Source organism: Streptomyces sp. GL_140 (assembly GCF_057834465.1).
Genome location: NZ_CM174404.1, coordinates 113113 through 170783, shown reverse-complemented (window position 1 = coordinate 170783; position 57671 = coordinate 113113). Strand labels below are relative to the sequence as shown.

At 66.1% G+C, this 57671-nt stretch carries 38 protein-coding genes and 17 pseudogenes (2 of these 55 only partly in view); 19 read left to right on the top strand and 36 right to left on the bottom strand.

The window, feature by feature from the left end; genetic code table 11:
- Nucleotides 1-53 (bottom strand): annotated as a pseudogene (locus AC3IYJ_RS00875) (transposase); its annotated part reaches 208 nt to the left of the window's first position; the annotation flags it as partial.
- Between AC3IYJ_RS00875 and AC3IYJ_RS00870 the strand changes: the two are divergent.
- A pseudogene (locus tag AC3IYJ_RS00870) lies at nt 52-324 on the top strand (IS6 family transposase); the annotation flags it as partial. The pseudogenes AC3IYJ_RS00875 and AC3IYJ_RS00870 sit on opposite strands and share 2 nt — an antisense overlap.
- A 76-nt stretch (nt 325-400) precedes the next feature.
- Here AC3IYJ_RS00870 and AC3IYJ_RS00865 read toward each other — a convergent pair.
- Nucleotides 401-1489 (bottom strand): annotated as a pseudogene (locus tag AC3IYJ_RS00865) (IS3 family transposase).
- A gap of 293 nt (nt 1490-1782) precedes the next feature.
- On the opposite strand from AC3IYJ_RS00865, the gene AC3IYJ_RS00860 reads away from it, so the two are divergent.
- Nucleotides 1783-2855, top strand: a protein-coding gene (locus AC3IYJ_RS00860; RefSeq protein ID WP_489399405.1) for an IS630 family transposase whose coding sequence is annotated in 2 segments (ribosomal slippage) — nt 1783-2293 and nt 2293-2855 — 1074 coding nt in all. Because the reading frame shifts where the segments join, the coding sequence is not laid out codon by codon here.
- A 102-nt stretch (nt 2856-2957) separates the two neighbouring features.
- A pseudogene (locus tag AC3IYJ_RS00855) lies at nt 2958-3392 on the top strand (IS1380 family transposase); the annotation flags it as partial.
- Nucleotides 3393-3656: 264 nt separating this feature from the next.
- Here AC3IYJ_RS00855 and AC3IYJ_RS00850 read toward each other — a convergent pair.
- The 3 genes and pseudogenes from AC3IYJ_RS00850 to AC3IYJ_RS00840 form a co-directional block, all read right to left on the bottom strand.
- Nucleotides 3657-4636, bottom strand: a pseudogene (locus AC3IYJ_RS00850) (IS5 family transposase).
- Nucleotides 4637-4698: 62 nt separating this feature from the next.
- On the bottom strand, nt 4699-5061 hold the full coding sequence (locus AC3IYJ_RS00845; protein ID WP_489399404.1) for a transposase: 363 nt from the start codon (nt 5059-5061) through the stop codon (nt 4699-4701).
- Nucleotides 5062-5152: 91 nt separating this feature from the next.
- A complete protein-coding gene (locus AC3IYJ_RS00840; protein WP_489399403.1) occupies nt 5153-5491 on the bottom strand; it encodes an ArsR/SmtB family transcription factor in 339 nt (112 codons plus the stop codon).
- 111 nt (nt 5492-5602) lie between these two features.
- Between AC3IYJ_RS00840 and AC3IYJ_RS00835 the strand changes: the two genes are divergently transcribed.
- Nucleotides 5603-6580 (top strand): quinone oxidoreductase family protein, encoded by a 978-nt coding sequence (locus tag AC3IYJ_RS00835; RefSeq protein WP_489399402.1) that lies wholly within the window; start codon nt 5603-5605, stop codon nt 6578-6580.
- An 843-nt stretch (nt 6581-7423) separates the two neighbouring features.
- On the opposite strand, the gene AC3IYJ_RS00830 is transcribed toward AC3IYJ_RS00835, so the two are convergent.
- From AC3IYJ_RS00830 to AC3IYJ_RS00810, 5 genes and pseudogenes are all read right to left on the bottom strand, one after another.
- Nucleotides 7424-7780, bottom strand: coding sequence for a hypothetical protein (locus AC3IYJ_RS00830; RefSeq protein ID WP_489399401.1), 357 nt, complete (start codon nt 7778-7780; stop codon nt 7424-7426).
- Entirely contained in the window at nt 7777-8148 is a 372-nt protein-coding gene (locus AC3IYJ_RS00825) for a DUF6247 family protein (protein ID WP_489399400.1), read from the bottom strand. Before AC3IYJ_RS00825 ends, AC3IYJ_RS00830 begins: the two co-directional genes overlap by 4 nt.
- Entirely contained in the window at nt 8145-8405 is a 261-nt protein-coding gene (locus AC3IYJ_RS00820) for a hypothetical protein (RefSeq protein WP_489399399.1), read from the bottom strand. Before AC3IYJ_RS00820 ends, AC3IYJ_RS00825 begins: the two co-directional genes overlap by 4 nt.
- 167 nt (nt 8406-8572) lie before the next feature.
- A pseudogene (locus AC3IYJ_RS00815) lies at nt 8573-9101 on the bottom strand (transposase family protein); the annotation flags it as partial.
- Nucleotides 9102-9269: 168 nt separating this feature from the next.
- Entirely contained in the window at nt 9270-10919 is a 1650-nt protein-coding gene (locus AC3IYJ_RS00810; protein ID WP_489399398.1) for a hypothetical protein, read from the bottom strand.
- A gap of 373 nt (nt 10920-11292) precedes the next feature.
- Here AC3IYJ_RS00810 and AC3IYJ_RS00805 point away from each other — a divergent pair.
- Nucleotides 11293-11474 (top strand): annotated as a pseudogene (locus tag AC3IYJ_RS00805) (IS6 family transposase); the annotation flags it as partial.
- 11 nt (nt 11475-11485) lie between these two features.
- On the opposite strand, the pseudogene AC3IYJ_RS00800 reads toward AC3IYJ_RS00805, so the two are convergent.
- Both AC3IYJ_RS00800 and AC3IYJ_RS00795 read right to left on the bottom strand, forming a co-directional pair.
- Nucleotides 11486-11891, bottom strand: a pseudogene (locus tag AC3IYJ_RS00800) (IS5 family transposase).
- A gap of 771 nt (nt 11892-12662) precedes the next feature.
- Nucleotides 12663-13867 (bottom strand): IS3 family transposase gene (locus AC3IYJ_RS00795; RefSeq protein WP_489399112.1). Its coding sequence is split into 2 segments (ribosomal slippage): nt 12663-13627 and nt 13627-13867, totalling 1206 coding nucleotides; the frame shifts between segments, so codons are not numbered across the junction.
- 41 nt (nt 13868-13908) lie between these two features.
- Here AC3IYJ_RS00795 and AC3IYJ_RS00790 point away from each other — a divergent pair.
- Nucleotides 13909-14202, top strand: coding sequence for a hypothetical protein (locus AC3IYJ_RS00790; protein ID WP_489399397.1), 294 nt, complete (start codon nt 13909-13911; stop codon nt 14200-14202).
- Between the two features lie 114 nt (nt 14203-14316).
- Here AC3IYJ_RS00790 and AC3IYJ_RS00785 read toward each other — a convergent pair.
- Nucleotides 14317-15389 (bottom strand): IS630 family transposase gene (locus AC3IYJ_RS00785; RefSeq protein WP_489399102.1). Its coding sequence is split into 2 segments (ribosomal slippage): nt 14317-14940 and nt 14943-15389, totalling 1071 coding nucleotides; the frame shifts between segments, so codons are not numbered across the junction.
- A 246-nt stretch (nt 15390-15635) separates the two neighbouring features.
- Between AC3IYJ_RS00785 and AC3IYJ_RS00780 the strand changes: the two are divergent.
- Nucleotides 15636-15950, top strand: a pseudogene (locus tag AC3IYJ_RS00780) (IS110 family transposase); the annotation flags it as partial.
- Between the two features lie 289 nt (nt 15951-16239).
- On the opposite strand, the gene metF reads toward AC3IYJ_RS00780, so the two are convergent.
- From metF to sbnB, 10 genes and pseudogenes are all read right to left on the bottom strand, one after another.
- Nucleotides 16240-17229, bottom strand: coding sequence for a methylenetetrahydrofolate reductase [NAD(P)H] (gene metF, locus AC3IYJ_RS00775; RefSeq protein WP_489399396.1), 990 nt, complete (start codon nt 17227-17229; stop codon nt 16240-16242).
- Between the two features lie 104 nt (nt 17230-17333).
- Nucleotides 17334-18318: pseudogene (locus tag AC3IYJ_RS00770) on the bottom strand (carbohydrate kinase family protein).
- Nucleotides 18319-18364: 46 nt separating this feature from the next.
- The gene (metK, locus tag AC3IYJ_RS00765) at nt 18365-19588 is read right to left on the bottom strand and encodes a methionine adenosyltransferase (RefSeq protein ID WP_489399395.1); all 1224 of its coding nucleotides are present in this window, start codon (nt 19586-19588) and stop codon (nt 18365-18367) included.
- Nucleotides 19589-19760: 172 nt separating this feature from the next.
- Complete coding sequence (panD, locus tag AC3IYJ_RS00760; protein ID WP_489399394.1) at nt 19761-20183, bottom strand: aspartate 1-decarboxylase; 423 nt, start codon at nt 20181-20183, stop codon at nt 19761-19763.
- Between the two features lie 166 nt (nt 20184-20349).
- The gene (locus AC3IYJ_RS00755; protein WP_489399393.1) at nt 20350-21309 is read right to left on the bottom strand and encodes an ornithine carbamoyltransferase; all 960 of its coding nucleotides are present in this window, start codon (nt 21307-21309) and stop codon (nt 20350-20352) included.
- 43 nt (nt 21310-21352) lie between these two features.
- The gene (locus tag AC3IYJ_RS00750) at nt 21353-22342 is read right to left on the bottom strand and encodes a class I SAM-dependent methyltransferase (RefSeq protein ID WP_489399392.1); all 990 of its coding nucleotides are present in this window, start codon (nt 22340-22342) and stop codon (nt 21353-21355) included.
- Between the two features lie 5 nt (nt 22343-22347).
- Nucleotides 22348-26358, bottom strand: coding sequence for a non-ribosomal peptide synthetase (locus AC3IYJ_RS00745; protein ID WP_489399391.1), 4011 nt, complete (start codon nt 26356-26358; stop codon nt 22348-22350).
- 34 nt (nt 26359-26392) lie between these two features.
- Nucleotides 26393-28225: a non-ribosomal peptide synthetase gene (locus tag AC3IYJ_RS00740; RefSeq protein WP_489399390.1), complete on the bottom strand. Its 1833-nt coding sequence runs from the start codon at nt 28223-28225 to the stop codon at nt 26393-26395.
- A gap of 74 nt (nt 28226-28299) precedes the next feature.
- Nucleotides 28300-29310, bottom strand: a complete 1011-nt coding sequence (sbnA, locus tag AC3IYJ_RS00735; protein WP_489399389.1) for a 2,3-diaminopropionate biosynthesis protein SbnA — start codon at nt 29308-29310, stop codon at nt 28300-28302.
- A gap of 41 nt (nt 29311-29351) precedes the next feature.
- Nucleotides 29352-30422, bottom strand: a complete 1071-nt coding sequence (gene sbnB / locus AC3IYJ_RS00730) for a 2,3-diaminopropionate biosynthesis protein SbnB (protein WP_489399388.1) — start codon at nt 30420-30422, stop codon at nt 29352-29354.
- A 349-nt stretch (nt 30423-30771) separates the two neighbouring features.
- Between sbnB and AC3IYJ_RS00725 the strand changes: the two are divergent.
- A pseudogene (locus AC3IYJ_RS00725) lies at nt 30772-31146 on the top strand (IS6 family transposase); the annotation flags it as partial.
- A 329-nt stretch (nt 31147-31475) separates the two neighbouring features.
- Nucleotides 31476-31703 (top strand): annotated as a pseudogene (locus AC3IYJ_RS00720) (IS5/IS1182 family transposase); the annotation flags it as partial.
- 132 nt (nt 31704-31835) lie between these two features.
- On the opposite strand, the gene AC3IYJ_RS00715 reads toward AC3IYJ_RS00720, so the two are convergent.
- The 5 genes from AC3IYJ_RS00715 to AC3IYJ_RS00695 form a co-directional block, all read right to left on the bottom strand.
- A complete protein-coding gene (locus tag AC3IYJ_RS00715) occupies nt 31836-32132 on the bottom strand; it encodes a hypothetical protein (RefSeq protein WP_489399387.1) in 297 nt (98 codons plus the stop codon).
- A gap of 134 nt (nt 32133-32266) precedes the next feature.
- Nucleotides 32267-32740 (bottom strand): glycine-rich protein, encoded by a 474-nt coding sequence (locus AC3IYJ_RS00710; RefSeq protein WP_489402646.1) that lies wholly within the window; start codon nt 32738-32740, stop codon nt 32267-32269.
- 1090 nt (nt 32741-33830) lie between these two features.
- On the bottom strand, nt 33831-36371 hold the full coding sequence (locus AC3IYJ_RS00705) for an ABC transporter permease (RefSeq protein WP_489399386.1): 2541 nt from the start codon (nt 36369-36371) through the stop codon (nt 33831-33833).
- A gap of 829 nt (nt 36372-37200) precedes the next feature.
- Nucleotides 37201-37662: a hypothetical protein gene (locus tag AC3IYJ_RS00700; RefSeq protein ID WP_489399385.1), complete on the bottom strand. Its 462-nt coding sequence runs from the start codon at nt 37660-37662 to the stop codon at nt 37201-37203.
- Nucleotides 37663-37675: 13 nt separating this feature from the next.
- Nucleotides 37676-37894, bottom strand: a complete 219-nt coding sequence (locus tag AC3IYJ_RS00695) for a transposase domain-containing protein (protein ID WP_489399384.1) — start codon at nt 37892-37894, stop codon at nt 37676-37678.
- Between the two features lie 158 nt (nt 37895-38052).
- Here AC3IYJ_RS00695 and AC3IYJ_RS00690 point away from each other — a divergent pair.
- The 6 genes and pseudogenes from AC3IYJ_RS00690 to AC3IYJ_RS00665 form a co-directional block, all read left to right on the top strand.
- A protein-coding gene (locus AC3IYJ_RS00690; protein WP_489398952.1) for an IS5 family transposase occupies nt 38053-38861 on the top strand; the annotation gives its coding sequence in 2 pieces (ribosomal slippage) (nt 38053-38401 and nt 38401-38861; 810 coding nt in all).
- A 33-nt stretch (nt 38862-38894) separates the two neighbouring features.
- Nucleotides 38895-39375, top strand: a pseudogene (locus AC3IYJ_RS00685) (IS6 family transposase); the annotation flags it as partial.
- A 547-nt stretch (nt 39376-39922) separates the two neighbouring features.
- Nucleotides 39923-40840, top strand: a complete 918-nt coding sequence (locus tag AC3IYJ_RS00680) for a hypothetical protein (protein ID WP_489399383.1) — start codon at nt 39923-39925, stop codon at nt 40838-40840.
- A gap of 51 nt (nt 40841-40891) precedes the next feature.
- A complete protein-coding gene (locus tag AC3IYJ_RS00675) occupies nt 40892-41044 on the top strand; it encodes a hypothetical protein (RefSeq protein ID WP_489399382.1) in 153 nt (50 codons plus the stop codon).
- Between the two features lie 809 nt (nt 41045-41853).
- Nucleotides 41854-42747 carry a formylglycine-generating enzyme family protein gene (locus AC3IYJ_RS00670; protein ID WP_489399381.1) on the top strand — a complete coding sequence of 298 codons (894 nt, stop codon included), beginning with the start codon at nt 41854-41856 and terminating at the stop codon, nt 42745-42747.
- Between the two features lie 80 nt (nt 42748-42827).
- Nucleotides 42828-43278: pseudogene (locus tag AC3IYJ_RS00665) on the top strand (transposase); the annotation flags it as partial.
- Nucleotide 43279: 1 nt separating this feature from the next.
- Here the strand turns inward: AC3IYJ_RS00665 and AC3IYJ_RS00660 are convergent.
- A pseudogene (locus AC3IYJ_RS00660) lies at nt 43280-43891 on the bottom strand (transposase family protein); the annotation flags it as partial.
- Between the two features lie 94 nt (nt 43892-43985).
- Nucleotides 43986-44745: pseudogene (locus AC3IYJ_RS00655) on the bottom strand (transposase family protein).
- Between the two features lie 137 nt (nt 44746-44882).
- Between AC3IYJ_RS00655 and AC3IYJ_RS00650 the strand changes: the two are divergent.
- Nucleotides 44883-45182, top strand: a complete 300-nt coding sequence (locus AC3IYJ_RS00650; RefSeq protein WP_489399380.1) for a hypothetical protein — start codon at nt 44883-44885, stop codon at nt 45180-45182.
- A gap of 390 nt (nt 45183-45572) precedes the next feature.
- Here the strand turns inward: AC3IYJ_RS00650 and AC3IYJ_RS00645 are convergent, their stop codons facing one another.
- The 5 genes and pseudogenes from AC3IYJ_RS00645 to AC3IYJ_RS00625 all read right to left on the bottom strand — a co-directional run bounded on the left by AC3IYJ_RS00645 (nt 45573) and on the right by AC3IYJ_RS00625 (nt 49923).
- A complete protein-coding gene (locus AC3IYJ_RS00645; RefSeq protein ID WP_489396336.1) occupies nt 45573-46460 on the bottom strand; it encodes an IS3 family transposase in 888 nt (295 codons plus the stop codon).
- On the bottom strand, nt 46457-46756 hold the full coding sequence (locus AC3IYJ_RS00640) for a transposase (protein WP_489396335.1): 300 nt from the start codon (nt 46754-46756) through the stop codon (nt 46457-46459). The genes AC3IYJ_RS00645 and AC3IYJ_RS00640 overlap by 4 nt, the downstream gene beginning before the upstream one ends.
- Nucleotides 46757-46968: 212 nt before the next feature.
- On the bottom strand, nt 46969-48216 hold the full coding sequence (locus AC3IYJ_RS00635) for a hypothetical protein (protein WP_489399379.1): 1248 nt from the start codon (nt 48214-48216) through the stop codon (nt 46969-46971).
- A 187-nt stretch (nt 48217-48403) separates the two neighbouring features.
- Nucleotides 48404-48745 (bottom strand): hypothetical protein, encoded by a 342-nt coding sequence (locus AC3IYJ_RS00630; RefSeq protein WP_489399378.1) that lies wholly within the window; start codon nt 48743-48745, stop codon nt 48404-48406.
- 198 nt (nt 48746-48943) lie between these two features.
- A pseudogene (locus tag AC3IYJ_RS00625) lies at nt 48944-49923 on the bottom strand (IS5 family transposase).
- A 548-nt stretch (nt 49924-50471) separates the two neighbouring features.
- Here AC3IYJ_RS00625 and AC3IYJ_RS00620 point away from each other — a divergent pair.
- Nucleotides 50472-51544, top strand: a protein-coding gene (locus AC3IYJ_RS00620) for an IS630 family transposase (protein WP_489399231.1) whose coding sequence is annotated in 2 segments (ribosomal slippage) — nt 50472-50982 and nt 50982-51544 — 1074 coding nt in all. Because the reading frame shifts where the segments join, the coding sequence is not laid out codon by codon here.
- A 28-nt stretch (nt 51545-51572) separates the two neighbouring features.
- Nucleotides 51573-53099, top strand: a complete 1527-nt coding sequence (locus tag AC3IYJ_RS00615) for a hypothetical protein (protein ID WP_489399377.1) — start codon at nt 51573-51575, stop codon at nt 53097-53099.
- Between the two features lie 1190 nt (nt 53100-54289).
- Here AC3IYJ_RS00615 and AC3IYJ_RS00610 read toward each other — a convergent pair.
- Complete coding sequence (locus AC3IYJ_RS00610) at nt 54290-55591, bottom strand: hypothetical protein (protein WP_489399376.1); 1302 nt, start codon at nt 55589-55591, stop codon at nt 54290-54292.
- 576 nt (nt 55592-56167) lie between these two features.
- Between AC3IYJ_RS00610 and AC3IYJ_RS00605 the strand changes: the two genes are divergently transcribed.
- Nucleotides 56168-57671: the 5' portion of an ISL3 family transposase gene (locus AC3IYJ_RS00605; protein WP_489399375.1), read on the top strand. 38 nt of this gene lie beyond the right edge of the window; 1504 of the gene's 1542 nt are visible here — the first part of the coding sequence; it begins with the start codon at nt 56168-56170; its stop codon lies beyond the right edge, outside the window.

Sequence of the window (57671 nt, the reverse complement as noted above, 5' to 3'; positions counted from 1 at the left end):
GTGTCCGCGTCGATGACGACCTGGTGGGCGGTGGAATACCGGTAACCGTTCGTGTCGTCCACGGTGCCGTCGTACGCGAACCACCGGTACCCGGTCGAGGTGATCTCGCACTGCGTGTGGCGGTACTTCCGCTTCCCGCTGAGCTTCCGTGAGGTCGAGGAGCTGATGCTGGAACGCGGCGTCGTCGTCTCCTTCGAGACGATCCGGAGGTGGTGTCTGAAGTTCGGCCAGGCCTATGCCGGGTCTCTGCGCCGGCGACGCCCGCAGCCCGGCGACACATGGCACTTGGACGAGGTGTTCATCAAGGTCCAAGGGGTGCGGAAGTAACTATGGCGGACCGTGGACGCCGACGGCAGCGTCCTGGACATCGGGGCTTTCCCGTGATCGTGGACACCGTTTGCTATGCGGCGGTGGTCAGCGTAGTTGATCGTTGTTCGTAAGTGACGGGGCTGATCTGGCCGAGGCGGGAGTGTCTTCTTCGGGTGTTGTAGCGGGTCGTCCATCGGAAGACCGCGAGCCGCGCCTCACGGGGCCCGTTCCACCGTTTCCGGCCCTGGAGCGTCTCGCGTTTCATGGTCGCGTTCAGGCTCTCCGCGGCGGCGTTGTCCGCGCTCGTGCCACCGCGCCGCGCAGGCCGTCGGCGCCGCGGGCCGCCGCGGCGGCCCTGAGCGCGTCGGTGACCAGCGAGGTGCGCATGTGGTCGGAGATCGACCAGCCTGCCAGCCGCTTCGAGCACAGGTCCAGCACCGTCGCCAAATACAGGAACTGGCTCGCTCCAACCGGGAGATGCGTTTTGTCGCCCACGTACTTGGTGTTCGGCGCCTGGGCGGTGAAGTCGCGCCGCAGCAGGTCCGGAACCGGTGTCGCCGACGGCTCGGGAATGGTGGTGCGGACCTTCTTGCGCAGGTGCAGTCCCACGATGTTGAACGTGCGCATGACGCGCTCGACACGCTTGTGAGTGACCCGCCGGCCGGTGTCCTTCGGCTCGGCAGTAACACGCGGGACCCGGTAGGTGCTGTCGGATTCCCGGTGGATCCGGGCGATGTCTTCAGCGGGCTCGGCATCCGCCCGGGCCCGGGCGGCCCTCGCGTCCGCGCCGCCGCCCACCGGTAGAAGCCGCAGCGGGAGACCTTCAGCATCCGGCCCAGCCGCTTGACACCGAAGGCGCCACGATGATCATCGACGAACTGAAAGCGGCTGCTCACCAGCTGGTCTCGGCAGCAGAATACTTCGCGGCCCTCCGCAGGATCGCCCGCTCGGGCTCGAGTTCCTTCACCCGCGCCCTCAGCTGCCGGTTCTCCTTCTCCATGGCGGCGGCCTCCTCCGCCCCGGGCCTGGCTGCCTGCTCAGCGTCCCGCACCCACGTGCGGAGCGTCTCGTGGTTGATGCCCACGTCCTTGGCCACCGAGGCGTACGTACCACCCGGACTGGCGTGGTGCAGCGCGACGGCATCGGCCCGGAACTCAGGCGAGTACTTCGACGTCCCCAACGGGAACCCCTGTCCTATGGACCCTCACGATCCAATGATCAGGGTGTCCGCGATCACGGGGAAACGCCCGCCCATCCGTTGCCCGGCAATGCAGCCGTCGGCGGCACTGGCGGCTCCGAACGACAAGATCCAACAAATGGCGCCCCCGGTGCCATAAGGATCACCTGGGGTTGAGGTGACTGCTCAGTCCCGATCCACCGCTAACCTCAATACCGGCCGGTATTGCCGCTACTGAGGATTTCGGGTTGTCGTCGGGTGGTGACGGTTCATGATCCTTGCGGTATGCAGGTGGTATGCGTTATCCGGAGGGTGGGGGCCTGACTGCTGAGCGTCGGGCGTTTCGTGAGGGGATCCGGCTTCAGGCCGGCGAGCGGTTCGTGGCGGGTGAGAAGACCGCCGTGATCGCGAAGGAACTGCGGGTGAGTGTGCGGTCGGTGGAACGCTGGCGTCGTGCCTGGCGCGAGGGCGGCATCGAGGCCCTGCGCTCGACGGGCCCGGCAAACTCCCCGACCGTCACCAATACCCAGTTCGCCGTGCTCGAGGAGGAACTCGGCAAGGGCCCCTCAGCGCACGGCTTCGAGGATGAACGCTGGACCTTGGTCCGGGTCCAGACGGTGATCCGTCGCCGGCTGCGGCTGACGCTGTCGGTCGCGACGGTGTGGCGGCTGCTGAAACGGCACGGCTGGTCCTGGCAGGCGCCCGCCCGCAGAGCACTCGAGCGCGACGAGCACGCGATCGAGCTGTGGAAGAAGGAGGTCTGGCCGCAGGTAAAAGCCTCGCGGCGGCGTCCGGGGCATGGCTCGTCTTCGAGGACGAAGCCGGCTTCTCCATGACTCCGCCGCGTGCCCACACCTGGGGCCGGCGCGGACACACCCCCGTCATCCGCGTCCGCGGCCGCTCCCGCCGCCGGACCTCGGTCGCCGCCCTGTGCTGCTACAAACCCGGCGAGCCGAGCCGCCTCATCCACCGGCCCCGCAACCATCTCCTGCTCAAGGGCGCCCGCAAGAGCTTCTCCTGGCAGGACTACCGCGACCTGCTGGTACGGGCACATATCCAGCTCGGCGGACCCATCGTGGTGATTTGGGACAATCTCAACACCCATCTGGCCGCCGGGCTGAAACGCTACGAAGCCGAACACGACTGGCTCACCACCATCCGCCTCCCGGCATACGCACCAGACCTGAACCCGGTCGAAGCCGTCTGGTCCCTCGTGCGCAGAGCCACGGCCAACACCGCCTTCGGAACCCCAGACGACCTCGACCGCAAACTCCGCCGCGAGTTACGCAGAATCCAGCTCCGACCCCACCTTATCGACGGCTGCCTCACCGCCACCGGCCTGGCCATCAACCCACCGACCCCACCCTGAAAACCTCAGTAACCTCGCCGTTTCGGTTGGGTACGGCAGCTGGTGAGGCGGAAACGTGAAAGTGCCTTCCTGACCTGGAACGATGAACCTTGCTGAGGGGTTCTGTCGGTCCAGGCGGAGGGTGCTTTCTACGTGCAGGCTGTCGGGTTGCGTCCCAAGGCCCATGTCAGCGCCGATGGTTCGGGGGTGGTCGGGCATGTCGGGGCGCGGTTGCTGGCGGATCTCGCTGATGCCACTGGGCTGACCGCCGCGTACTCCGCCGCTCTCAGGCCGCTTCGGCCGCGCGGGAGCGGACACGATCCGGGACGGATCGCCACCGATCTGGCGGTGATGCTCGCCGACGGAGGTGCGGCCATCGCGTACCTGGCAGTACTGCGCGATCAAGGCGAGATGTTCGGCCCCGTCGCCTCGACACCGACGGCCTGGCGACTGCTCGCAGACACCGGCGAGAGGACACTGACCGCGCTGCGCTCGGCCCGTGCGCAGGCCTGGGAAGTCGCCTGGCTGCAAGCCGCCGAGCAAGGTGAGGGCATACCCACCGGGCCACCGACAACGTGACAACGCCCACCGACCAGTTCACCCCGATTGAGCCGGCGGACTGCCGCCAGCACATGGGTCGAATTGGTCCGGACCCGGCCACGGCGTTTGACCAGGCCCGCGGCCGCGAGACGTTCGACCCTCACAGTCAGCAGCCGGTCCGCGCGATCCCCTTCGGCCAGCCGGTCGCGGAACTCACTCAGCACTGAGAAGTCGAAGCCCGCGTCGTCCAGTTCCAGGCCTAGGGCCTGTGTGATGTCGTGATCAGTTGGCGGCTTTGAGGAGGTCGTCGATCCAGATCATGGCGGCGCGGAGGTGGAGGCCGGCGAGGTAGCTGTCTGGGGTTTTGTCGTAGCGGGTGGCGATCCCTCGCCAGGCTTTCAGCTTGTTGATCAGGCGTTCGACGGTGTTCCGTTCCTTGTAGAGGTCGGCGTCGTGGACGATGGGCCGGCCGCCCCGGCAGCCCTTCTTCTTGCGGTTGGCGGCCTGGTCTCGTTTCTCCGGGATGACGGCCTTGATTCCGCGTTTGCGCAGGTAGGCGCGATTGCCACGGGACGAGTACGCCTTGTCCGCGGCGACCGCACCAGGTGTCGTGCGGGGGCGGCCGACCGGCAGGCGGACTCTGACCTTCGCGAGTACGGGGACGAACTGCGGACTGTCCCCGGCCTGCCCGGCGGTCAGGACCAGCGCGAGCGGACGGCACCTGCGGTCCGCGGCGAGATGAATCTTGCTGGTGAGGCCGCCGCGGGACCTGCCGAGCAGGGCTTCCTTCAGTCGGAGCCTGTGTCTGCGCCGGATGCGTCGGCGTTCGTCCTGTCCGTTCTGTTCCTCCGTGCTGCCCCCTTTTGCCGGGCTGTCTCCTGCTCCTGCACGGCGTCTTCCAGGGCCTTCATGAGGTGCTTGCTGACGCGGAGCCCTGCGGCGTCGTGGTGGGCGCGGACCGTGGTGGAGTCCACGCTGACCAGCGACAAGTCCGTCCTGCCCACCCGGGCACCCTCGGCGATCAGGCCTTCCAGCAGGGCCGTGAACACCCCGGCGTCCCGCCACACGCGGAAGCGTCCGTAGACAGTGGCCCAGGGGCCGAACTCGGCAGGCATCTCCCGCCACTGCCCACTGGAACGGAACCGCCAGATCACACCCTCGAACTGCTCCCGCAACCGCTCCGGATACGGCCCGTACCTACCGATCGGCAGATACGGCTCGATGAACTTCCACTGGGCATGGGTGAGTTGCCTACGCGTCACAACCCCAGTCCTACCTGATTCCACCCCTCAAACAGGCCAGAACCCAGCAGTTGATCACGACATCACACAGGCCCTAGGCAGTACTTCCAGTCCAGACGGCACCGGACGACCTCCGCCACCTGCTGATCGGTCAGGTTCTCCGTGTATTGCAGCACCGATACCAGCGCGAGCCGGGCCGGCGACAGGCCAGGGCGCCCATCCGCCGGATACCAAGCAGCGAAATCCTCGTCGACGAACAACTCGTCCAGGCGATCACGGATCCACATCGCCGCAGTGCCCCGCGGATTGCTCGCCCTGGCCATCTTCACGGTCAGCGGCGGAACCACCCGACCCGAACCGCACCCCATTGCCATCCCGGCCCCTCCGACCGGCAGAACCACCCCGCCCGACAACAGCTGCACAACGACCGTCAGCACGAACAGCATGCCGAGCAGGATTCACCCCACCGAGCGAAGATCACCAACAGCATTCGGAAAGTGAGTCAGAACCAAATTCTGCGGGTGCATTGACACCTGTTCAGTCGTCGGGGCGAAGGGCCAGGTCCAGGAGGCCGGGGAAGCGGGCGTCGAACTCCTCGCGGCGCAGCCGGTTGAGGCGTTTGGTGCCCTGGTCGCGTTGTTCGACGAGGCCGGCGTTGCGCAGGACGGTGAAGTGGTGGCTCTTTGCGGCTCTGCCGATGGGTACGTCGAAGTTGCTGCAGCTGAGCATCCAGTCGGCGTGGCCCGCCAGGTCGCGGATCAGCTGCATGCGTACCGGGTCCGCGAGTGCGGACAGCGCGGTGAGCAGGGTGACGTCGGCGGGATGTGTGTGCACGGGCGCGGGGCGGTGCCCTCCGGCTTCGGCGTGCTCCGACATCCTCTTCCTCCTGTGCGGCCATCACACCCGTATATTTGCGGATTGTTCGGTTTCCACCTTACATTGCTGATGTTCGCTTCCGATTGAACATTGATGGAGGGTGGTCCGAGGATGCGCGCAGTCGAGTTCCAGGAGTTAGGCGGCCCCGAGGTGTTGCAGCTCGTGCAGGCACCGGTGCCCAGGCCGGGCCCGGGCCAGGTGACCATCGACGCCGCCTGGGCAGGGGTGAACTTCGCGGACGTGAAGGCGCGCGCCGAGGGCTATCGGGTGACGTCGCTGCCCTACCGCCCTGGCCTGGAGGTTTCCGGCCGTATCCGGTCTGTCGGCGAGGGCGTCGAGGGGCTGCGGGTGGGGCAGGAGGTGGCCGCGCTCGTCGAGGGCGGCGGCTACGCCGAGGTGGTCCTCGCCGAAGCCGCCGGCGTGTACAGGCTGCCCGACGCGCTGGACCTGCGGACCGCGGCTACCGTGCCGACTGTGCTGCCGACCGCCCATGCCCTGGTCCACGAGGTGGGGCGGCTGCGCGCCGGGGAGAGCCTGCTGGTGCACGGCGCGGCGGGCGGTATCGGCACGGCGGTCGGGCAGCTGGCCCGGGCAGCGGGCGCCGGTAAGGTCTACGGTGTGGTCTCCACCAACGCCAAGGCCGAATACGCCCTCCGACACGGCTACGACGAGGTGTTCCGGGCCGACACCTTCGCCGAGGACGTTCGCCGCGCCACCGGCGGCAGGGGGGTCGACCTGGTCCTCGACCCGGTGGGTGGTGACACGCTGCACCGCGGGCTGGACGTGCTGGCCGTCTTCGGGCGCCTGGTGTCGTTCGGCAACGCCGGCGGCGCCGAGCCCTGGCGGGTCGGGCAGCCCGAACTGTATGCGCAGGCCCACGCCATCGGCGGCTTCTCTGTGCTGGCGCTCGCCCAGGCGGCACCCGATGCCGTACGCGCCCTGACCGAACGCGCACTGCGCGCGGCTTCCGAAGGCGTGGTGTCCCTGCCCGTCACCGCCGAATTCCCCCTGTCCGACGCGGCCAGCGCCCACCGGCTCATGGGCGGACGCACCTCCACCGGCAAGCTGCTGCTGCGCGTCACCGGCTGACTGCGTACGCCCGGGGAGACAGCCCGACAAGCCGTTGATCATGTCGGTGCCGGTTCTGTACGGTCAACGGCTCTGTCCCGTTCACGGACCCCCGGGGCCTCCACTTCGCTGACCTCCCAGCTCAACGACGAGCAAGGTGGCGTGTCACGCCCAGTCCACGCCCAGCTTCGTGAGGGCGCGAGCTGGTCGGCCGTGAGCTTGTCGCGCCGGCTCCTGGTGTTGGAGACCCACACGCCCAGCTTCACGACCACCGGCTCCGCTTCGCCGTCGAGCGCGATCTCCTCGCCGTGGGCGCGGGGCGATTGTTCCATGGGGCCGCCGGGCGTGGTCACGTTGTCGGCGGCATGGTTGGCCGAAGGTGCGTCTGGGTCGGGGGCGGTCTGGGGTTTAGACACCTCATGTCGTTGTAGTGGGTGCGTGTTTTGAGACAGCCGTGGAGGATCCCGACGAGGCGGTTGCCGAGTTGGCGGAGGTCGGGGTTGCAGCCCGCTTCGCGGGCACGTTGTTTGTCGCAGTAGCGGCGGGAACCGGGGGAGGCGCGCAGGGCGGCGAATGCCTGGGTTTGGAGGGCGTCGGCGAGGCGGTTGTTGCGGCCGTAGCGGGACTGGACGGTGTGGCTCTTGCCGGAGGCCCTGGTGAATCGGACTAGATTTGCCGGTCCTGGGCCGACGATCGCCCTTCGGGCACCCGGTGGCCTGCTCGTGGGCGCGGACGATGGCGGAGTCGACTGACATGAACCGGTCGATGTCGCCCGCGGCGTCGGCTTGCGCCTGCGCGGCATGAAGGATCCTGCCCCGATCGGCCCTGAGACGGTGCCGGCCGCAGGACCCGAGGACCGCGGCCTCAAGCGCCGACGCCGGCTGCCGGCGACGGACACCGTCCCCCATCCCGGCCCGGCACCGGTTGGATCGGACTTGTTCTACAGGTCGGTGTACGGGGGATGACGCGGACGATGGCGATGAGCTGGAGGCGGGGGAGGGGCAGGGCGTAGAACCAGCCGTCGGACAGCAGCGGGATACGGCGCAGCCCTCCGGGAACGCCGCGGCGCGTTCCGTCGCCGATGTCGGTGACATCCACGCCGACTTCGGCCAGGGCCACGAGTTCGTGGGCCAGCCGTTCCACCTCGGTGGCGACAGGGGCGGGCAGACCTTTGACGACGTGCTCGGCGTCCGGGTCGTACTCCCACCGCCAGCGGCTCAAGACTCCCCGCCGTGCTCGATACCGGCCTCGGCGGCGGCCTTGTCCAGGATCCGGCCGATCTCGGAGGCGATCACCCGGCCTTCCTCGGGGTCGGTGACGTGGCCGGCACGGGCCTCAAGGTGCCGCAGACGGGCGGCCAGCTCGGGGTGCCGTTCGATCGCGACGTGCAGCGCCCACTGGCGCAGAAAGCGTCGTACGGGCGCCGAGCTGACCTCCTGGCGGGCCCGGGCGACGGCCGCGGCGCGTTCTGCGTCGAAGGTGGCCACGGCGTCGGGCGCGATCCGTGTGAGTGCGGCCCGCAGATCCTCGACGGTGGCTGCCGGCTGGGGAACGCCCGAGTCATGGGGGTGTTCGGCGGCGGTACTCATGCTGCGTCCTGCCGGTCGCGCCGGTGGGCGGCGGCCAGGGTGGAGACGTGCTGACGGGACCAGCCGACCCGGGCGGCGACCGCCGCGGGCCCGCCCCGCTCATAGCGGGCCGCGATTCGCCCGGCCGCCTCACCAAGGGCCGTGCGCGCCAGCTCCAGCGCGGTAGAGGCCTCGTCGACCTGGCGGGCCAAGCGGTCCAGCTCGTCCTCCTCGAGGGGGTCCAGTGTCAGACGGGGCAGGCGTGGGGGAGTGGTCATAGGACGAGCCTGCCCCACCGCACCCGCAAACGCATGCGCGCTTGACAACAGTGGTTGTCCAGCTGCGTCTGGTGACGGCACCGCACCCCGCGAGCAGGAGGCGTGAGTAAGGTCTTCGCCAGTCTGGGCACGTGAGATATCCGTTGGTGATCACTGGGTGGAGGGGGCTGGACGATGCCGTGGGCGCGGGCCGCGGTCAGGTCGTGGGTCCGTCCGGGAAGAGCACGGGAGAACCACAGGGGTGTGCCGTCCGGTCGGGCGATGACCTGCACGTTCATCCCATGCTTGCGGTGCTTCATCGAGTAGTACGGCTCGTCCGCCTTGATGCGGTCGGTGGGGATCAGGGTGCCGTCAACATGACGAAAGCGCCCTCACCCAGACCCGTGAGTGCTTCGTGCAGGCCCGGCGCCCACGCGGCCAGCAAGTCGAGGGCCTCGTCGACGTACCGCCAGGCCGTCGCCTCCGACACACCGAGTCCCGCCCCGACCTGCGCGAACGTCTCATTCTTCCGCAGATGGGCCAGCGCGAGCAGAGCCTGTTTGAAGCAACCCAGACGCCGCCAGGGCGACTTGCTCTCCCGACGACGTTCGTAGAGCAGCCACGAAACATGCTCAACGAGCTCATGGGCACGTCGAGCGTGGCCGGATACGGAACCAACGAAGCCCCCGGCACTGGTGCGATGAGTGGATTCGCCATACCAACGGCGGGGGCTTCGCCATGTCACCCACACCCTGTCTGAACTGTGTTTCACCCCTCAGAGACAGGATGAAAGAGGCTCAGTGGCCACGCTGAACAAGCTCACTTTCTCTGGCGTTGCTGCTGCCGGGTGCGGAGCGCTCAGCGTGTATTCCGGCCGGGGCCGACTCAGGTGTTCGCCTTCCAGTTGATGCGGAAGCCGCCGCTGCCACCGGGACCACCGGGACCACCGGCACCACCGAACCCTGTGCTGTCGTCAAGCGGCAGGTTAGGGATGTTAGGCGATTCACCGCAAGGGACAATCGTTGCTCCCTTGCTCGGGCCCTGGGCACCGCCGCCACCGGCACCAGCCGCGGGGAATGCCGGGGCGCCTCCGCCGCCGCCACCACTGGCGCCGTAACCGCCAGCGCCGTAACCGCCACCGCCACCGCCACCGCCACCGCCGCCATCACCGGTAGCGCCGTTGCCGGCACCGCCCACACCGCCGCCACTACCTGCGGTGGCACCGCCGCCTCCTCCTCCGCCGCCGTTGCCGCCGCCGCCGCCACCACCACCGTAGCCGCCGCCGTAGCAGCCGACGTGGCCGGAGCCGTTGCCACCAACCTTGCCGGTACTCGCTCCGGCACCGCCGGAGCCGGGGCCAGCGGGGCTACCGGCGTTACCTCCCTGGCCGCTCCCCGTACTAGCGCCACCGTTGGCGCCGGGGTTGTCGGTGCCGGGGCCTGCGTCGGCCCCGGCACCGCCCGGCCCCGAACTTTTCTGTAATAGTTCTGCGGCTTTCCCTCCTTTCCCTCCTTTGCCTTGGAGGCTGCCGAGGATGAACCCGCCGCCACCACCGGCGCCTCCGCATCCGTTCCCAGCATTGACGCCGGGGCTGCCGGCGCCGCCGCCACCCGCACCACCGGCGGTCGTGCTGCCTCCGGCACCGCCGCCGCCTCCGCCTCCGGCGACGAGGACGGTGTTTCCGGTTGAGGGGTAGCGGGTGCAGTCGCCCGGGGCGCCGACGTGGAGGGTGAGCTGCTGCTGCTCGGTGACGGTGATGGTGTCCAGGACATAAGCCCCGGCCCCACCAGCACCTCCATTGCCTTTGCCCTTTCCGCTCTGGCCGGGGCCGCCGTCACCGCCGGGTCCCCAGAGTTCGACGTTGACCTTTGTGACGCCTGAGGGAACGGTGAAGGTGTAGTCGGCGGGCTGGACTCCGCCGTAGGCGCCGCCGGTGGGTGGAAGGGCAGGGTCGCTGGGGGTGACGGTGCACCAGCTGACGCTGTTGCTGGGGTTGGCGAAGTGCGCAATGTCCACCGATTGGCCGTCGCCGGTGTTGTCGATTTCTTGGACGGCGCAGGTGACGCCGTTGGCGAATTCGGCGGGGAGGTGGGTCCAGGTGTTGGCGATGGCGGGGTTGTAGCTGCCCCAGCCGTCGGTTTTGCCATTCCAGTGGTCTGGTTCGTAGGTGTCGGCGTCGACGGACTCGCAGTTGGCGCCCGAGAAGAACCAGAGCTTGTTGTCAGTGGAGGAGAAGAAGCACGCGTCGACCGAAGGGAAGGGGAATTGCTTCCCCATCCCGTCGTTGAAGTCGTAGCCGAAGGATTCCTTGATGGGGCGGGCCTGGGTGTCGGTGTCCCGCTCCTTGAAGGTGGCTCTTTTGAAGGATACCCGGAAGCACTGGGCGCCTTGGAAGAGGTAGACGCTGGAGGGGTCGTCGACGCAGAGGGCGGCGTCCAGCGGCAGCGTGCCGGTCAGGCCAACGGAGCCGAAGATGTTGAGGCCGCCGAGCAGGTCGATGAGCTTTCCATGGTCAGCGGGAGCGCCCCCCACCACGGTTTACTGGAGGAGGAATCCCACTGGTAGCGGTCGTAGGTGACTCCACCGTTGCTGTCGGTCCCCGAGAAGCAGTACATGCTGGGTGGTACCGAGTTACCGCCGGTGCTGGGGTCAGCCTTCGGCCAGGGATTATGCCTCACCACGGAACATGCCGCATCGTACGACGTCATCGCTCAGATCCTTTCGCTATGTGGCTCGACTACTCGACACCCGAGTGGGTTTCCCCGGTCCTGAGGCCGAGGCTCGGTGTCCATTGCCTTTCCTTGCCTTCATATGTCGCACTGTGCTGGCCATCCCTCGGGGCGCTGTCACCTGTTCGGTGGTCTGGGATGATCTTCGGGTTGTCGGTGTCCGGAGAGGGGAACCGCTCGTGTTGTCCGGGGCGCCGTCGTACAGGAACCACCGCTACCCGGCCGAGGCCATTGCGCATTGTGTGTGGCGGTACTTCCGTTTCCCCCCTCCTTCCGTGAGGTGGAGGAGCTCATGCTCGAGCGCGGCATCGTCGTCTCCTACGAGACTGTCCGCCGCTGGTGCCTGAAGTTCGGCCAGGCTTAAAGAGCGTTTCAGAATGAGGTTTTGAGTTGGCGTAAGCAGATGATGCTGCAGGCGAGTTGGAGGAGTCCGAGGTGGAGGTCGGCTCGTACCTCGTAGCGGATCCGGAGTCGTTTGAACTGGTGGAGCCAGGCGAAGGTTCGCTCGACGACCCAACGGGTCTTGCCCAGGCCGGAGCCGTGGACGGTGCCACGCCGGGCAGATCTTGGGCGTGATTCCGCGGGCCCGGATCAAGCGCCTGTACTGGTCGAAGTCGTAGCCGCGGTCGGCGAAGAGTCGGCGGGGTCGGTGTCGTGGCCTTCCCCGAAGCCCGCGGATGCGGGGCATCGCGTCGAGCAGAGGCGCGAGCTGGGTGACGTCATGCCGGTTTCCGCTGGTCAGGGAGAGGATGAGTGGGGTTCCGTGCCGGTCGACGATGAGGTGGTGCTTGCTCCCCGGGCGGGCACGGCCGACCGGCGAAGGTCCGGTGTGAGCCCCCTTTCAGAGCCCGGACGTGTGAGGCGTCGATCGCAGCGACATCCATGTCCAGCAGCCCGGCGGCCCGCAGCTCGTTCAGGAGGGCTTCGCGGAGCCGGGGCCACACCCCAGCCCCGGTCCAGTCCCGGAGCCGGCGCCAAGCCGTCACACCACTGCACCCGACCCGCTCGGCGGGGACGTCCCGCCAGCTCACGCCCTTGCACCACGTAAACGATGGCCCTCAGCGCCGCACGATCGTCCACCGGCAGTCGCCCGGGATACCGAAACCGCCTGGCCGGCCGCTCCGGCAACAACGGGGCCACACGTTCCCACAGGTCATCAGGCACGAGATCAGCAGACACACCCCAGATCAACACTGTTGCGTTTACCGGCGTGGGCGGGGTGCAAGTCCGTTTTCGAAGATGGTGATGCGGGTGTGGAAGGTGTAGGTCTGCGCGGTGGCGGGGTGCTGTCCGGAAAATGGCCGTCGCACCCCTCAGGCGGGGCCTGCCCCTTGACGCGCCTCGCGAGCGACCGCCCCCTCCGCGCGAAGCCGCCCGTTGGATCACCACCCACCCGCACCGCCGCAGCCCGCACATCAACGACCGCCTGCCGCGCCTCCTCGAGCACTGCCCTGAACTCAGGACCGCCCACGACCTGGTCCGCCGATTCGCCGCCATGCTCGACAACCGCGACGCGACTGAGGTGACCCCCGGAATGTGGACACAGGGGTCATGCTGCGAGTGAGAGTTTAACTGTCTTGTGGTGCTGCTGTTCGAACTCCATTGGGGAGAGGTAGTCCAGCGCGCTGTGGCGTCGGCGGGCGTTGTAGTAGGTGAGCCACTGGAAGATCTCCAGCCTCGCCTGACGGAACGTCGAGAACAGCTTCCGGTGCATCGTTTCTCGTTTCAGGCCCTGCCAGAAGCTCTCGGCCAGGGCATTGTCGTAACTGGAGCCGACCCGGCCCATGCTCCTGCGGATGCCGTACCGATCGCAGACCTGGGCGAACGCGGCCGAGGTGTATTGCGATCCGCGGTCCGCGTGGAAGATCACTCCGGTGACGTCGCCGCCGCGGGTCGCGACCGCGGCCTGGAGTGCGTCGATGACGAGCTCGGCCCGCATGTGCGGGGCCATCGACCATCCGAGTACCCGGCGGGATCGGATGTCGATGACGCAAGCGAGGTAGAGCCATGCGGTTCCGACCTGCACGTATGTGATGTCGCCGCACCACTTCTCGTCCAGCGTGCCGGCGGTGAAGTCCCGCTGGAGCAGGTCTGGCACCGGCGGCGCCAGGCGGTCCGGGATCGTGGTGCGCTTCTTTTTCCGCAGGTGGCGGCCGACGATGCCGTGCTTGCGCATCAGCCTGGCCACGCGCTTGCGGTTGACCGTGTACCCAAAGCCCCGCAGTTGGGCATGGACTCGGAGCGCGCCGTAGTTTCCGCGGTGTTCGGCATGGATTTCGCGGATCTCGGCGACCAGGGCGTCCTCGGTTCCCTGCCGCTCGGCCCGCGCCTGGGCGCCGGCGATCCACCGGTAGTAGCCCGAGCGGGAAACTTCCAGTACCCGGCATATCCGCTTGATGCCGTACATCTCGGCGTGGGCGGAGACGAAGTCCCAAGCGGCGGTCCTCACTTCATCTCCCGCGCGAAATAGGCGGCTGCCCGTCGCAGGATCTCCCGCTCGAGCTGCCATTCCTTCTCCGCCTTGGCCAGCCTGGCGTTTTCCGCCCGCAGCCGGGCCAGCTCGGCCTCGGTGTCCTGCGACGCGCCGGAGGCGACCGGACGGTCTTCGGCGTCACGCACCCAGGTCCGCAGCGTCTCGGGGTTGACGTTCAGATCGGCCGCGACGTCCCGAAACGTCCGCCTGCCGGCCGAGGCCCGCCACAACGCGACCGCGTCGGACCGGAACTCCGCACTGTACTTCGAGGGCCTTGCCACGTGGATTTACACCTTCCAGGATCAACAAGATCCATTGTCAGGTGTGTCCACACCACGGGGATCACCTCACGACATCCCTGCCAGAGTGGCTGGACGACCTCGCGAACACCGGACTGGCACCGCTGACCGGCCTTGCCAGAGCCCTTCGCGAAGACCGAGATGCCGTCGCCCAAGGCATCACCACCCCCTACAACTCCGGGGTCAACGAAGGCCGCATCACCGACGTCAAACTGCAAAAACGCCTCATGGCCGGACGCGCCAGCGTCTCCCTGCTCCGCCACCGCGTCGTCCTGATCGCCCACCTCCGACGACGCTATGCGGACCGACCATGCTGACGCCATGATCTCCGCCTACGAAAATCTTGCCAGGACCGCCTGAGTGGCTGCGCTGATCACCTCGGAGACGAGAAAATCGGTGGCGGGTGCCTCGGTCAGCCGTTACTGAGGTTTTCAGGGTGGGGTCGGTGGGTTGATGGCCAGGCCGGTGGCGGTGAGGCAGCCGTCGATAAGGTGGGGTCGGAGCTGGATTCTGCGTAACTCGCGGCGGAGTTTGCGGTCGAGGTCGTCTGGGGTTCCGAAGGCGGTGTTGGCCGTGGCTCTGCGCACGAGGGACCAGACGGCTTCGACCGGGTTCAGGTCTGGTGCGTATGCCGGGAGGCGGATGGTGGTGAGCCAGTCGTGTTCGGCTTCGTAGCGTTTCAGCCCGGCGGCCAGATGGGTGTTGAGATTGTCCCAAATCACCACGATGGGTCCGCCGAGCTGGATATGTGCCCGTACCAGCAGGTCGCGGTAGTCCTGCCAGGAGAAGCTCTTGCGGGCGCCCTTGAGCAGGAGATGGTTGCGGGGCCGGTGGATGAGGCGGCTCGGCTCGCCGGGTTTGTAGCAGCACAGGGCGGCGACCGAGGTCCGGCGGCGGGAGCGGCCGCGGACGCGGATGACGGGGGTGTGTCCGCGCCGGCCCCAGGTGTGGGCACGCGGCGGAGTCATGGAGAAGCCGGCTTCGTCCTCGAAGACGAGCCATGCCCCGGACGCCGCCGCGAGGCTTTTACCTGCGGCCAGACCTCCTTCTTCCACAGCTCGATCGCGTGCTCGTCGCGCTCGAGTGCTCTGCGGGCGGGCGCCTGCCAGGACCAGCCGTGCCGTTTCAGCAGCCGCCACACCGTCGCGACCGACAGCGTCAGCCGCAGCCGGCGACGGATCACCGTCTGGACCCGGACCAAGGTCCAGCGTTCATCCTCGAAGCCGTGCGCTGAGGGGCCCTTGCCGAGTTCCTCCTCGAGCACGGCGAACTGGGTATTGGTGACGGTCGGGGAGTTTGCCGGGCCCGTCGAGCGCAGGGCCTCGATGCCGCCCTCGCGCCAGGCACGACGCCAGCGTTCCACCGACCGCACACTCACCCGCAGTTCCTTCGCGATCACGGCGGTCTTCTCACCCGCCACGAACCGCTCGCCGGCCTGAAGCCGGATCCCCTCACGAAACGCCCGACGCTCAGCAGTCAGGCCCCCACCCTCCGGATAACGCATACCACCTGCATACCGCAAGGATCATGAACCGTCACCACCCGACGACAACCCGAAATCCTCAGTAGCTCTGTGATGTCAGTGAACTCGTTCGCCAGGATGGCGATGGGGGTCAGCCAGGGGACCACGGATTGTCGCCACGGCGGTGTCGTTCGCTGCCCGGAGCACGCGTGTCAGATTCCGAGTCTTCCCTTGACCCCTCCGGGGTGCCCGCTCTGCTCGGTCGTGTGAGGCAGTCGGGAGTGGACCATGACGAGGCAGGACGTGAAGGACGAAGCCATCCATCTGCGGTCCACGGGCGTGGACTTGGGCAAGCGGTTCCTGCTGGCCTGCGTGCGTACCCCCAGCCCGCTGCGGACTGGGACGTGGAGTCTGGAGACCGAACGGTTCGGTACCACCCGGGTCGAGCTGCGGCGGCTGCTGTCGTGGCTGGTGGAGCGTCAGGTTGAGGTTGTGGTCATGAAGGCAACATCCGATTATTGGCGGGGCATGTACTACCTGCTGCAGCCCCACCTGAACCTGATACTGGTCAACCCCGCCCACCTCAAGGGCATCCGCCGCCGCAAGACCGACCGGACGACGCGGCGTTCCTGGCCCGCGCCGGCGCGTCCCGGGATGGTGATGGCCTCCTTCGTCCCTGAGCGGGCAGTCCGAGAGCTCGAAGACACCGGCATGAAGCTCACCTCGGTCCTGACCGACGTGACCGGGGTCTCGGGGAGGGCCATCCTCGAAGCCCTGATTGCGGGCGGTCGCGATCCCGAACAGCTCGCGGGCCTCGCAGTCGGTAAGGCTCGCGCCATGATCCCTGCCCTGATCGAGGCGGTGGACGAAGATTTCACCGACCATCACGCCTTCATGATCCGGCACTACCTCGACGAGGTCGACGAGGTACGGATCCGTGGACAGCGTGATCGTTTCGGACCGGTGTGGCGCGAAATTTGCTGGCTGCGAGGCCGGAGTGCTGGATGTTCCGATGGATTTCGAGGGTTGCCGTCGACTTGTTGAGGGTGATGTAGTGCAGGCCGGGAGCGCTTTCAGCAAGAAGGCGGTCGGCCATGACGGTCGCGTACTCGACGCCGATCGCGTAGCCGTCTTCCGGACGGAATTGTGCGGACTCCAGCCGGGAAGCCAGCTGGGCTGGGAACCGGGCGTTGCTCAGCTCCGCGAATCGGTGGATCTGCCGGAAACTGGTCGCGGGCATGATCGCGGGGATCACCGGAGTCAGGCAGCCGATTGCGGCCAGCCGGTCGCGTAGCCGCAGGTAGGCTTCTACGTCGAAGAACATCTGTGTGATCGCATAGTCGGCGCCTGCCCGACATTTCTCCGCGAAGCGGCGGACGTCCTCGGCCCAGTCCGGGGAGCGGGGGTGACGTTCCGGGAAGGCAGCCACGCCCACCGTGAAGTCCCCGGACTCCCGCACGAGTCTGACGAGCTCATGGGCATGGCTCAATCCTTGGGGATGCGGGGACCACGGGCCGCGGGGGTCGCCAGGTGGATCGCCACGCAGTACGAGGACATCGCGCACTCCGGCGTCGGCATACTGGCCGATGATGTGCCGCAATTCGGCGATCGAATGTCCGACCGCGGTCAGATGGGCTACCGGGCGTAAGGTGGTCTCGGCCGCGATCCGCTTGGTGACTTCGATGGTCCGGTCGCGTGAGGAGCCACCGGCTCCGTACGTCACGGACACGAACGTAGGCGACGTGGCCTCCACCCGGCGGATGGCCTTCCACAGGGTTTGCTCGCCCGCCGGGGTCTTCGGTGGGAAGAACTCGAAGGAGAAGGAGGGCCCGCCCTGCACATGGGGCAGGAGCGGCGCGGCCTGAGTTCGACACGGGGACATGGATTCGTTCCGTTCCTCGACGTCGCTGCCTCAGCCGTCCGTCGCCTTGAAGTACTGATTTTTGTGTCGGTGAATAGTGGGTGCTTCGCCTCTGGGCCCAGTTCTCAGACCGTCATTCGGCCCAGGCGATGCCCCATTTGCCGGGCGACGTCCGCACCGTAGGCGCGCTTGATCCTCGGCAGCAGGTCCGCGGCCGAACGCACGTACTCCTGGGTGCCGACCGATTCGAGGGCCAGGGTGGCGATGGCGCAGCCCAGCTGGGCTGCCCGTTCTTGAGTCCATCCCCACGCCATGCCGGCGAGGAAGCCCGAGCGGAACCCGTCGCCGGCCCCGGTCGGATCGGCGACGCGCGCCGTGGGCAGGGCGGGCACTGCCAGCTGTTCTCTGCCGGACCGCGAGATGCTTGCGCCGCCCGGCCCCAGCGTGGTGATCCAGCTGCCAACCCGGTCCAGGATCTCGCCCTCGCTCCAGCTGGTCAGCTGCTGGAGCAGGGCGGCCTCGTACTCATTGGTGAACAGGAACAGGGCCCCCTCCACGAGATGGCGCGCTTCCTCTCGCGTGAGACGGGCCAGCTGCCGGGAAGGGTCCGCGACGAAAGCGATACCGAGTTCGCGGCACTCCTCGGTGTGCCGGAGCATCGCAGCAGGGGCGTTCGGGGCGACGACCACCAAGTCCAGGCGGCTCGGCTCCCGTACCGCGGGCGTCAGAGAAATCTCCTGAGCGGTGGCCATTGCTCCGGCGTAGAACGTGGCGATCTGGTTCTGGTCGGAGTCTGTGGTGCACACGAAGCGCGCTGTGTGCAGGGACTCGCTGACCAGCACCAGTGAAGTGTCCACACCATGCTGGTGCAACCACTGCCTGTAGTCGGCGAAGTCCTTGCCCACAGCCCCGGCCAGCAGTGGCCGCAGACCGAGTCGGCCCAGTCCCAGCGATGTTGGCGGCGACTCCGCCCCGCCGGACCTCCAGGTCATCAGCGAGGAAAGACAGCGACACCCGGTCGAGTTGACTGGGAATGAGCTGTTCCGCGAAGCGGCCGGGGTAGACCATGAGATGGTCGACGGCGATGGAACCGGTGACGGCGATACGCATGGGGTTTCCTCGATGCCTGAAGGCGGGCGGGGCGGTCGGCGAGGATCTACAGACCGGCAGCGACGCGCAGTGCGTCGGCCCGGTCCGTGCGCTCCCAGGTGAAGTCCGGCAGCTCGCGGCCGAAGTGTCCGTACGCGGCGGTCTGGGCGTAGATCGGCCGCAGCAGGTCGAGATCCCGGATGATGGCGGCCGGACGCAGGTCGAATACCTGGGTGATGGCCCTCTCTATACGGTCGACGGCCACTATGGCGGTGCCGAAAGTCTCGACGAAGAGGCCGACGGGCTCCGCCTTACCGATCGCATACGCCACCTGGACCTCGCAGCGGGAGGCGAGCCCTGAGGCCACCACGTTCTTGGCCACCCAGCGCATGGCGTACGCGGCGCTGCGGTCCACCTTCGAGGGGTCCTTGCCGGAGAAGGCGCCCCCACCGTGTCGGGCCATGCCGCCGTAGGTGTCGATGATGATCTTGCGACCGGTCAGACCGGCGTCGCCCATCGGGCCACCGATCTCGAAACGGCCGGTCGGGTTCACCAGCAGCCGGTAGCCCTCGGTGTCCAGCTTGACCCCGTCTTCCGCCAGCCGGGCCAGTACGTGGTCGACGACGTGCTCCCGTATGTCTGGGATGAGCTCCGCGGCCAGGTCCGCTTCCGGGGTGTGCTGGGAAGAAACGACCACGGTGTCCAGCCGGGCTGGTCGGCTGCCGCGATACTCGATGGTGACCTGGGTCTTACCGTCCGGGCGCAGGTAGGGAAGGGTGGCGTCCTTGCGCACGTCGGTCAGGCGGCGGGCAAGCCGGTGTGCGAGTTGGATCGGTAGGGGCATCAACTCAGGGGTGTCTTCACAGGCATAGCCGAACATCAAGCCCTGGTCGCCGGCGCCCTGCCGTTCCAGTCGGTCCCCTTCGTCCTCTGCTGCGGCCCCCTCGGACCGGGACTCGTAGGCCATGTCCACACCCTGCGCGATGTCGGGTGACTGCGCGCCGATGGAGACCGATACACCGCACGATGTTCCGTCGAAGCCCTTTTGTGAGGAGTCGTAGCCGATCTCGAGGATTTTGTCGCGGACGAGCTGGGCAATGGGCGCGTACGCCTTGCTTGTCACCTCGCCCGCGACGTGGACCAGGCCAGTGGTGACCAGCGTTTCGACTGCCACCCGCGAGGTGGCGTCCTCCCGCAGTAGGGCATCGAGGACGGTGTCGCTGATCTGGTCGGCGATCTTGTCTGGGTGTCCCTCGGTTACGGACTCCGAGGTGAACAGACGGCGGGACATGTCACTCCTGGTGAGCTGGTGGGGCGACCCGGTCGGCGCGCCGGTCCCATGGGACGTTTTGCCCTGCGTGGGACCATGCAGAGCAGGCGTCGCAGCGGCCCCGCGCCGGTGGGGCCTGCGGGCAGTTCAGGACGGGAGCGGGTCGGAGGCGGGGCCGCCTCCGACCCACAGCTCATACGGCGTCGTGGGCCACGTCCCCGCGCACCAGCTCGGGTAACGAGCCAGGATCGGCCGGGTCATGCCCGAGGGCCGATATCTGGTTGTGTTCGTCCACGAACACGACCCGCGGCGCCTGCTCTTGTGCCGAAGCCTCGGGACACAGCCGGTATGCGATGATGATCACCAGGTCTCCGACGCCGATCAGACGTGCGGCTGCGCCGTTGATGCCGACCACACCGGACCCCTTCGGACCCTTGATCAGGTAGGTCGACAACCGATTGCCATTGTTGATGTCGACGATGTCGACCTTCTCGCCGGGCAGCAGCCCGGCTTCGGTCATGAGGTCCTCGTCCAGGGTCAGTGATCCGACGTAGTGCAGGTCGGCCTGGGTCACAGTGGCTCGATGGATCTTGGACTTCAGCATGGTCAGGTACATGATGCTCCGTAAGTTGTCACGTGGGCCTGGATGGCCGCGCGGTGGCAGACCCGTCGACCGAACAAGCGGTTCGGGACGGCGAGTCGGGTGAAGACTGCGACGAGTTCGCTCCGGGCCGGATCGCCCGTCGCGCCGATGGGTTGAATCCGTCCTTGAGGTGTTTGGGCTACGCGGTACAGCTCGTGGGGGGGAGATCGGTCAAGCACCACTCCAGGGCGGCCATCGCTCCGTAGAGCTTGTGCTCCGCCTGCTTGAAGGCGATGCTGCGGTCACCGTCCAGCACCTCGGCGTCCACTTCCTCGCCGCGGTGCGCGGGCAGGTCGTGCATGAACACCGCGGAGGGATAGCGTTCCAGAAGAGCCGCGTCGGCCTTGAAGGGGGAGAAGGCCTCCCTCCATGCAGGGTCCTGCTTGGAGGTGCCGGTGGTCTGCCACCGTGTGGTGTAGACCACGTCGACCTCAGGTGGCAGTCCGTCCATGTCGTGGCGCTCCTCGACCACTGCCTCGTGTGCCGAGCCGTACTCGCCGGCCCGGTGCAGCGCCGGCTGCGGCAGGCCGTACCCGAAGGGTGTGCGCAGGTACAGCTCCGTGTTGCGATAGCGCGGCAGGGCGAGTGCGAGCGCCGCAGCAGTGTTGTTGCCCTCGCCCACGTACAGCACGCGCAGGCCTTCGAGCCGACCGAAGGCCGTGAGCATGGCCGACAGGTCGGTGACTGCCTGAGTGGGGTGTTCGTCCTCGGTCATCGCGTTGACGACCGACATGGTGTTCCACGAGGCGACGGTGCGCAGCTCACCGGCACTGGCCGAAGTGCGCGCGACCAGGCAGTCGAGCATCAGACCGAGAACTCGTCCGGTGTCACCGACGTCCTCACCGGTGTTCTCCTGCAGATCTCCGGGTCCGTACGCCACCAATCGGGCACCCAACCGCAGGGCGGCGACGGAGAAGGCCGTCCGGGTTCGGGTTGACGTGGTACGGAAGTAAGTTCCCACGACGCGGTCGGCAAGCTGGCCGTTCAGCGGTACGACACCCCGCGCATGGTCGTGTGCCCTGCGGACCAGCGCGTACAGCTCCTCATCGGTGAGGTCGTTCAGCGACAGCAAGTGTCGCACGGGACTGGGATGGCTCATTTCTTCTCCTTGATCGGTGGGCAGGAAATCGGTCTCCCGCCGGCTATCGCCAGACAGACGGCGGGGGTGGGCTTGGAGTGGCGAACACATTCCCGCGCAGCCGGGGCGTGCACAGGTCGAGGGCCTCTCCGCGGCCGGACACCACACTGAAACCGGTCGGGCGAACGACCAGTTCGATCGCGCTCAGCCGATCGCCGATGTCCAGGCGGGCGAACCGGTCGCGCAAGACATGCGGGATCAGCTCCTGGCCCTGGACGCACAGATACGGGTCGTCCTCGACACCCGCCAGGTCGACGAACTTGCTGCCGCCGTCGGAGTTGACGCTGAAGGCGGCGGTCCAATGCAAGGACAGCCCCTCGCTCAGCTCGGCCACATCACGGAACCGGTAGGCGTTGACGATGGGATTCAGGTAGGCGTCCGCGTCGGCGGCTGCCCTCGCCGAGCCCGCAGCCGAGTTGGACCCGTAGCGCTCCTCGGATAAGGCCAGCCCAAGCGCATGTACGGTCTCCAGGCCGGACTCCGGCGAGTTGGGCGAGCGCAGCAGCTGGACCAGCTCGCGGTCCAGCAGCCGATCGTGCTCGCCCAACGCGTGGTAGAACCAGAGGTACAACAGTCCGTCACGGGCGAGCCGTTCGCTGAGCCAGCGCATCCCGGTGCGGGGGTCGGGCAGGTGGTGCACCAGCCCGGTACAGACCACGAGGTCGAAGTTGGAGGGAAGACTCAATTCAGGGAGTAGACCTTCGACGAACTCGATGTTGCGCGCACCGTGCCGTTCGGCGAGGTCGCGTGCCACGGCCAGGGAGGCCGCCGACGCGTCCAAGCCGGTGAAGTGCGCCTGGGGAAAGCGCAGGGCCATCCCCAGGAGCCTGTGACCGGTACCGCAGCCGACGTCCAGGACGTTCCAGTCAGTCAGGTCCTCGTCCTCGATCAGGAATCCGAGGCCGTTCGCGACGTCCTCGATGGGTGCGGAGGCCGCCGTCGGTGACGGATAGGGGAACTCCTCGTAGAGTCGTTTCACGTCAGTGGAATCCACGCTGATCACCTGTTCTGTGCGGGTGCGGAGCGGGTGGTCAAGCGCGTGAGCAGGCCCCGCGCCGACTCGGTGACACCGGGAGCCCGCATCATGTCGTAGTGGTCGGCCTCGACCGTGGCCTCGGTCCACTGACCAGAGGTGAAGCCGCGCCAGTCGGTGCGCGCGACACTGCCGTCGCGCAGACTAGGTGCGGCGTAGACCGCGTGGATCGAAGTCTGCAGGGGTACAGGTTCCCAGCCCCGGAAAAGCTCCGTCTGCTGTCGGATCACCTCGAAGTGCCGGGGCAGTGAGGCATTGTCCGCTGCCGAACCAAGCGAACGCGTCCGCTCCTGGACGGACCGTATGGACGTGGTGCTCAGCAGCTCTCCTTCCGCCACCGTCGCGAGGACCTGGCGGACGAGCGGATCGGACCGCTGCAGCGCCTCCGGGCCGTAGGCGGCCCGCAGAGCCATCCGCAACGATTCCTGGTCTCCCAAAGGCTCTTCGGTACCGACGCCGCAGTCCCATACCTCGGTGAAGTCGATCCGGATGCCGCGCGCCTCCAGTTCCGCGGCCACCGCGAGGGCGATCAGGCCCCCGAGTGACCAGCCGAACAGCGCCAGGCGCTGTTCGGGAACCCGCCGGGTGATTTCGTCGGCGTATCGAATCGCCAGACGCGTCACGTCCGCCGGTTCGGGGCCGGCGTCGGCTGCCGTGGGCGAGCGCACGCCCCACACTGCCGTCGTGTCCGGCAGCAGGCGCAGCAGCGGCTGGTAGGGGAATAGCGATCCGCCGAGAGGGTGGAAGATGACGAGTGGGACTGGGTCGCGTTGCGCCGCGGTGCCCTCGGTGAGTACGACCGCCAGGCTGTCAGAGGCCTCGGTGGAGGCTCCCCCCGCCGGTTGGACTCCGAGTGCCTCCGACATCGACGCCAGGGTGCGGCAGCCGAAGACGGTGCTCAGCGCAAGCCGGACACCGAACTCTTGCTCGACCTGTCGGACGAGTCGGCTGGCGAGGAGCGAGTTCCCCCCCAGCGCGAAGAAGTCGTCCCCGGCCGCGACGCTTTCGCAGCCCAGCAGGCGGGTCCAGATCGACGCCATGCGTTGCTGGACCGGATGGACCACTGCCGTCTGCGGGAGCACCGCCATTGCCTTGCCCGCGTCCGCCGCGATGGCGGCCAGGTCCAGCTTCCCTGAGGTGGTACGCGGCAGGTACGGCAGTGTGGAGAAGGAAGTGGGCACCATGTACGCGGGCAGGCGGTCAACAGCGAACGCACGCACCGCCTCGGTCCCGGCGTCAGGGCCGGACATGACGAGGCCCGCATGCAGCGCCGCAGTGGGCGTACCAGGTCGGACCACCACTACGGCGGCGTCCGCCACGCAGGGTGCGGCCCGCAGAACTGCGTTGATCTCCGTCGGTTCGATCCGATAGCCGCGCAATTTGATCTGATCGTCACAGCGCCCGATGAATTCAAGGTCCCCGTCGTATCGCCAGCGCACGACGTCACCGGTCGCGTAGCTACGCACCCCGTCGGGCGACGTGCGGAAGCGCTGGGAGGTGAGGTCCGGCCTGCCGACATAGCCGACGGCCAGCTGAGGTCCTGACAAGTGAAGTTCACCGGCGAAGCCGGTCGGTACCGGGCGTAGTTCAGAGTCCAGGACGCGGGCGGTCACCCCGGCGAGCGGGCGGCCGATCACCGGCTGTGCGTCGGCGTCCTGGATGCGGCAGCCGACGGCGTTGACCGTGAACTCCGTCGGGCCGTAGACGTTGAATGCCCGGGTGTCGGACGAGGCAAGGCGGCGCCACAGCTCCGCTGACACGACTTCGCCACCCAGCACCATGGTCTGCGGCACATGCGCGTGCTCGTCGAGCAGTCCCGCTTCCACCAGGGAGGCAACGTGGGTGGGCGTGCCGTCCAGTGCGTCGATGGCGTTGTCGCGGAGGAAACCCACCATGGCGTCAGGGTCCGCTCGGACCTCGTCCGGGACTGGATACAGGGTGTGCCCCGAACGAAGCAACTGGGTGCCCTGCCAGGAGGCGTCGAAGGAGAACGGGGCGTTGACCGCCACGCGTGCACACTCCGGTAGCTCGGTGAAAACCAACTGATCCATGGCCTCGCCGAAGGCAGCCAAGCTGAGGTGCTGTACCGCGACCGGTTTCGGGGGACCGCTGGTTCCGGACGTGAAGATCAGGTACGCCACGTCCTCAAGTCCGACCTTCGCCACAGGCGAAGACGCCGCACAGTCCAGGCCGCGCGCCGGGGAGCCGGCCGCGTCCGCCCCAGGGGCATCGAGGACGGCTTGGACGGGCACGCGACGCACGTCTGCGAATGCCGGCGACGCCTCGGATTCGGCGTCCACCAGCACTAATCGGATGCCTGCCGCCTGCATCATCGAGCGGAGCCGGTCGGCTGGAAGGGCAGGGTCGAGCGGTGCGCAGGTTGCCCCGGCCGACCAGGCGCCGAACAGAGCACACGTCTGCGCGAGCGACCGGTGCACCGCCACGCCCACGACGTCACCGGGCTCGATCCCCGCCTCGGCGAGCGCTTTGCCCACAAGGTCCGAGCGCTGGACGAACTGCGCGTAGTTCAAGAACTCCGTGCCGAGGACGAGCGCCGGACGGTCCGGATGGTGTGAGGCCTGCTCACGCACCATGTCCGGTAGCGGGACGAGGTCCTGTGGCGGGAGGGCCGGGCCGTTCTGTCGGCCTTCCGCCGGATCGCCGAGACTTGGGTCCACGAGCGCCAATTGCGCCACCGGCGATTGCGGCTCCGCGCACAGCCGTTCGAGCAGAATACGGAAGGCGTTTCCCAGAGCTTCGGCGGTCTGCGCGGAGTACTGCTCCGTGCGGTATTCGAGGTAACTCGGCGTATCGTCGGCTGCACTGAGGTGGAAGGTGAAATCGAACTTCGCAGTTCCGGGGTCGATGGGCAGCCTTGTGGTGGACACCCCTGGCAGGTGCAGTTCACTCGACTCGTAGTGCAGTTCCAGAGCGGCCTGGAACACCGGTGCGTGTCCCTCGCCGGACCGGTTCAGGCCGGCGATGATCTCATCGAATTCGACTGTGGTGTGGTCCATGGCGTCGAGGACTGTTCCGTGCACCATCCGCAGCAGGTCAGTGGTGGTGGCGGAGTCGTCGACCCGCATGCGCAACGGAACGGTCTTCATGAAGTAGCCGACTGCCTCCTCCGCATCCGCCTCGGAGCGCATGTTCACGGTGCTGCCGAGAACCAGGTCGTCGGCGCGGGCGAACCTGGACAGGACGACGGACAGTGCGGAGGCCACCACGGCAAACGGGGAGACCCGTGCCGCCGCGGCAGCGATCCGCACCCGGTCGAACCAATTCTCGTCCCAGCCGAGCTGACACCTGCGCCCAAGGAAGCCGCTGACCGGGCCACGAGCGTAGTCAGCCGGAAACAGGAAGCGGCTGGGAATGCCCTCCAGCTGACCGTGCCAGTAGTCAAGGTCGGCCCGGATGATCGCGTCCCCCGCATTCGTCCGCAGGAGCCGCTGAGCTCCGACAGGATCCGAGTGGGGCTCGGCCAGTGCCGTGCCCGCGTACAGAGCACCCAGTTCAGCGAAGAGCACCCGCAAGCTGTCCCCGTCACACACGAGATGGTGCAGCACGAGGACGAGCAGCCATTCCTCCTCCGTGCAGCGGATCAGGTGCACGCGGGCCAGCCCGCCGTTGAGGTCGAAGGTCCGGCGCGCCGCATCTGCAACCGCACGCTCACCCATCAGCACGGCCAGCTCCGGAGGGTGCCCGCGCAGGTCGAGCTCCTCCCGGGGGAAGGGCCCGGCGGGCAGGATCCCTACGTGAGGATGCTCGTCAGCATCCGTCGCAATCACAGTTCGCAGGGCCGGATGACGGGCGTACAGCGCGTCCAGGGCATGGATCAATGCGGACCGGTCCACTGGTCCCGTCAGCCGGAAGCTCTCGGCCTCGGTGTAGACCGGGAGGTCCTGGGTTATCTGGCTTGCGGTCCACAATGGTCGTTGGATCGCCGGCAGCGCTCGGAACTCTGCGCAGTCCTGCATGGTTGACTCACTCTTCCTATCGGGGTCGCGGGCGTTACGGCTGGGAGCCGACCGCGTCGACTGCAGCGATGGCGGTTCTCAGCAGCGCCGCCTGGTCGGCCAATGTCGATGCCCGCATCATCCGGGCCGCGTTCATCCGCACTCCGAAGCGGGTCCGGATGATCCCGATCATGCGCATGATGTCCAGTGAGCTTCCTCCCATCGCGAAGAAGTCGGCATCAGGGCCAGGGGAGGCACCACCCAGCAGGCCCTGCCAGATGGCGGCGAGTGCGAGGATCACGTCGTCCTGTTGTCCCGCGACACCGCTCTCTTCCGGTGGCGCGACAACGCCACCGTCATCCAGCGGGGTGCAGGCCACCACCGGCTCAGGCAACGCGCGACGGTCGACCTTGCCGTTGGGAGTGCGAGGCCACACGTCGACCGTCAGGTACGCGGCGGGCAGCATGTGGCGGGGCAGCCGGGCCGCCGCATGGGCCCGCAGCTGCGCTTTCCTGATGACGGAACCATGATTTGGACGCACGTAGGCCACAAGACGCTGCTGACCGCCGACCTGCCACGGGAGGACCACTGCCTCTGCCACGGACGGGTCCTGTGTCAGACAGTTCTCGATCTCTCCGGGCTCCACCCGATGGCCGCGGATCTTGATCTGGTGGTCGACACGGCCCAGCAGCTCCAGTGCTCCGTCTGCGTTGAACCGCCCCAGATCGCCTGTTCGGTAGAGCCTGCCTCCGGCCGGGCCGAAGGGGTCGGCCACGAAGCATTCCTCGGTGAGTCCCGGGCGCCCGAAGTAGCCGCGCGTGACACCCCCGCCGCCGATCCAGACCTCTCCGGGTTCCCCGGGGCCACTCGGACGGCGCTGTTCGTCAAGGAGATGAACCGTGGTGTCCGGCAGAGGTCGGCCTACGGGCACGATCCGATGGTCGGAGGCGGCCACACGGTGGGCCGTGGACCAGATGGTGGTCTCGGTCGGACCGTAGATGTTCCATACCTGCCGGGACCGTGAGCACAGTTCGGCTGCCAGGGAAGGAGACAGCGGCTCCCCGCCGCACAGGGCTACCCGCAGACCACCGGTCCACCCAGCGTCGATCAGCATGCTCCAGGCCAGGGGCGTGGCCTGCAAGACGCTCGCACCGCTGCTGTCCAGCAGCTCACACAGCGCCCGGCCGTCGAGGACTTGGTGCTCCTCGGCGATCACCACGGCCCCTCCGGACAGGAGCGGAAGGAACAGGTCGATCAGGACTGGGTCGAAGGAAGCAGATGTCAGCGAGAGCCAGACGTCTTCCTGCTCCGGGCGGACCACGGGCGCCATTGCCAGCACGCCCTTGGTGAGGCACCGGTGGTCCACCGCCACCGCCTTGGGACGGCCGGTGGAGCCGGACGTGTACATCAGGTAGGCGAGATCGTCCTGTGTGACGGCCGGGCGCGTTGCACCGCTTGCCTCGAAGGGCGGAGTTCCGGGATCCCGGTCGTCCAGCAGGAGGACTTCAGGCGTGCGGACGCGATCCGCGAGACTAGCGACCGTAAGGGTCAGCTGCGCGCCTGAGTCGCGCAGCATGTAAGCCTGCCGCTCCAAGGGGTAGGCCGGATCGACGGGGACGAACGCGGCGCCTGAGAGCATCACTCCCAGCAGAGCCACCGGCAGGTCGGTCGAGCGGTTGACGCTGACCGCGACCCTGTGGCCCGGCCCGATCCCACGATGTCCGAGCCGGTCGGCCACTGTCCGGGCCGCGGTGAGGAGGTCTCTATAGGTCAGACGCAGCTCGCCGCAGCGCACTGCCTCCCGCTCAGGGGTGCGGCCCGCCTGGAGGGCGATCAGTTCGTGCAGAGCGCATTGGGGCCACGGCGGCCCTAAGGGTATGTCTGACATGCCGAGTTATGCCTTTCTGGCCCAGGTGGTGGCTGGGACCGCAAAACAGGGTTCGATTGCGTCCTACGGGTTACCTAGGCGACGTCACCCAGGGGCGCCGAGACGACGAGGGGCTCGACGCGGGAGGAGGGTGCCAGCGTTTCCGGGCCGTAGTTCGTCTCGACCCAGCCGGGCTCGTAGATGGAATCGAGGTAGCGTTCACCCAGATCCGGGGCAATGGCGACCGCTGTGCAGCTCGGATCGGGGCGGTTCTCAGCGAGCCAGCGGACGGCGCCCTGCACCACCGTCCCGGTGGAACCACCGAACAGGTAGCCGTGTGAAGCCAGCTGGTGACAGCTTCGAATGGTCTCCAGCTCGGGAACGAGTACCACGTCGTCCACGAGGGATTCGTCGAGCAGCAATGGCTTCACGCTTGCCCCCAGTCCTGGAATCATGCGAGGGCCTGCCGGGGCGCGGAAGGAAACCGAGCCGACCGAGTCGACGGCAACGATGGTGACCTCCGGCCGCTCGGCCCTGAAGTAGCGGGCACAGCCCATCAGGGTGCCGGTCGTACCCGCACCGACGAAGAGAACGTCCAGCCGAGGGAAACTGCGGGCGATGGCAGGTGCGGTCCGACGGTGATGGGCCATCCAATTATTCGGGTTAGAATACTGGTTGAGCCAGACGTACCGGCTGTCAGAATCACAAAGCTTCCGGACGTGGTCCAGGCGGGCGCCGAGATAGCCGTTCTCCGGGTGGGGGTTGGTGACGGTGTGCACCAGGCACCCGAAGGTTTTCATCAGTTCACGTGTCGCCATGTTGCATCGTGTATCGGTCACACACACGAACTGGTAGCCTCTGCTTGCCGCGACCATGGCTATGGCCACGCCAAGGTTTCCTGACGACGACTCAACGATGATGGAGTTCTTCGACAGTAAGCCGTCACGTTCGGCGGCGTCGATCATTTCGACGGCAGCCTTCAACTTGATAGAGCCGGCGAAGTTGAATCCCTCGCATTTGAGAAATAATGGTTGTGGCAGAACGGAACTCAGATCGACAAACAAGTCATCGATGGTGAACTCGTCGGGCCTCGTTATTATGGGCACAGTTACATCTCTTCTCGCATTGGGAACCGGACGCCGTTACGTCATCCGTACCGGCGCAGCTCGGAGAAGAAATCGTCAATGACTGTCAGTTCGCCAGATTGGCGAACTTGATCCCAGATGTGGCGGCCCAAGGCGAGGTCGAGAACCCCCAGGCCAAACGGAGAGAAGATGACCGGCCGATCGTCGGGGACCTGAACGGCGCCTCGCATGACATCACCCAACGTGCCGGTGATGAAGTCCCTGTTGCCCACCTGCTGCTCGGCGATATGCGGTGATGTATCAGCCTTGAGGCAATGCTCGACGTCATCCACCACGTTTGCCGCACTAAGGATGATCTCTGCCGACAAATCGCGCAGCGATATGTTCAGCACCAGCGGGTTGTGAGATAAGAGCTCGGGTGAGTGGATGTGCGGGGTACCGGCGACCGTGGCGAAGACCACCAGATCCGAAGACCTGATCAAGTCCTCCGCGCTGTCGTGGACGACCAGGTCCCCGTCGCAGCCCGCCCCTTCGAGGTATCCACGGAAGCCCTCACCGTGTTCGGCGGACACATCATGGATACCGACACGGTCAAAGGTCCAACCAGTGCCCACCAGGTAGGTGTGGATGTAGCGGGCGATCAGCCCCGTGCCGACGAAGCCGATCTTCCGGGCCCGTCCCCGGCCTCGGCTCAGCCAGTCGGCGGCTACAGCGGCGGACGCGGCGGTGCGGACCGCACTGATGATGGAACTCTCCAGGCAGGCGAACGGATATCCGGTCTCCGGATCATTGAGTATTAGAACGGCCGAAGCCCGCGGCACCCCGTTGGCGACGTTCCTCGGGAAGCTGGAAATCCACTTGATTCCCGCCACGGCGCTCTCCCCGCCAAGAGCGGCGGGCAGCGCGATGATCCGCGAATCGGTACGGTCGGGGAACCGGAGAAAATAAGACGGGGGATTAACTGTGAGCCCGTCGTCATGCCACCTGTATACAGATTCGATCAGATCCGCAATGGTTCGCGTTCGGCCGGACAGCACTCTATTTACTTGCGTGCCGGATATGACGCTAAATGTCGGAGTTTCGAGATGTTCCGAAAGGGATCCTGCCGGGTTATTTTTCGGTAACTCGCTCATGCGTGATTCTCCTTCCTTAAGTGGCCCTTTGCGTGTTGATCTTTACTTGGAGATCCGGGGTGGACGGAGGCGCTACTTCCATGGAATGGCTTCGTGAATCCACTTGGTCGCATTCCGGACGTGAGGGTTCGCCTGGTCAGCCGCACCCTCATTTCAGCGTCCATTGCCAATGTGGCAACTTTAAGGGTCTAAAGTCCCGGCAGAGCAGGACTTAAGTCGGCAAGAATTTGCTACCCACAGTGAATGATTGGCTACTCGACAAGACCGCTCGGAAGTAGAACGGGCGCTGTCAGGTTGCCGGTTGGGGTGGGATGATCTTCGGGCTTTCTGTCCGGGGAGGGGATCCGTGGTGTCGTCCGTGGTGCCGTCGTACAGAAATCACCGGTGCCCGGTGGAGATCATTTCGCACTGTGTGCGGCTGTACTTCCGCTTCCCGCTCTCCTTCCTTGAGGTCGAGGAGCTGATGCTCGAGCGCGGCATCGTCGTCTCCTGTGAGACGGTCCGCTGCTGGTGTCTGAAGTTCGGCCGGGTCTATGCCAACGCCTTGCGCCGACGGCGCCCCCGTCCCGGCGGCAAGTGGCACTTCGACGAGGTCTTCATCAAGATCAACGGTGTGCAGAAGTGCTTGTGACGGGCAGTGGACACCGACGGCAACGTCCTGGACATCCTCGTGCAGAACCGGCGTGACACGGCTGCGGCCCGCAGGTTCTTCCGCCGGCTCCTCACCGGGGCGGACTGCCCACTGGTCCAGGCCGCACTCCGGCGGATGGCGGCGTGGGCGACAGAGGCGCCGATCTGGTGTTCTCGGTGTGGCAGGCGGTTCCAGAGGATTTGCGCTGGACCCCGGCAGTTGTGGTGTCCTTCTTGATGAACCGGTGCCGCCGACGATGAGGACGCCATCGCTCCATGGGGAGGCTGTCCCGCCGCTGCCACTGACCTTGTACAGGTTGGCCAGCGATCGGGTGATAGCGGGGCGGCGCAACAGACGAGGCCTTCGGGCCATTGAGCGGGTCGGGACGACTGACGTCCGCTGCTCTTCGGCTCGGGGCCTCGTTGGTTCCTTGCCCTGCCGTACTCGATGTCCCGCATCCCCTGGTCGAGTGGGTCACGATGCTGATTTGTTACCCGCGAGGGTGACCGAAGGCTGACCGCGGCCCCGAGGTCCGCCGAGCCGGCATGTCCTGCTGTACGGACCCCTTGCCGAGTGCGACCCGGACCGGTGACGGGCGAGAGGACTGCTCGGGCAGGCGCAGGCGGCATGGCGTGCATCTGCAGGTCGTCCTACCAGGCTGCAGGCCACATCGTCGCCGTTCCCCACCGGCGAAGGCCGGGCAAGGACCTCATGCTCAAACGGAAGCGTGTCAACTGGGCCTACTCCCGCCTCCGACGCCCAGTTGAGAGGGCCACGGGTGGTCAGGTGACGTTGACGGGTGTGGACTGGGAGGCCACATTGCCGATGGTGAAGCTCAGCTGTGTCGTCCCCGCCGGCGCCTTGGCATCAGCCGTCACCGCCAGCCACAGCGGGACGGATGTCCCGTTCCCACCGAGCCCCGCCTGCGTCAGATCGACCTGGGGAGCGGTCAACGTCTGCTCGTCGGCAGACAGGGTGGCCGCGTAGTTGGTGACATTACCGGTCTGCGGATTCATCACCGAAACCAAATACGTGGGCTGCGGCTGGAACTTGAGAAGCGCACTCGCCGGGAGCTTCACCGTCACATCTTGGGGCGGGACCTGCCCTTCCCCATTATGGATCACATGGACACCCGGGTATCCGGGTGTCCCGGCAGGCGCAAGCGTTAGATTCGGCGGACCGCCCGGAACCACCGAGAAATCATTCCATTGGATTACCACCAGTCCATCACTGCTGCCCATACCCACAGTCGTTGCCCACCACCGATGATGGCGTCACTGACGTTGGAGGCTGATCCCCCGTTAACCGAGCCTCCAATGCCACCGCCGCCGCCACGACCTGGGGTGTCTCCGGCGCCGTCGCTGCCTATTACGCCGCCACCACCACCGTATAGGTAGCTGTAATAGTCTGCGCCGCTACCACCACCGGCGATGAGGATGGGGGTGCTGGGATTCTCGTCGTGCCACAAGGCGCTCATGCCGCCCCCGCAGCCACCCGACATCGTTTCCTCTTGGGGGCCACCCTGTCCACCACCCGGGAAACCACCGGTAGTGCCCGAGCCGGCTGTACCCACAACCAGAGATAGCGTTTCTCCTGGTTTGACGGCAACGGTGCCGCGGGTATAGCCACCCGCCCCGGCCTGGCTTGCGGCATACGTTGGGTTCAACCCGCCACCGGCACCCCACATGCGGACATCCACGCTTGTGACACCCGCCGGGACAATAAACGAGTCCTGCGCACCGGTAGCTGCATATCGATGGCACCTGTCGAATCCATCTGACGGCGGGGAGTTATCCTTCGTTCCCTGTCCCAGGGAAAGCATCCTGAGAAATCACGCCAGTCGACGGACCACTCAATGCCCATTCAGGCACCTGAATCTGCCCCTGGGAAACCGGCTTGCCAATGCCATTCGTCATATCCTTCACTCCCCACCCTTTGCGAAAGAGCCCCTGGCTCTCCCCGTGAGAGACAACGACTGGGTACAACTTCTTCACCTACTCACATGTCACCACCCACGCCATCTCCCTCGGGGTTCTTGGAAGGTTTCCCAACCTCATGGCAAGGCGCAGGTCCGGGGGTGTGCTGCAGGGCTGATTCAAAGCCTCGCTGGCCACGTTGCGTTGCCAGTCAGAGGTAGTCCGAGGGGGTCGAGTGGGCGGGTGAAGGGTGTGTAGGAGATCTCTCGGAGTCCGGCGGCGATAGGGCGGGTCAGCCGGGGTGATGCCTCGCATGCCGTCATGTCCGTGATCGTGCAGAGGATCTGACGGGTGACCCTGCCGGTCTTCAGGTCGGTGCAGCCGTGTCGGCGGGCGGCAATTGGGCGGCGGGCTCGGTAATCGGTGCGTGAGCCGCGGGCGCTCTTGCTGTCCACGTGACCGATTCCGTGTCGGCCGGGCAGTAGCCGAGGAGGTCTGCGAGGTCTCCGGGACACACCTCGACCAGCACCTGGCCCACGGTGGAGACCGAGGCCGGCAGGCGCACCTCGAACGGCTCGCGCGCATGAACCCCAGGCCGGGTGCGGGTGTCCTGCGGTGCGTGACGGGCCCGCTGCCCGAGGGCCGGCAGGACCGGGCACCCGCCAGCACCGCTCACGCGGCGGTCAGTATGACCGAAGCGAGGCCATGACGCCGTCTCCGCCGGTCACGAGGATCGGGCAGGGCGGCCAGCCGCATCCTGCTCAACCGATGGACCCCGACAATCGATCAACGCCTATGAAAATCTTGGCAGAGCCTAATTCGTGATAGACCCGTCACAAAGATCGGTATGGCTCCTGATTTTCAATCGGTGTGGATGGCTTCCAGGGGGTTGAGTTTGGCCGCGCGGCGTGCGGGCCATGCGGCTGCCAGGACGCCGGTTACTCCGGCGAGTATGAGGAAGAGGGTGATCCGGCCGTAGGGGATGGTCATGGTGTATGCCGTCAGCCCTCGGGCGATAGATGTTCCAGCCGCCCAGGCGAGGAAGATGCCGACGCCGATGCCGAGCAGTGCTCCGAAGAGTGAGATGAGGACGGACTCCACGCGGACTGTCTGCCGGGTTGTGCGCCGGTCGAGGCCGATGGCCCGCAGCATCCCGATCTCCTGTCGCCGTTCGAAGACGGACAGGGCCAGAGTGTTGACAACGCCGAGTACGGCGGTCAACAGGGCCATGGCCAGCAGCCCGTACATCATGTTCAGCAGCGTGTTGATCTGCCTACTGTATTGGTCGCTGACGGCTTGCTTGCCGAGGACCTCGATGGCCGGGTTGTGGCCGAGGGCTTGAGCGATGGCGTCCTCGGCCTTGCCCGACGGGCCGTTCTTCATCTTCACGAATACCAGATCGTCCGCCGCCTTGTCCACTACCGACGTCGAGGCGTACACACCCATGCCGAGGAGCATTTTGTTGTGGGGGTTGGGCTCGTATACGCCGGCGACGTTGAGCTGCTCGGTTTTGCCATCTTCAAACTTCAGCAGGAAGCGGTCACCCGTTTTGAGGCCAGCTTTTTCGGCAGTCTGCGTGTCGACAAGTGTGTCCTTGTCCGACAGGTTTCGTGCGGAGCCGCTTGTGAGATTCAGGTTGACCAGCTCGTCGATGGTTTTCATGTCGACACCGGAGATCAGTGTCGGTTCACGGTTCACGGTTCCGAACGTCTTGCGGCGCGGGCTTGAGGCCTGCACCTCAGGCAGTGCGTCCAGCGTCGTGCGCACCTGCGGGGAGAGCGGGGACCGATTGGTCATGTCGATGACGTAGTCGGATCTCAATAAAGCGATGGACCTGGCGTTGGTGGCGTTCTGCGCGGAGGCGGCGACGACGGTCACCGCGGTGACGAGGGTGAGGCCGATGAACAGAGCGGCGGCAGTGGTGGCCGTGCGGCGCGGGTTGCGCACCGCGTTCTGTGCGGCCAGCTTGCTGGCGACACCGAAGCGGCCAAGCAACGGAATAGCGGCCGTGAGGACGAGGCGGCACAACGAGGGCGCCAGCATGACAATACCGGTGATCAACAGTACGCCGCCTACGCCCATGAGTTTTCCGGCTTTATCCAGCAGCATGCCGGCGGCGTAGAGCAGCAGTGCGGTTCCGCCGACCAGGACTAGAGAGCCAGCGCTGTTGCGCAGGACGAGGCTGCGGGGGGTGGGTGTGGCGTGCATGCTGGTCATCGCCGTGACCGGGGGGATTTTCGCGGCGCGGCGGGCTGGCAGCCAAGCGGCCAGTACTGTCACTCCCACCCCGGTCGCCAGCGCGTACAGCCCGGTTCCCGGGGCGATGACCAGCGGTCCGTCGGGCAGGGAGGCGCTGCTCATTGCCGCGCGCATGCCGGTGGCGATGCCGATGCCGAGCATGAAGCCAGCCACCGAGGCCAGCAGACCGATGATCGCCGCCTCGGCGACCACCGAACATGTCACCTGTCGGCGGGAGGCACCGACGGCACGCAGCAAGGCAACCTCCTTGCTGCGCTGGGCAACCAGCATGGTGAAGGTATTGGCGATGATGAACACGGCGATGAACAGCGCGATGGCGGCGAAGGCGAGCAGCGCCTGCCCCGTGGCTTCGGTCTCTACGCTGATCAGGTAGGCCTGTTCAGCCGCCAGTGCGGTGCCGGTGATGGCCTCAGCACCCTCGGGAAGAATCTTCTCCGCCTCGCTCTTTAGCGCATTGCTGGAAGTTCCGGGCGTTGCGGCGACGGTGATCTCGCTGTATGTGCCGCCTGCGGCCAAAAGTTTCAGGGCGGTACTGTTGTCGAAAAGAACGAGGGTGCCGCCTGCTGCGACACTGCCGTCGCTGGTGGTGAAGATTCCGGTGATCTTCTGCTCCATCACCGGGCCGCCGACCGAGATACGCACTGTGTCGCCAGTCTTGTAGCCCGTACGCATGGCAGTCCTGCTGTCGAGAGCGATCTCGTTGGAGGCCTCAGGTGCATGCCCGTCGGTGAAGGTATAGCGGGCGTCTTTTCCACCGGTGGGGTAGTAGTTGCCGCCGGTGCTGCCCCACCCCTGGCCGACTGGTTTGCCGTCTTTGCCGGCCAGCGCGGTGAACCCGGAGACCACACCAGTCACCGCCGTGGTGCCGGGCAGAGAGCGAACCTTCTCTATCAGCGTGTCAGAGAGCCCAGGATCCTTCCCTGGTGCTTGGCTGCCGTCGGGGGAGGCACCGGGGGCCTTGGGGCGGATGTCAATGGAAACATGCTCGAAACTCTTTGCTGAGCTCTTCCGGTAAGCGTTGCCTATGGTGTCGGTGAAGACCAGGGTGCCGGAGACGAACGCGACGCCGAGCATAACGGCGAGCATGGTCATCAGCAGCCTGGCTTTGTGGGCAAACACGCTGCGCAGGGCAGTACGTAACATTTCTAGTTTCCCTGGAAAAGGTATGCGCCCTCATACCCGGGATGCATCCGGCGGGGCGAGGGGCTTGAAGGGCGGTGATCTGACGGGGCCGCTACGCAAGTTCGCAGGCATCTGCCGCTGACGGTGGCCGTGGGCGCGCCCTGGTGAGGTGCCCTGCATGCAGTCGAGGACGATTCCCGGCGTTGGCGTGTGCAGTTCGTCGGCAGGATAGTGAGTGGCTAACACACCGTTAGGCCCATAGGCCCACTCACGCACACGGTTCTACAGGAAACGCGGGATCGCGACGCCAGGAACGGGAATCGAGGCTAACGGTTGGTCTACTCGCGGGAATGCTGCTGGCCTGCCCGCCAGAGTCGGTGCTACGTCCACCTGACAGCTCAGCCGACCGGTGCGTCCGCCGTCCCGACAGGCCCGTCGTCTTCCCCGACCTCATCGTCAGTTCGGTAGCGATGAGGTCGGCAGAGCCTGAGGGGATGAAGTCCAGGCCTGCTACGCAGTGCATCAGCGTCGACTTGACCGAACCGGATGGAGCCGTGATGACAGTCAAAGCCTCTGCCGGAGCTTCAAGGAGACCCTGTCCAGCGCAGCCACCCGGACCTCGCCTCGGCCGCGTACCTTCGCCAGATCCCTGGCGCAGACGGCCACTGCGGTTGCGGCACGGGCAGCCTCCTGAACACCAGCAGTGGGGGCAGGTCACGAAATGAACCTCCTGTCAGAACACGGTGCTATGGGACATACCAATCCTTGCGACCGCAAACCCCGCCAGAATCAGCCCGTACGCTTGTTTCCGGGCAGCCCCCAGAGGTACCCGAGAACTGCCAGGTCATACTCAGGTATGAGAGACGGGGTCGTCCTCGTGACCAAGGACAGCGCCCCGTCCTTCCCCTCGTAGTGCGGAGATGTCCCGGGCGGGTCTGGACCCGGACGAGCGGGCCGGGTTCGCGCGGCTGCGCAGGGAGATCCACGAGCTGGCCTCCGGGCCGAAGGCAGCCGCGAGCAAAGCCCTGGTACCGCACTCGACGATCACCAGCAGGCGCAGCAGCGGGTAGCCGAACTCCCTCTGATCCCCGGCCCGCTTGGGGTAGCGCCAGGTGACCTGCTCGTCCGCGGGCACGTGCAGGCTGGTGCCGTCGACCGCCATCGTGGGAAGACCCCGGTAGTACACGCCGGGACGGCGGCGCTCGCCGACGGGAACGGCCATCGCCTCGAACAGGACCTTGAGCGGACGAGCCCCCAGACGGCTCCGGGCCCGCAAGAGCGAGGACCCGGCCGGGCGCGAGATGACGGCCACGGCAGGTGCGCGGTCAGCTTGCCCCACACCGCCCGGTAGGAGCAGCAGTGCTCGAACAAGGCCAGGGCAAGGACGAAGTCACCACCACACGGGCAGGCAGCAGCGGCGCCCGCTTCTCCCGCGCGCCGGTTTCCTCCAGCACCGCGTCGACCAGGTCAAAGTCCACGATCTGAGTCAGCTCGCCCAGATGACCCGGCGCGTACACCCCCGAGGTGCTTCCGGCGATGGGCATGGGGACACACTGCTCCTGCAACGGCACTCCCGATGGTCTTCTCGCTTGGTCGCAAGATGATCTACCAGGAGTCCCGTTCATCCTTCACCGAAAGGTTGGGCCGCAGGTCACAGGCTTAGAAGTCATCTCATTTGGGCTTCGCGGGTAGACTGTCGGCCATGGTGGGGATCGTTGAACGGCTGGTGCCGGACGAGCTGTGGGAGCTGTTCCAGCGGGTGGTGCCGGACGCGCCGTCGCGGCCTCAGGGCGGTGGGCGGCGCCGGCATGGTGACCGTGAAGTACTGGCCGCGATCGTGTTCGTCGCGACGTCGGGTTGTACCTGGCAGCAGCTTCCCAAGGCATCGTTCGGCCCCTCGGGGGCGACAGCCCACCGACGATTCTCCGAGTGGAGCGAGGCCCGGGTGTGGGCCAAGCTCCACCGGCTGGTCCTCGACGAACTCGGCGTCCGCGGTGAACTCGACTGGTCCCGCTGCGCGATCGACTCGGTGAACATGAGGGCCCTGAAAAGGGGGATCTGACAGGTCCGAATCCTGTGGATCGGGGCAAGTTCGGCTCGAAGATCCACTTGATCACCGAGCGGACCGGTCTGCCCCTGTCCGTCGCGATCTCGGGCGCGAACCTGCACGACAGCCAGGCTCTCGAGCCCCTTGTCCGCGGCATACCGCCCATCCGATCCCGCCGCGGACGCCGACGACGCAAGCCCGGCAAGCTCCACGCGGACAAGGGCTACGACTACGCCCACCTGCGACGATGGTTACGCGGACGCGGCATCAGACACCGCATCGCCCGCAGAGGCATCGAGTCCTCACAACGGCTCGGCCGCCACAGATGGGTGGTCGAAAGGACCATGTCCTGGCTCGCCGGCTGCCGACGCCTGCACCGCCGCTACGAACGCAAGGCCGAACACTTCCTCGCCTTCACCAGCATCGCCTGCACCCTCATCTGCTACCGCAGACTGACCAAATGAGATGACTTCTTAACGCAACGATGTTGGTGGAAGTATCTGTGGCGGGCCGTGGACGCCGACGGCAACGTCCTGGACATCCTCGTGCATCGGCGTGACGAGACTGCGGCCCGCAGGTTTTTCCGCCGGCTTCTCACCACCGCCGGCCGGGCGCCGAGGGCGATCGTGACGGACAAGCCGAAGTCCTACGGAGCCGCCCTGCGTGAGGTGATGCCCTCGGTCGGACGAGCACCGTTCCCACAACGGACTGAACGACCGGGCGGAGAATTTTTACCAGCCGACGCAGCGCGAACGCGCGATGAAAGGATTCCGCAGCCCCGGCTCCGCTCAGCGGTCCCTGTCCGCGTTCACCGGAATCTCACCCCACTTCCGGCCCAGACGCCACCTCATGACCGCCAGCCGCCACCGCCTCGAAATGATCATCCGCTTCACCATCTGGAACCACATCACCGGCGCCGCCAGCCTGCCCGCCACAGCCTCAAACCACGGCCCCCCACCGGGCCCCGGCACACCCTGACACACCATCAAACGATCGCGTCGCCGGCCATGCGACAACGACGGGGGGATGGATGGAAAAGATCTTCTGGCAGAACGAGGGGAACTGGGTGGCAACAGACATAGAAGAGGACGGATCCCAACGACGGTATCCGAGGAAAGAGGTTCGCCAGCGGCTCAACGCGACTTCTGACCACCCACAGCCATCCGCCACCCATTCACAAGGGATGATCCACTTGCACGCTGGCCTAAATGGGGAAGACGCTTACGGCTGCGAGTGACGGGGGCAGAGCAGTACTTCTACCGTACATGCCAGAGACCTTAAGGAGGCACATCACGCGATGACTCGCAGACATCGACCTCAACTACTCAGTGACCGTCGGAACGGACAAACGGAGTTCCAGTATCTCCAGCGATGCCATCGTTTATTTTAATGTCAGCACGCGTCGGAGATATTCCGTTCGGACGGGCGATGGCACGTCCGGCCTGTATTTTAGTCTGGAATTAAGAAATCTGGCGATGCAGGCAAAACACTCCCACAAAAAAGAAATCGTGCGAAGGAGAGCAATATGCAAGATCTACAGTTCTCGGTGACCCCACTGGGGCCGTCCGAGTCGAACGCCGCGCCAGGAACTATGGCACATACCCAAATTGCCCAAGGTGGGGACGCGTACCCCGGCGTACAGTTGATCAACACAGACGGTGTCGACGTTCCTCCCCTTCAGGTCACGGTGACTCTCCCTGACTGGCATGGACTGCATTACCCGAATTGGGTTGAGTTGTATCTGTCCATCACAAACCCTCCCTCCGATGCGCCAGCCCGGACCGTGGCCGGAGTTCTGTCGGTCGACGGGAAGACGCTGACCTTCTATAACGTCGACCTAAAACTGCACAATGCAGGCGACCAGGCCATTTTGTGGGTTCCAGTGCATGCCGATGCGGACGCTGCCGTGGGAGACACGAGTCTGGCATTCACGCTCGGCAGCCAAGGTCAATTCCAGGCGCCCCTCAAAGTCAATGGCACCACCCCGCCCCCGCCCCCGCCTCCGCCCCCGCCGGCAGAGATCAAATATGGTGACAAGATCTACCTGCAAAACAGCAGTCTATATCTCAATGACGCGGGAGGGGGGCGTGTCTCCGCAGTCAGTCAACCCAGCCCTAGCGCGGTATGGACGATTCTCGACTCCCATGGTGGATCGACAGGTGCAACCGTCCGCAACATGGATAATGCCTGCCTAATGGCGGATAATTCTTCATATCTGGTTTACCAGGAAAACAATTCCGCGGAATTGGGATCCAACAGGCAGCAGGCAATTTTCATGGCCGTAGCACTAAGGGAGGCGGATACGGACCCGATCGATTACGATCATCCAATGATGTTAACATATGGCCCTACCGGCACCCCTGAAGAGTTGCAATTGGATAACGGGCAGGTGAATTTCGGTAATGGCGCCGCGGTCACCTGGTCGGCGACCAAGGCAGTATGATTTCCGGAAGAGCGCAGCGCTCCGGCGAAGTCGTTTTATTGGCCTGCGGTCTTGGTGAATGTGGTGCGCGGGCGTGTTGCGGCGGATGTCCTGGTCGAAGTCGAGGATTGGGATGAACTGGCCCAGACGTTCTCCAACATACTGGGCTTCTTCGAATTGGCCACCGATCGGGTAATGGGCATCCTGCGTCTGTGCAGGTCATAGGCGCTCAGGCTGCTCACCTCAACCTCAACTCGAAGAGGCTCACTAAAACCGGCAATAGTCAGCCGCTGGCGAGTGATCGAGCGGGGTGGTGCAGTGCGGGCACGGGTCCACGTGATCATGGAGTTCTCTACGCCCAGCGATCACGAGGGACGGTCGTGCCCGCGCTGCCATCTTGCCTGCTCGAACCCCTCTGGGACCAGCTTGTTTCTGGGCCTGCTCCGCAGGCCCAGAAGTCCCGCGCTCCGCGCGGGAGGTGACCCCGTTTCAGAGGGTTCGGGCCTTCGGCCCGTTGGGCGGGGGTCCTTGCGGCCCGGCTGGACACGATCCACCCGTGCGAGCTACCAACCTGATGTCTGGTCCGAAGTGCGAAAGTCGAGGTGAAGAGGGCGAGGGCTTTCTGCCGGTGTCGCACATATGACGTGATGCAGGGGTCGGGGAGGGCTCTGGCGCCGTCTCCAAACGGTTGCCTGCTTCCGTCCCCGACCCACGGCCTCAACGGCGCCCGCTGTGGGAGATCACTTCGAAACACGGCAGGCTGCCCCTGGGACTTCCGGGACAGCCGTTAAAGGAGAAAGCTATGCCAGACAACAATGACGCCGTTATCCTACGCAAGAACGGTACGCATTTATCTCGACCCCACCTGGACTGTAGCAGCTGGAATGGGATTTGCGCCGAAAGAGGCGGAATTAACTATACCGTTCACATGGTCTCCCTGGACAGCGAACTCGTACGCGCCGCGACCGCCGCGACCACGACCGTCCATGAAGGGCGCGCCGTGCTCGTCATCCGGGCCATGGCAGGAGGCTGACATGACTACGCTCACGACCCCGGCCATGGCCCTGATCCCCGCCGGCCGTCTGCTTCGCGGCACCACCGAGCAGCAACTGGACCGGATCGCCGCCGAGCAGCACCTGCCCCGCGTTTGGTTCGAGGACGAGGCACCCCGGGCCACGGTCGACATCGACGCCTTCGCGATCGCCCGAAACCCCATCACCAATGTCGAGTACGCGGCCTTCGTCGCAGCCACCGGGTTTCGTACCCACGCTGAACAACGCGGCTTCGGTCTCGTGTATGGCGAGCGGCTCTGGGAGGAGACGGAGGGTGCGTCGTGGCGCTATCCGGCCGGAACGATCGGCCCGTGCTGGCGGGACATGCCCGACCACCCGGCCGTGCACCTGTGCGCGACCGAGGCCGACGCCTACGCCGACTGGGCCGGCCTGCGCCTGCCGACCGAGACCGAGTGGGAGTACGCGGCGCGCGGCCCACAGGGCTACGAATGGCCGTGGGGCGACACCTTCGACGCCGATGCCTGCAACAGCGCCGAGTTCTGGAACCGCGCACCGATCACCGGCAGCGACGGCTGGCGAACGTGGTGGCTTCGGCATCGGGACAACAGGACAACGACCTTGCCCTCCACCACACCGGTCGGTGCCTTCCCGTCCGGCGCCTCCCCCTTCGGAGTCCTCGACATGGCCGGCAACGCCATGGAATGGACCGCGAGCAGCTACCAGCCGTACGACCCGGACCGCTCGTACGGCGATCTCTACGACCGCCTCGCCGGCCTGTACCGAGTCGCCCGCGGAGGGAGCTGGATGAGCTTCCGCTACCAGTGCCGCACCGCCGAACGACTCGCCGGGGACCCCCAGTACAGCAACTTTCAGACCGGATTCCGCTGCGCCACCAGCCACTACGAGCGTGTCTGAAAGGTCGCGTAAGTCCGTGTTGTGGAAGCCTGGCCCGGGGCTCGGCCTCGGGCCTGTGGGCCAGGCGGATCGGACGAGTCATGGCAGACAAGAACGAAGCGGCCGCGTCCGTGGCCGGCGACAAGATGGTCGATGAGGTGGTCGAGCGGCTGCTCGACAAGGCTGATGCGTCGGGTGCGGCCCTGCTGGGTGAGGGCGGGCTTCCGACGGAGATCACCAAGGCCGTTCTCGAGCGGGCGCTGGAAGCCGAGATGAGCGAACACCTCGGCTACGAACGCGGAGATCTCGCAGGTCACGGGTCGGGGAACTCCCGCAACGGAACCTCACCCAAGACGTTCCTCACTGATGCCGGAGCGGTCACGTTGGCGGTGCCGCGGGACCGCCAACGGCGACTTCGAACCGCACCTGGTCCCGAAGAACGCCCGGCGCCTCGCCGGGTTCAACGACCGGATCCTCTCCCTCTACGCCCGCGGGATGAGCGTGCGCGACATCCGCTCCCACCTTGCCCAGGTCTACGGGGTCGAGGCCAGCCGTAGTAGGGGGTGCGGACGGTGGCGCCGGCGCCCTGGTAGGCGCGGTCGGCGAGAATCAGGATCTGTCGGGTGAGGCAGGCCTGGACGATGCCGTGGGCGCGGGCCGCGGTCAGGTCGTGGGTGCGGCCCGGCAGCGCGCGGGAGAACCACAGGGGTGTTCCGCCCAAGCGGGCGATGACCTGCACGTTCATGCCGTTCTTGCGGTGCTTTTGGGAGTAGTACGGCTCGTCCGCGCGGATGCGGTCGGTGGGGATGAGGGTGCCGTCAACGATGACGAAATCGCCCTCATCCAGACCGACGAGTGCCTCGTGCAGGCCCGGCGCCCACGCGGCCAGGACATCGAGGGTCTCGTTCACTTACCGCCAGGCCGTCGCCTCGGAGACCCCAAACCCGGCCCCGACCTGGGAGAACGTCTCGTTCTTCCGCAGGTGGGCAAGTGCCAGTAGCGCCTGCTTGAAGCAACCCAGGCGCCGCCACGGCGAGTTCAGTTCCTGCCGACGTTCGTAGACCAGCCAGGAGACATGCTCAACGACCTCGTAGGGGACGTCCAGCGTGGCAGAATACGGGACCAACGAAGCCTCCGGCGCCGATGTGATGAGTGAGATCACCACATCAGCGACGGAGGCTTCGCCATGTCACCGGCATCCGGCCTGACCTGCCATTTCACCCCTCAGAGACAGGATGAAAGAGGCGCAGTGAGGATTTTCAGCGGTAGCTCTCCAGGGTGAGGACGGCTTTGGCTGTGTGTGAGCCAGTTGGGGCTGCAGCGGGCTCGGCGGAAGATCTTCCAGGTCTTCATTCGTGCGATGCCGCGTTCGACGAGACAACGGAGCCTGGTGTGGGCCCGGTTGAGCGAGCGTTGGCCGACGGTGCGGTCCTGGCCGGGCCGCCGTCGGCGGGGAACCACGAACGTTCCACCGGCCCCGACGTAGCCGAGGTCGGCCAGAACCAGTGTCCCGAGGCGGACGGACGTGGTGATGATGCGATGTCGGCGGGCAGCCGTGAGGTCGTGGGTCCGGCCCGGCAGTGCTCGTGAGATCCACAGGATCCGGCTTGTCGGGTCGGTGATGACCTGCAGGTTCACTCCGTGGCGACGGTGCTTCCCAGAATAGTCGGCCCGGCCGTCCCCGACCCGGTCGCACTCAGCGAGAGTGCCATCGACCAGCATGTATGCCGGTGATCCTGTCTTCGTTCTGTCGCGCAGAGCTGCGGTCAGTCCGGGCGCCCGGCGCGCGAGGAGGGCGACGACCTGGCGGACGTAGGCGTGCGCGGTACCCATGCTGATCCGGAAGCCGGCGGCGATCTGGGCCAGGGTGAGGTGGCGGCGCAGATACGCCAGTGCGACCATCACCCGTCCGGACGGGCGGAGCGTGCACCTGCGGTCACCCTCACGGAGGACGATGAGCATCGTGACCGTCTCCACCAGTGCGTGGGGCAGGTCCATTGCGGCAGGATACGTAACCAACGGGGCTCCCCAGCACGCGAGATGAAATGTCAGATACCTCCCTCAACCGCCGCGGAGCCCCGTCCGTTCTGCCCCGGCCCCACAACCTCCGGCGTCACCCGACCGGTGGCCGAGCTGAAAACGCTCAAGGTATTCGGATGACGACAACCTCACATGTTGCCCATGCCCAGCACACTCATGAGCACGGGGTTGGATGCGGTCACGTTGCGGTGCCGCATGGTGACCACACTGATTACGCGCATGACGGGCATGTGCATCGGGTGTACGAGAGCCACACGGCAGAGTGTGAGCCGACGGTCCACACCGTTCACCAGAGTCATGACCACCGGCACAGCCCCGGCTGTGGCCATGTTGCGATACCGCACGGGGACCACGTGGACTACATCCATGACGGACACCGTCATGCCCACCATGACGGGCATTGGGACGACCACTGAGAGTCTTGATGTTCGCCGGAATCATCAGATCTGACTGTTGAATTCCAAAAGGTTTCCTGATCTGTAAGGGATGCGGGTATCCGGCCTCTGGTACTGCGGGTTGGCCCGCGTAAGCGGGCCTCGCCCTGGAGGCGGAGCCGGAAGAGCCTCGGGTGACCCCGTAAAGGATGGTTGCCCGGGGCCCGACCCTGTCCTGAACGTTGTTCCGAGCCGACTCGACTGACACCGGGCCGCAGACAGATTTGTCGCCGGTCAGTGCGCACATCCGCCCCGGCGCCACCGCAGGTTCCGGATCCTCCACCAGCGCCCGGTGGACCTCTTCCGCCAGCCCGCCCAGTTGATCCTTGCCAGTCCTGTTGAAGTTTCCCCGTGATCTCGGACACTCGTTCGTTACGCGGCGAGGGTGTGCTGTTGCCGCTGTCGGGTCTCGGCTGGGGTGAGGTAGCCGAAGACCTTGTGCTTGCGGAGCCGGCGGCGGTTATAGAAGGTCTCGATGAAGTCGAAGACCTCGGCACGGGCGGTGGCCCGGTCGGGCCAGACGCGAGTGCCGATCTCTTCTTTGAGTAGGGCCCAGAAGCTCTCCGCGGCGGCGTTATCGAAGCAGGATCCGGTGCGTCCGCAGCTCTGGCGGAGGCCCAACTCGGCTATTTCACACCGGAATTGGTTGCTGGTGTATTCGCTACCGCGGTCCGAATGCACTATGCAGCCGGGCCTGAGGCGGCCGCGGCCGGCAGCCATCTTCAACGCGTCGACGACGAGGGTGGCGCGGTGGTGGTCGGCCATGGAGTAGCCGACGACCTCGCGGGTGGCCAGGTCCAGCCAGCAGGCGAGGTAGAGCCAGCCCTCGCCGGTGGGCAGGGCGGTGATGTCGCCGACCAGCTTCGCGCCGGGGATCTCGGCGTGGAAGTCGCGGCTGATCAGGTCCGGTGCCGGCTTCGCCTTCCTGTCAGGCCGGGTCAGCGATCGTCTCTTGCGACGGTGGGCGCCCTGGATGCCGTGCTCGCGCATCAGACGGGCGATGCGCTTGCGGTTCACGCACCGTCCCAGCCGCCGCAGTTCGGCGTGGATGCGCGGGACACCGTAGGTCTGGCGGGAGGCGACGTGGATGACGGCGATCTCGTGCACCAGGGCCTCGTCGGCTGCCAGGCGGGAGGCCCGGGACTTCGCCGCGGCGAGCCAGGCGTAGAAAGAGGAGCGGGCCACCTTCAGCAGCCTGCAGAGGAAAGCGACGCCGTGGGTGGTCTTCTCCGCCTCGATGAACGCGTACGTGTCGTTCACCGATCGCTCTCCTTCGCGAAGAAGACCGCGGCTTTTCGCAGTACCTCGATGGTCTTGGCCTGCTCGGCGGCGAGCTTGCGCAGCCGCTTGAGCTCCTCCCTCTCGGCCATGGTGAGCTCACCGGGCCGTCCCTCGCCCCGGTCCGTCTTGGCCTGGCGGTACCAGCCGCGCAGGGACTCCGAGCTGATGCCCAGGTCCCGGGCGACGGCGGTGACCGTCTTACCCGTGGAGTCGACGAGCGCGATCGCGTCCCGTTTGAACTCCTCGGTGTACCGCTTCGTGTACTTGCTTCCCACCTGGTGCTACTTCCTCTGGAACCTCGGGTCCCAGTCTCCAGGTGTCCACGATCAAGGGGAAGGTTCATGTCGTAACGCCCCAGCCCAACGGCCCTGCCCTCGTGGTGATCTGATGTTGTCGCAAACTTCAGGCAACGGAGCAGGGCCGCCTCCATGATCAAGGAGATCGGGCTACGAACCTACGTGAATAAGCCTCCGGGATGTGGGCTAATTTAGCATCGTGGGTGTGACCATCCGCCGCCCATGCAGGCGTCCATGGCCTGCCAGCCGTACCACCACGAGTTTGAGCCAGGCTTATCGGATGGACACATCATCCAGTTGTAGACCCATGGGGATTGGGCTCCTTCGGCATTCATCACCAACGTGTCCTGGAATACGAAGAGCATTGCTCCGTGCCCCTTGTAGCCCATCCCGCTCCCAGGGGTCACCCGGCAAAGCGCCTGCAGTTTCCTGTTTTCCTGGATGTAGGGGGAAAGTTTGGCATCTGAGAGTCCCGGCCACATATCGGAGATGGCCCCAGGACGCGTAATTACCGGAACAATCATTGGAAAGTTCAGGAAATCGTAGCCTGTGTTTGGATGAAGGGTCGCTAGTCTGTTGTTTCCTGCGACCAGGGTGAGATAGCCATTTTCGTCCATGGTGGCGCAAGAGATTCCGTTTTCCCAGTTGCGTTTCTCGGCCTCGCCGAATTCTCCATTCATGATTCTTTTGATGCCGGTGAAGGAGGTGGTGAAATTCGCAGGTCCTGTGATGAGCTGGTCTCTGCCCGGGCTCACCACGGCGTAATTGACACCGTTAAATACTAACCACTTGCCGTCAATAGGGTTGCGGGCGCACGTGTCTAGTGTGTCAGGGAATTCCGGGTGTCCTTGGAGGGCCGAAAATCCGTACCAGCTGTTGTTGACGTTCTCGGGGATTATCTGGAAGGTGTTTCCGTCGGGTGGTGTTGAGAACAGGAATGTCGGGGCTCCCCAAGCCAGATTGACGTTGGTGGCGGTAAAGAACCATTCATTGCCCTGTATGTTGATTGAATTTACGGTGAATCCCTCGTAGTTGTTCTGCCGGGGCGGAGGGTTCCAGCCGTCGGGCGGGGTGTAGCTCGCGTCCGTTGATGCCCCCACGGGTGGCAGGGGGATAACGCCTGATACCTTGACCTGCCCGTTCGAGGACTGGTTTGACATTGCTGTAATCACAGTCATTTCGGAGTCGCAGTAGGCGTCTATGAGTGTGGCCAGCGGATCAAGTTCTTCGAACGCGTCGGTGGCAATCTTTAAGGTCCGGCCGAAAAGTTCTCGCGCAGATTTCAGGTAGCCAACGGCCGTTTTGTCCATGTGGATGGTGTAATTAAGGCCATTCACTTCGGCGACGATGTGGTTGGCGCTTCCTGCATACGATCCGGAGGTCGGGGTAAAGGGCTTGCCGCACTTGCCCACGGCAGGCAGATCGTTGAGGTCTGGCATGACTATCTCCTTTAGTCTACAAGTGTCCAGAATGGACGGCATCGCATGTTAGTACTCGTTCAGGGTTCAATCCTGCCCGGATGGAGATTGCTGAAGACTTCATTCGCTTTCGGGTTGTTAATTATCGACCCCATCGAACACTGCCCGGGCTGATAGGGCTCGTTGTGCAAGATCCACGCCAGTGTGCTCAGGTGATGTGGATGGGGTTGGAGTTGGAGTGCTGGCCGCCAACAATGAACGCCAGGCTTGTGCAGCCCGCCTGAGCAGTCGCACCGGCCGCCACCTCGACCCACATCACAGACACCGAACCCGTCTGGGGGAGTGCCGGATCGATGTTGTGGAACGTCAGGGTCTGGCTGTCGGGTGACAGGACCCCCGCATGAGTGGTCGTATTGAAGGAGCCGTCCGCCACCGTCAGCAGGTGTACGGGGCCCTTCTCGACCACGAAGTACACGTCCCGCCCCGCCGGGAGACTGACCGAGACGTCCTGCGGAGCAACCGTGCCCGTTCCGGTGTTCTCCAGGCTCACCCAAGGACGCCCGGGCCTCGCACCCGGCGTCAGACTCACATCCTGCGGCCCAGGTGAGACGGAGAACCCACCGTGATCACTGCTGCTGACGGGGTCTTCAACCTCTTCGGACATTGTTTTCACCTTTCGATGCAGAAGGGATGTGGCAGGGCTCGTACCCGGCGTTACCTCCCTTCTAGGGCCTGTGTGATGTCGTGATCAGTTGGCGGCTTTGAGGAGGTCGTCGATCCAGATCATGGCGGCGCGGAGGTGGAGGCCGGCGAGGTAGCTGTCTGGGGTTTTGTCGTAGCGGGTGGCGATCCCTCGCCAGGCTTTCAGCTTGTTGATCAGGCGTTCGACGGTGTTCCGTTCCTTGTAGAGGTCGGCGTCGTGGACGATGGGCCGGCCGCCCCGGCAGCCCTTCTTCTTGCGGTTGGCGGCCTGGTCTCGTTTCTCCGGGATGACGGCCTTGATTCCGCGTTTGCGCAGGTAGGCGCGATTGCCACGGGACGAGTACGCCTTATCCGCGGCGACCGCACCAGGTGTCGTGCGGGGGCGGCCGACCGGCAGGCGGACTCTGACCTTCGCGAGTACGGGGACGAACTGCGGACTGTCCCCGGCCTGCCCGGCGGTCAGGACCAGCGCGAGCGGACGGCACCTGCGGTCCGCGGCGAGATGAATCTTGCTGGTGAGGCCGCCGCGGGACCTGCCGAGCAGGGCTTCCTTCAGTCGGAGCCTGTGTCTGCGCCGGATCCGCCGGCGTCCGTCCTGTCCGTTCTGTTCCTCCGTGCCGCCCCCTTTTGCCGGGCCGTCTCCTGCTCCTGCACGGCGTCTTCCAGGGCCGACATGAGGTGCTTGCTGACGCGGAGCCCTGCGGCGTCGTGGTGGGCGCGGACCGTAGTGGAGTCCACGCTGACCAGCGACAAGTCCGTCCTGCCCACCCGGGCACCCTCGGCGATCAGGCCTTCCAGCAGGGCCGTGAACACCCCGGCGTCCCGCCACACGCGAAAGCGCCCGTAGACAGTGGCCCAGGGGCCGAACTCGGCAGGCATCTCCCGCCACTGCCCACTGGAACGGAACCGCCAGATCACACCCTCGAACTGCTCCCGCAACCGCTCCGGATACGGCCCGTACCTACCGATCGGCAGATACGGCTCGATGAACTTCCACTGGGCATGGGTGAGTTGCCTACGCGTCACAACCCCAGTCCTACCTGATTCCACCCCTCAAACAGGCCAGAACCCAGCAGTTGATCACGACATCACACAGGCCCTAGGTCAGGTGATGCCTGATACCCCTCGCTGCGAGCTCCGGCAGTAAGGACGCCGTCGCGCTCTGCGCAATGCGCCGTGCAGGGCCGCGGTCTCGCGATGTGCGTGCGTCCCCGGCGCCTCACCGGCCGGGGCAGGGACACCGGGACCGGAGCCGGAGGCAGCGGGCGGGCGGGCGGCGGCCAAACTCACCGCGTGACCAGCTATTGAGCAACGGAGTCGTCCTGGCCCTGGTGACATGAAGGGAGTCACCTCGCCTGGGTTTGTCGGGGAGAAGTGCACGGCTTCCTCATGTGCCGAGGGGAAGCCGCCCGGGCATGACTACAACCCGGATAGGAGGGAGACGCCTGTCCCCTGTCTCTTGGCCTCTCTTCCCGGGGTGTCACGGACGCGCTGGTCAAGCGGGGCCGGTTACTGAGGATTTCGGGTTGTCGTCGGGTGGTGACGGTTCATGATCCTTGCGGTATGCAGGTGGTATGCGTTATCCGGAGGGTGGGGGCCTGACTGCTGAGCGTCGGGCGTTTCGTGAGGGGATCCGGCTTCAGGCCGGCGAGCGGTTCGTGGCGGGTGAGAAGACCGCCGTGATCGCGAAGGAACTGCGGGTGAGTGTGCGGTCGGTGGAACGCTGGCGTCGTGCCTGGCGCGAGGGCGGCATCGAGGCCCTGCGCTCGACGGGCCCGGCAAACTCCCCGACCGTCACCAATACCCAGTTCGCCGTGCTCGAGGAGGAACTCGGCAAGGGCCCCTCAGCGCACGGCTTCGAGGATGAACGCTGGACCTTGGTCCGGGTCCAGACGGTGATCCGTCGCCGGCTGCGGCTGACGCTGTCGGTCGCGACGGTGTGGCGGCTGCTGAAACGGCACGGCTGGTCCTGGCAGGCGCCCGCCCGCAGAGCACTCGAGCGCGACGAGCACGCGATCGAGCTGTGGAAGAAGGAGGTCTGGCCGCAGGTAAAAGCCTCGCGGCGGCGTCCGGGGCATGGCTCGTCTTCGAGGACGAAGCCGGCTTCTCCATGACTCCGCCGCGTGCCCACACCTGGGGCCGGCGCGGACACACCCCCGTCATCCGCGTCCGCGGCCGCTCCCGCCGCCGGACCTCGGTCGCCGCCCTGTGCTGCTACAAACCCGGCGAGCCGAGCCGCCTCATCCACCGGCCCCGCAACCATCTCCTGCTCAAGGGCGCCCGCAAGAGCTTCTCCTGGCAGGACTACCGCGACCTGCTGGTACGGGCACATATCCAGCTCGGCGGACCCATCGTGGTGATTTGGGACAATCTCAACACCCATCTGACCGCCGGGCTGAAACGCTACGAAGCCGAACACGACTGGCTCACCACCATCCGCCTCCCGGCATACGCACCAGACCTGAACCCGGTCGAAGCCGTCTGGTCCCTCGTGCGCAGAGCCACGGCCAACACCGCCTTCGGAACCCCAGACGACCTCGACCGCAAACTCCGCCGCGAGTTACGCAGAATCCAGCTCCGACCCCACCTTATCGACGGCTGCCTCACCGCCACCGGCCTGGCCATCAACCCACCGACCCCACCCTGAAAACCTCAGTACCAAAGGAGTGTTGCTCGTGAAAGCTTATTTGGCGGCTTTCTCTGCCCCTCTTGTTGATACCCCGTTCGTCGGCGGCGAGCGCTGGCTGCCGAGTCTGTACTGCCTGTACGGGACGGGCCACAGTCAACAGGTCATGTGTGACCGCTATGAGTGGGACCCGGCGTCCGGGAAGCCCTGGTGGGGGGATCAGCCCGCCGACACGTACTCGCTGCATGACCTGGTCGGGGGGTATGACCTGTTCAGCGACGGCGGCACTGGCAACCTCCTGGACGCCGGCAAGCCCGTCGACGCCGCCCTGTGCCTGGGTGATGTGAGCACTGTCTATCTCTTCCAGGGCGGGAACTGCATCACCTTCTCCATCAGCAACCCCTCGGGAAGCCGGCTGAAGACCCAGGGTTTCACCAGCTCCATCACGGATGTCTTCGGCTACGACTCCGGTGATGGGAACGGGAAGGTGTTTGCGTTCGGTTCGATCGATGCTGCCCTGTACTCCCCGAATGATCACAAAATCTGGTTTTTCAATGGCTCCCAATGTGTACCGGTCGCTGACGACAATTACCAGTGGAACAGAAGCCAGTATCCCGTCCCTATCAGCACCGCGTGGAGCGGTCTCACTGCCGACTTCACCAACGGCATCGCCTGGGCCGCCACCACAAACGTCACCACCACAAAGAAACCAGACGGCGTATACCAGGACAGCGGCTACTTCGTCGAAAACACCAACTGGTGCGCTGTCACCCCCACCGCGACAACTGTCACGGGTAGTGGCGGGGCCCTGTGCACCGACCCGGGCGACCCCAGGTTCACCATCCCCGGCAACGCCAAACAGATCACCCTCGAACTCTGGGGACCCGGCGGGGTCGGCGGCAACGACGGCGACGGCGACATTGGCGGCGCCGGCGGCAACGGCGGCGCCGGCGCCTACATCAAAACGATCACCACCGCATTACCAGGCCCCAGCAGCGTCCACATCGGTGCCCCCGGCGACTGCACCTACTACTACCCCTCCAGCAGCAACGCCTCCGACCTCATCGCCGGAGGAGGCGGCGACGGCGGCAACGGCGGCGGCGCCGGCGCCGGCGCTGGCCCCGCCGGCGACGGCGGCAACGGCGGCGGTGGCGCCGGCGGCAACGGCAGTGCCGGCACCAGCAGCACTGGTCACAGCCACGGTGGCAACGGCGGCAACGGCGGCGCTGCCAGCGGCCGCGGCGCCGGCCGCGGCATCGTCGCCGGCGGCAACGGCGGCATGGGCCTCCCCAGCGTCCTCCACGGCGGCAACGGCGGCCACGGCGCCAACGGCGGCGCCGGTGGTGGCGGCGGCACCAGCGATGGTGGTGGTGGTGGTGGTGGTGGTGGTGGCGGCGGCGCTCAGGGCGCGAGTGTTTATCCCGACGGGGCCGTCTTCAAATCGTGCTCGGACAGCGATTCCCGTCTTTCCTACAACCAGCTCGCCGGCGGCAACGGCGCAGGCGGCCGTCCCCTCCCCAGCGGCACGGGCAGCCCCGGGGGGAACGGTGCCGCCCGCATTTCCTGGTCGGGTTGAACCTGAGTATCACCATGGACTGGTGTGCAGAATGCAGGTGGGCCCAAGCCAGGAATGGGCCTGAGCGGCTGACTATCGCTGCCGTGCCCGGCTGGCCAGGCGTCCCAGAGTTCGGGAGTCCGGAACTGTGAGGTTCGGTCGTAACGGCACTGGGGCGAGCCATTGACTTGGCCGGTAATCCAGCCCGGCTGATGAATCGAGGTCAAGGAGTTGTGCTCCGCCAGCGGAGCGGATCGTTTCATCGTGTGTTCGCGTTGTCCGTGACGAGGGGTCCTTGTCGAGGTGACGGGGCCCTGCCACTGGTGGAGGGGATGTTCGAGTCCCGGGACGCAGGTGGACGTGACGGGCTTCATGTGAGCTGGGTGGATGTCTGGCGGAGCCAGGACGGGGAGTCTCTCTATCTCTCAGGTGTCGGGCTAGGAAGGTCAGATTCGGCCTTGGTGGGCTGGCATGGTGGATGGGCGTCCCCGGGGGCCGGTGCGGGGGCTGATGCCTACGACGGTGTCTACCCGCACACGGAGGTCAGGGCGGCCAACATCTGGTTCGGGGCGAGCGCCGCTTTCGGCAGCACCGGATGCCGCAGGGCCCTCGTGGGGACGGTTCTGCCACCCGCAGACGATCCACTACAGCAAGATCATCCCATGCCGCCGGCAACAACCTGATAGCTCCGGCGGAACCAACAGAGCCCCTCGCCGTCGTCGAGTGAGATCAACATCCCGACGGCAAAGGGGCTCTGCCATGCCACCAGCACACCCTCCCACTAGGCTATTTCACCCCTGCGATACAGCAATCACATCTGGGCCACGGCCATGGACTGGCCAAGTAGGAGGCCATCACCATCCAAGAGTAGTACGGTTCTTTTTTGTTCGATAAATCGGATTTGCGCGCAAGCCACCCGTGCCAAGTTTCCTTGGTGAAGCTGTCTGGCCAAGAGCGCTCGGTCAGACCGAAAGCGGGCGAATCCCGAGTGACGGGCCGTGCGCGGTAGTGCGGAAGCCCTCCTCCGAGTACCGATTGGTGTACTTGCTTCCCACCTGGCACTACTTCCTCTGGAACCTCAGATCCCAGTCTCCAGGTGTCCGCGATCGAGGGGAAGCTTCACCTTGGCCTTGAGGTAGTGCATGTGGGGCTGGTGTCCTCGGCATGTGGAGGGCTTGTGCGTGTTCTCCGGGTTGTGGTTGGTGTGGTGGTCAGCCTTGCCATTCGATGATGATCATGCCGTTGTGTCCGGAGTCTCCGGCTTGTTCGGTGTAGAGGGGGTCGTATTGGCCTGCGGCTCTGTTCCCGGGGGTTGCGCCGCTGGCCCCGGTGAGGGTCACGCCGTTCTCGACGCCGGGGCCGGCTGCGTAGCCGCCGCCACCACCACCGCCACCACCACTTTTTGGGCTCGTTCCTGCTGCGCCGGCGTTTCCGCCGCCCCACCCTGCGCCACCGGCACCGCCGCCGCCACCGACGACACTGCCGAATCCCGCGCTGGTTCCGTCGCTGCCGAAGGTGCCACCGTGGAATTTTTGGGTGCCTCCGCCCTTTCCTCCACCTCCGCCGGTTCCGCCTTTGCCGCCACCGGTGGTGGCTGAGGCTCCGTCACCACCGTCGGCGCCGCCACCGCCGCCGCCGTAGCCGACGCCAGAGGAGTTAGCACCGTCTTCCTCGTCGCCGGCGATGCCGGCTCCGCCGGCTCCTCCGGCGATGAGGAGGGGGGTGTCGGGGGCTGTTTGGCGCCACATGATGCTCATGCCGCCGCCCGCGGCGCCGCGGCGGCCGCCGGTGGGGCTGTTGCCTCCCCCGGGCCAACCGCCAGTAACGCTGTCGGGGGAGTAGCCGCCGACGGCGAAGCCGAGGACTTCTCCCGGTGTGACGTCGAGGGTGGCGCGGGTGTAGCCGGCACCGCCGCTCTGAGCTCCCAGCCGATACCGCCCGCCGCCGCCCCACATGTGTACGTCGAGGCTGGTCACGCCTGTGGGAACGGTGAACGAGTCCTCTTGACCGCTGTAACGGTAGGTGGTGCTCCGGTTGTAGGGATCGCCGACCTGGATGGGGTTGGAGGCCGAAGTCTGGTCGCCGATCTTGAAGATAAGGGCGGTCAACCCGTGCGGAGCGTCGCGGCCGGCGCTGACCGCGACCCACATGTTGGAGACGTCTCCCAGGTGCTTCAGGCCCAGGTCGATGCCCTCCTCCAGCGGGGGCACCGTGAAGGTGATCTTGGTCGGATTGGCCGCAGGTGACGCAACCCCCGGCGCATAGGACACCTCCCCATTACTGTACGAAGTCAGCAAGTGGACCGGATACTGGAGGCCGGACTCTGCGAATTCGAGCCCCCTTCCCTCAGGAAGGCAGACCTCGACCACCAGTTGTAACGGAACCGCATCGTCCGAATCGTTGGTCAGCGTGATACCGGGATAGCCGACAGAGCCGGTCGCGCCCGGAGCGGCGTCCGGGTCCAGCTTCGTCACGCCCGTCGATCCGGTCGGCACAGCATTCAGGTTCTCCATGGAAGGCGGTACAGGGGATGAGGAAGGTGGCATAGGGGAAATCGAGAAACTCATGGCATGTCCTTTTCTATCGGGGCTCTCTGTCGCAGTCAGGTTGCAGCATCCTTGAGTGGATGCCCTGGCCGCAGGTCGGCTCGACTACTTCTATGTCGGGCACTGCCCCATACCCCTCGCCCGGGGCTCGCATTCGTTGACCAGACCGGGCGGCTGCGCCTTCCGCGGGAGCTTCACAGATGGCGTTGTCACGTTATCCGGGGAGGGGAGGTACACGAATCTGGCTGGGTGTAGCTCTTCTGGGGGAAGGGCTGGGCCGGGAGAACCTGATCGGGCTGTGGGGTGGGCTGCTTTCTCTACCGTTGTGGTGGAGGAGGGGTGGTGGATGGGCTCGTTGTTCGAGGAGTTGGAGGCCCGGGAGTCGGCCGCGCGTGAGGAGGTGGGTGTCCTGGAGGTGGAGGTGGCTGAGCTGACGGGGCGTCTGGAGGACCCGGAGAGGGTGTACACCAGGTGGGTCTTACAAGATTTTCGTAGCCGGTGATCGCTTCAACTTGCCTGTGGTGTTGGCTGGTTGTCGGTGAGATGCTGGCTGTGTGTGTCGTGAGGGTGGGGGACCTGCTGCCGCAGCTGGCCGCGGTGCAGGTCGAGCGGGTGGAGGCCAGCGAGGATCTGCTGAGGATCACGGCCCGGACCAGGGATGACGCTCCGGTGGCATGTCCGGCGTGTGGGCAACCGTCGAATTGGGCGCACTCTCGATACGAGCGGCATGTCGCGGACGAGGCGGTGGGTGGCCGTGCGGTCGTGATCGACTTATCGGTGCGCCGCTTGTACTGCGAGAACCCTGGTTGCGAGAAGGCCACCTTCGTCGAGCAGGTCCCGGGGCTGACCCGGCGTTACCAGCGCCGCACTCCGGCCCTGCAGGCGGTGGTCAACGCGGTCGCCGTGGCACTGGCCGGGTCGGCCGGAGCCCGGCTGCTGAGTGTGCTGCACCACGTGCTGACCTGGGCGAGCGTACTGAACTGCCTGATGCGCATCACGCCGCCGCCACGGCCAGTCCCGCGGGTGCTGGGCATCGACGAGTTCGCCCTGCGCAGGGGCCACCACTACGCCACCATTCTGATCGACGCCACCACCGGCGAGCGGATCGATGTCCTGCCAGACCGCAGGATGGAGACGGTGACTGCCTGGCTGCAGGCCCACCCCGGCATCCACGTGGTCTGCCGGGATGGCGCTGGGGGCTTTGCCCAGGCCACGACGGATGCCGACCCCGCGATCACTCAAGTTTGCGATCGCTGGCACCTGTGGCACGGCCTGGCCGAGGCGGCACAGAGGGAGGTCGCAGCACACAGCGCCTGCTGGGCCAAGGCCGGTCCGCCGCTTCGGGAGGGCACTCGTGCGCAGACCACCCTCGAGCGGTGGCACCAGGTCCATCAGCTGCTTGATGCCAGCGCCGGCCTGCTGGAATGCTCCCGCCGCCTGGGCCTCGCGTTGAACACCGTCAAGCGCTATGCCCGTCACGCAAAGCCCGAGCGCATGGTCCGTGCACCGCAGTACCGGCCCACCCTGGTCGACCCCTACCGCGACCACCTGCGCCGACGCCGGACCGAGGACCCGGCAGTGCCCGTCACCCACCTCCTGCGAGAGATCAAGGAGCTGGGCTACACCGGCAGCGCGAACCTCCTGGTCCGCTTCATCACCCAGGGCCGGGTCGAGGCCGACCACGCCAGCCTCTCCATGCGCAAGGCCGCCCGCCTCCTGCTCACCGACCCCGTCCACCTGCGCGAGGAGCAGCTGGTACTGCGCGACCAGCTCGCCGGAGCCTGTCCGCAGATGACGGCGCTGGCCACGGCATTGGGCGACTTCGCCTCCCTGCTCACCCCGGCACCGGCCAACGCCCGCGCGCTGACCGGCTGGATCACCAGGGTTCGGACCGCGGACCTGCCCTTCCTGCACTCCTACGCCACCGGCCTCGAACGCGACCGTGCGGCCGTCGACCACGCCCTCACCCTTCCCTGGCACAACGGCCGCACCGAAGGCGTCAACAACAAGATCAAACTGCTCAAACGCCAGACCTACGGCCGCGCCG

Coding starts and splice junctions, on each gene's coding strand:
- AC3IYJ_RS00820 (WP_489399399.1), bottom strand. CDS start 8,405: ATGACCACTCCCCCACGCCTGCCCCGTCTGACACTGGACCCCCTCGAG.
- panD (WP_489399394.1), bottom strand. CDS start 20,183: ATGTACCTGACCATGCTGAAGTCCAAGATCCATCGAGCCACTGTGACC.
- AC3IYJ_RS00635 (WP_489399379.1), bottom strand. CDS start 48,216: ATGCCAGACCTCAACGATCTGCCTGCCGTGGGCAAGTGCGGCAAGCCC.
- AC3IYJ_RS00825 (WP_489399400.1), bottom strand. CDS start 8,148: ATGAGTACCGCCGCCGAACACCCCCATGACTCGGGCGTTCCCCAGCCG.
- AC3IYJ_RS00680 (WP_489399383.1), top strand. CDS start 39,923: ATGCAAGATCTACAGTTCTCGGTGACCCCACTGGGGCCGTCCGAGTCG.
- AC3IYJ_RS00610 (WP_489399376.1), bottom strand. CDS start 55,591: ATGGAGAACCTGAATGCTGTGCCGACCGGATCGACGGGCGTGACGAAG.
- AC3IYJ_RS00745 (WP_489399391.1), bottom strand. CDS start 26,358: ATGCAGGACTGCGCAGAGTTCCGAGCGCTGCCGGCGATCCAACGACCA.
- AC3IYJ_RS00840 (WP_489399403.1), bottom strand. CDS start 5,491: ATGTCGGAGCACGCCGAAGCCGGAGGGCACCGCCCCGCGCCCGTGCAC.
- AC3IYJ_RS00710 (WP_489402646.1), bottom strand. CDS start 32,740: ATGTGGGGTGCCGGTGGCGGGTTGAACCCAACGTATGCCGCAAGCCAG.
- sbnB (WP_489399388.1), bottom strand. CDS start 30,422: ATGAGCGAGTTACCGAAAAATAACCCGGCAGGATCCCTTTCGGAACAT.
- AC3IYJ_RS00845 (WP_489399404.1), bottom strand. CDS start 5,061: ATGCTGTTCGTGCTGACGGTCGTTGTGCAGCTGTTGTCGGGCGGGGTG.
- AC3IYJ_RS00740 (WP_489399390.1), bottom strand. CDS start 28,225: ATGTCAGACATACCCTTAGGGCCGCCGTGGCCCCAATGCGCTCTGCAC.
- AC3IYJ_RS00650 (WP_489399380.1), top strand. CDS start 44,883: ATGACGACAACCTCACATGTTGCCCATGCCCAGCACACTCATGAGCAC.
- AC3IYJ_RS00705 (WP_489399386.1), bottom strand. CDS start 36,371: ATGTTACGTACTGCCCTGCGCAGCGTGTTTGCCCACAAAGCCAGGCTG.
- metF (WP_489399396.1), bottom strand. CDS start 17,229: ATGTCCCCGTGTCGAACTCAGGCCGCGCCGCTCCTGCCCCATGTGCAG.
- AC3IYJ_RS00670 (WP_489399381.1), top strand. CDS start 41,854: ATGACTACGCTCACGACCCCGGCCATGGCCCTGATCCCCGCCGGCCGT.
- AC3IYJ_RS00835 (WP_489399402.1), top strand. CDS start 5,603: ATGCGCGCAGTCGAGTTCCAGGAGTTAGGCGGCCCCGAGGTGTTGCAG.
- metK (WP_489399395.1), bottom strand. CDS start 19,588: ATGTCCCGCCGTCTGTTCACCTCGGAGTCCGTAACCGAGGGACACCCA.
- AC3IYJ_RS00755 (WP_489399393.1), bottom strand. CDS start 21,309: ATGAGCCATCCCAGTCCCGTGCGACACTTGCTGTCGCTGAACGACCTC.
- AC3IYJ_RS00695 (WP_489399384.1), bottom strand. CDS start 37,894: ATGCCCATCGCCGGAAGCACCTCGGGGGTGTACGCGCCGGGTCATCTG.